This is a genomic window from Pseudomonas sp. 14P_5.3_Bac1, assembly GCF_025466135.1.
Lineage (GTDB): Bacteria > Pseudomonadota > Gammaproteobacteria > Pseudomonadales > Pseudomonadaceae > Aquipseudomonas.
Genome location: NZ_JANLOF010000009.1, coordinates 1 through 56,639 on the forward strand (window position 1 = coordinate 1; position 56,639 = coordinate 56,639).

The window sequence follows — 56,639 nt, forward strand, 5'->3', positions numbered from 1 at the left end:
CTCCATCAGCCTTGGGGTTCGGTGAGCACTTTGCGGAAGGTTTCCACCAGCGGGCGCAGATTGATCCGATGCCACGCCGCCCACAACGGTGTGGTGTAGGTCAGCCACGGCAGCTCACGCAGCACCACGCCGGGCGGGGCATTGCGGCTCAAGCCTTTTTGCACCATCGCCACGCCCAAGCCCGAGGCCACCAGGCCCAACGCGGTGAACGGTTCGCTGGCTTCCATCGGGATTTGCGGGGTAAAACCGGCCCGGATGCAGGCCGCGACAAAGTCATCAGCCGGGTGGGCGCCGGCTTTGCGTTGCACGCCAATCCATTCCTGATCGGCCAGGTGTTCGGGCAGCAGTTCGTTGTGTTTGGCCAGCGGATGATGCTCAGGCAGGGCCAGCAGCATGGGGTCGTCCAGCACTTGCAGCGCGGTCAGGTCCGGGTCATCGGCGGCCGGTGGTTCGCTGACCAGGGCGATATCCAGGCTGCGCTGGCGCAGGCCTTCGAGCTGTTCGAGCGACGGCAAGTTGTACAGCTTGATGTGCACGGTGGGGCGGTCGTCTCTCAACACGCGCAAGGCGTTGGGCAGCACGCCGGCATGCATCGCGTTTTCGATATAGCCGATGCACAGGCCGCCTTCTTCACCGCGACCCAGGCGTTTGCCCAGGGACTCCAGGCGATTGGCGTGGGTCAGCAGCGCCTTGGTTTCGGCCAGAAACGTCTGGCCGTCGCGCGTCAGGCGGATGCGCTGCTGGCTGCGTTCGAACAGGGTCAGGCCCAAACGCTCTTCGAGCTGGGCGATTTGCCGGCTCAAAGGCGACTGGGAGATGTGCAAACGCTCGGCGGCGCGGCCGACGTGTTCTTCTTCGGCAACCACTTCGAAATAGCGCAGTTGGCGCAGATCAATCATGTAAGACCTCGCAGGACTCAAGTTGGTCGCAGTATGTCTTGGACGGTCCGATCTACGCAATCTAGGATCGGCTCAACGGTCACAGCGACCCTGAACCCGATTGAGGAACCACCATGAGCTTGAAAGACACACTGCCTGGCCAACTGGGCTTTGGCACTGCACCGCTGGGCAACATGTTCCGCGCCATTCCCGAAGACGAAGCCCAGGCCACCGTCGAGGCCGCCTGGAACAGCGGCGTGCGTTACTTCGACACCGCGCCGTTCTACGGCTCGGGGTTGTCGGAAATCCGCCTGGGCCAAGCCTTGTCGCAGTACAACCGCGATGACTTCGTGCTCAGCACCAAAGTTGGCCGCGTGATTCTCGACGAAGTCGAAGAAAGCGCCCGCGACCTCGGCGAAAAAAGCGGTGTGTTCGAACATGGCCGCCCGAACAAGATGCTCAACGACTACAGCGCCGACGCCACGCTGCGCTCTATCGAAGACAGCCTGAAGCGCCTGCAGACCGACCGTCTGGACATCGTGTGGATTCACGACATCGCCCAGGATTTCTACGGCGACCAGTGGCTGGACTACTTCAACCAGGCCCGCACCGGTGCCTTCAAAGTGCTGACCCGTCTGCGTGAAGAAGGCGTGATCAAGGCCTGGGGCCTGGGCGTGAACCGCGTCGAGCCGTGCGAACTGACGCTGGACCTGACCGAAGCGCAGCCCGACGGTTTCCTGCTCGCCGGCCGCTACACCCTGCTGGACCACGAGCGTGCCCTGCAACGCCTGATGGATGCCGCGCTGGCGCAGAACGTCGAAATCGTCGTCGGTGGGCCTTACAGCTCGGGCATCCTGGCGGGCGGTGCGCACTTCGAATACCAGAAGGCCAGCCCGGCGATTATCAGCAAGGTCGAGCAGATCAAGGCGATTGCCCAGGCGTTTGGCGTGAGCGTGAAAGCCGCAGCGCTGCAGTTCTCCCTGGCCCACCCGGCGGTGGCCGCCGTGATTCCGGGTGCCAGTCGTCCGGGGCGGATTGCCGAAGACGTCGCGGCGCTGTCAGAGAAGATTCCGGCAGCCTTCTGGCAGGCCTTGCGCGACGCACAGTTGATGTCGGCCAGCGCACCGCTGCCGCGCTAACTTCAGGAGTTCTCAGATGAAAATCGATGTAAGCGGCAAAGTAGCCATCGTCAGCGGCAGCACTGCCGGGATCGGCCTGGGCATCAGCCAGGCCCTGGCGCAATCCGGCGCCACTGTGGTGGTGATCGGGCGGGAAGCGGGCAAGGTTGACGACGCCCTGGCGAGCATTCGTCAGGCTGTGCCGGGCGCGGATCTGCGCGGGCTGGTGGCGGACCTCGGCACAGCGCAAGGCGCAGAGAAACTCTTTGCGGCCGAACCGCGCGCCGACATCCTGGTCAACAACCTGGGCATCTTCAACGATGTGGATTTCTTCGACGCACCGGACAGCGAATGGACGCGCTTCTACGAGGTCAATGTGATCTCTGGCGTGCGCCTGGCGCGGCATTATGTGCCGGGCATGGTTGAGCAGGGCTGGGGGCGGGTGATCTTCCTGTCCTCGGAGTCCGGGGTGGCAACGCCGGCGGACATGATCAACTACGGCGTGACCAAAAGTGCCAACCTGGCGGTCTCCCATGGTTTGGCGAAGCGTCTGGCCGGCACCGGTGTGACGGTCAATGCGGTGCTGCCGGGGCCGACCTTTACCGACGGCCTGGAGCAGATGCTCAAAGACGCCACCGCCAAGTCCGGGCGCAGTGCGCGGGAAGAGGCGGACGTGTTTGTGCGCAATGCGCGGCCCACGTCGATCATCCAGCGCGCGGCAAATGTGGATGAAGTGGCCAACCTGGTGGCGTACATTGCTTCACCCTTGTCTGCTGCCACCACGGGCGCCGCATTGCGCGTCGACGGTGGTGTTGTCGACAGCATGGCGATCTGAATTCTTGTAATTTTTTTGGAGTATTTATTGTGGCGACAGCTTCTTCGGTGATTGAGGTTCCGGTTTCGGCCGATCAGGTCTGGCAATTGATTGGCGGCTTTAACGCGCTGCCCGATTGGCTGGCGTTTATCGTCAAAAGCGAGGCGAGCGACGGCGGGCGTGTGCGTCACTTGCAAACCGCGGACGGCGGTGTGGTGGTCGAGCGCTTGCAGAGCTTTGATAACGTGGCACGCACTTACAGCTACACCATCGAGCAGTCGCCGTTTCCGGTGAGTGCTTACCTGGCGACGTTGCAGGTTGAGGCGTTGACCGATGCGTCGGCGAAAGTGACGTGGTCCGGCGTGTTCACCCCGGCGGCGGGGACCACGGATGCGGCGGTGGAGGAGTTGTTCGCCGGCGTGTACAGCGGCGGGCTTGAGGCGCTGCGCGCCAACTTCCCGGCCTGACCTTCCAGGCACCGAAAGTCCAATGTGGGAGCTGGCTTGCCTGCGATGGCGGAGTGTCAGGCAATGAACAAATTGCTTGATACATCGCCATCGCCGGCAAGCCAGCTCCCACACTGTTTTGGGGTGTTTTGACTATTCGGGCATCAATTGCTGCCGACACTCCAGCAGCAGGCATGCGCCCCCGCATCGGCTGTTGCCGACTTCCAACTTGAACCCATGCAGGTTGATGATCGCCGCGACAATCGACAAGCCCAACCCGAACCCGCCTTGCTGGTCGCTTTCATCCACGCGATAGAAGCGCTGGAACACCGCGTCGCGCTCCGCAGCCGGGATGCCCGGGCCTGAGTCGTGCACTTCGATCCGCGTGCTGCCGGCATCATTGACGCCACGCAGGATCACTTCACCATTGGGTGGCGAGAACTTGATCGAGTTGCTCAACAGGTTGGCCAAGGCTTCGAACAACAGTGCGCGGTCGCCGGTAATCCACGGCAGCGAGTCGGGCACTTCGAGGCGCAGCTGCAATTCGCCTTCTTCCGCCAGCGGCAGGTAAAAGTCATGCAGTTCGCGCAACAGCGGCAGCGGGTCCATGACCAGGAAACCCGAACGGCGCTGGTGGTCTTCCAGCTCCGAGATGCGCAACAGCCCGCGAAAGCGCGCCATCAGCGTATCGGTTTCGGCAATCGCATCGTCCAGTTTCACCGCGTAGACGGAGTTTTCCTCTGCCTCTTGTTTGATGCGGTAGAGCTGCGCGCGCAAGCGCGTCAGCGGCGTGCGCAGGTCGTGGGCGATGTTGTCGCACACGCCCTTGACCTCGTTCATCAACTTCTCGATGCGGTCGAGCATGGCGTTGACGATGGCGGCGAGCATGTCCAATTCGTCGCGTCGGTCAGACAACGGCAGGCGGTGCGTCAGGTCACCGGCGACGATGGCCTCGGCACTGGCCTGAATCCCGCGAATGCGCCGCAGCGGGCGACGGCGTAACAAATGCCAACCGGCAGCACCGGGGATAATCGTCAGGGAGAGTGCCCACAGCAGCGCATGCCAGATGATCCGGGTTACGCCAAACAGCGAACCGTTGGCGCGCACGAGTACCAGCCAGCGGCCGTCTTCGGTGTGAGTGGCCACCGCATCGCAGCTGTCCTTGGGCAGTTTCGGGTCGTCAGAGTCGACACAGTTGGCCAGGGCGTGGATCTTGCCGTCCAGCGGCAGGTCCGGTGGCACTGCGCGGATCGGCCCGCTCAAGGGGCGAAATTGCTCATCGAACAGGCCGTAGGCGTCCACGCCTTTCATGTCAAAGGTCATGCTGGTGGTCAGGGCTTCCACCAGTTCTTCACCGTCGAAGCGTTGAAACAGGTGCTGACGCTGCATCAGCGAGTGACGCGACAGATCACCCAGGTAACCCGACACCTCGTAATACAGTACCCCCATGAGGATGCAGCTCCAGGCCACGAACAGCGAACTGTAAAGCGCCAGCAAGCGGCTGCTGGAGGAGCGCCAGCCTTTAGAGGGGTTCAGCAATGACATAACCGGAACCTCGTACCGTGCGGATCAGCGGCGTGAGGCCCGGCGGGTCGATTTTTTTGCGCAGGCGACCGATGTGCACGTCGATCAGGTTGGTGCCCGGGTCGAAGTGATAACCCCAGACTTCTTCGAAGATCATCATGCGCGACAGGATCTGCCCGGTGTTGCGCATCAGGAATTCGAGCAGTTTGTATTCGGTGGGCAGCAGGCTCAGCGGCTGTTCGGCGCGGCTGGCTTCGCGGCTGATCAGGTTCAGTTCGAGGTCGGCCACGCGCAGGGCGGTTTCGAACTCCTTGACCGTGCTTTTGCGCCGCAGCAGCACTTCGACGCGGGCGGCCATTTCGTCGGACGCAAACGGCTTGGTCAGGTAGTCATCGCCGCCGGCCCGCAGGCCGCGTACTCGCTCGTCAACATCGGAAAGGGCGCTGATCATCAGGATCGGCGTCGACACGCCAATGGTGCGCAGGGTCGTGACGATGGCCAGGCCATCGAGTTCCGGCAGCATACGGTCGAGGGTGATCAGATCGTAGTCACCACTCACAGCGCGGACCAGGCCTTCACGGCCGTTGTCCACCCAATCTACATCCAGTCCATGGCTACTCAGCTCGGCGACGATCTCGCGGGCTGTAACGGCGTCATCCTCGATGGTCAAAATACGGGTCATAGGATTACCTGGTGAGCGATTCACACTAGAAGTGGGGGCATTTTGCCAAGAAATGCCTGAACGCTTCCTAAATTAAACTTCATCTTGGCAAAACTGACACAACTTTCATGCCGGCCAGCGTCCACACGGGCCGTGGGCGTTGGGGGATTGCATAAAGCACGCTGTTTTCGATCATTTCTTGCAACTTGCATGGTTTAAGTTAGTTCAATTTTTGTATCTTGTTGAAATATAAGGGATTTATTTTTTCGCTCGGCTGGCATGGTGCCTGCACTGTCCCTTTTGAGAGTTGTAACACTATTTTTCCTGCCGGGAGCAAAACAACAATGATCACATCGTCATCCACGCTGCAAGAATCGAGCTCGCACTCTGGGGTTTCCTGGGGGGCGATTTTCGCCGGGGCCGCTGCGGCGGCCGCACTGTCGCTGATCCTCGTGCTGCTGGGCTTCGGCCTGGGCTTTTCGGCGGTGTCGCCGTGGGCCGACAGCGGTATCAGCGCCAAGGGGCTTGGCATTTCCACGATTGTCTGGCTGGCGTTCACCCAGATCGTCGCATCGGGCCTGGGCGGCTACATTGCCGGCCGCTTGCGTGTGAAGTGGGCCAACATGCACGGTGACGAAGTGTACTTTCGCGACACCGCCCACGGTTTCCTCGCTTGGGCAGTCGCTACGCTGGTGACCGCAGTGCTGGTCGTCGGCTCGGTAAGCAGTGTGGTCAGCGGCGGCGTTAAAGCCGGCGCCGGTGTCGCCTCGAGCGCCGCCAGTGGTCTGACTCAGGCAGCCGGCAGTGCAGCCAAAGGCGCCAACAGCGGCGACTTTGACTACTACGTCGACAGCCTGTTTCGCGATGATCGCCCAGCCGCCGTCAGCGATGACGCCGTACATGGCGTTGTAGCGCGCATCTTCACCCGCACCCTGAGCAACGACGGCCAACTGGCCCCTGAAGACCGTACTTACCTGGCTCAGTTGATCAGCCAGCGCACCAACCTCAGCCAGGCTGACGCCGAAGCGCGGATCGACAAGGTGTACGGCGATGCCCGCAAAGCCATCGAAGACGCCAAGGTCAAAGCCAAGCAAGCTGCTGACACTGCCGCCAAAGTGGCTGCCTACACCTCGCTGTGGACCTTCATTGCGCTGTTGATCGGTGCCTTCTTTGCCAGTTTCGCTGCCACCTTCGGCGGTCGTCGTCGTGACGCCGTGGTGTACGTCGAAACTGAAAACTACGTTCGTTAATCAAGGAGAACAACATGCGCTCATTACTGCTTTGGTTCCTCGGTGTGCCTATCCCGCTCATCATTCTGATCGCGATCTTCATGCACTGATCCTGATCGCGCTTCACCCAAGCCGCGCCTGACCCACAGGCGCGGCTTTTTGTTGCAAGGCCCGCCAACCTGCGACCAGCAATGTGCTGGCCACTGACGTCATGATCACCAAGGGTTGCGAGGTGCCGTCCGACAGCATCCCGGTGGCCCAACTGCTCACGGCCGTCAGGAACATCTGGATAAAGAAGAACAATCCCGACGCGGTCCCGGCAATCGCGCCGTAAGGCTGCAACACCGACAGCTGGCAGGCCGGAATCACCATCCCCACCGACACCATGATCACCACCATCGGCAGCACAATCGCCAGCCAGGCCTGGGGCAGGGCGACCGTGGCCCCGGCGAGCATCACGCAGCCCAGCACATTCAAGGCGATGGCGGCACTGATCAACTGATCGGCTTCAACGCGCAGCACCAGTCGACGGAACAGGTTGGCGCCGAGCATGTAGCCACTGATCGTCGCGGCAAACACCAGCGCGTAGGCCGCGGCCGACAAGTGAAAGCCGCGTTGCAGCAGAGCCGACGACTCGCTGATAAAAGGGAAATACGTGCTGTACACGCAGCCGATTGCCAGGGAGTACCGCAGGAAATAACGGTCGCGCAACAGCTGGCCGTAGAGGCGCAACAGGTTGCTCGGCGGCGCGGCGGCGACTTCCGGTGGACGGGTTTCCGGCAGCCGGCGAAGCACCACCAGGCACAGCGTCACGCCGATCACGGCCAATACGATAAACAGGCCGCGCCAATGGATGAACGGCAGCATCAGGCTGCCCAGCACCGGTGCGGCCATCGGCGAAATCGCCATGGCCATGGAGATCAGGCCAAGCAGGCGCGCCTGTTCATGACGGTCAAAGTAATCGCGCACGATCACCCGACCGATGACCGTGGTGCAGCAACCGCCCAAGGCCTGGAACAGGCGGGCGACGATCAGCACACCAATGCTGTCGGCCAGCGCGCAGGCCACGGTGGCGACCGCGTACACCAACAGCCCGCTCAGCAGCACCGGGCGGCGCCCGAAGCGGTCGGTCAGCGGGCCGCTGACCAGCAAGGAAATGGCAGAGCCCAGGGCGTACAGCGTGAGGGTCAGCTGCAACTGGCTGTCGCTGGCGTGGAAGTCGTCGGCCATCGCGGGCAGGGCTGGCAGGTGCATGTCCAGGGTGATACGTGGCAGGCCGATGAGTACGGTCAGCAGCACCAGCCAGAACCCGGAGGAGAGGGCGCGTTGCGTCATGGGAAGCTTCTTCGCAGGGAGTAGAGTTCGAACTCTAGCGGGTATGTGGTTTAATCCTCAGGGCCACTTGTGCCTCTTATGAATGGACCACTATGAGCCGAGGAAAAGCCGCCTCCCACCTGGACCTGCCGCGCCCCGATAGCCTGGACGCCGGCAAGCAGCAGGGCGCCTACGACGCATTGCGCGCCGCCATCCTGAATCGGCAATTGCCCGCCGGCAGCCGCTTGCCGTCTACCCGCAGCCTGGCCGAACGCTGGCTGGTGTCGCGTGGCACGCTTGAAGCGGCGTTTGAGCGCTTGCACAGTGAAGGTTACGTGCAGCGCGTGGCGGGTTCGGGCACGCGCGTCAGCGCGGTGATCCCCGAGCAATTCATTGCGGCGCCGGCGCCCAGCGCAAGTCCACGCCGCGCGGCCATACCGGATCAGCCCGACGCGGGCGTGCAAAGCCACGTCCCTTTTGTCGCGCGGCGCCCGGACGCGAGCCTGTTCGACCTGAAAACCTGGGCGCGGTGCATCTCCCGAGGCTTGCTGTCTGCGGGGCCAGGCGTATTGGAGGCCGCCCACCCGGCCGGCTTGCCCGCGTTGCGTGAACAGATCGCCGACTACGTGCGCAGTTATCGCGGCATGCACTGCGAGGCGGACGAAATCGTTGTCACCACCGGCATTCGCCATGGCCTGGACCTGATCGCGCGCACGCTGCTCAAACCCGGTGACACCGCGTGCGTGGAAGACCCCGGTTACACACCGGCACGCCGCCTGTTCAGCCTGGCCGGTGCGCAGGTGGTGCCGGTCCCGGTGACAGCCGAAGGTCTTGATACCGCGCAACTCCCCGACACGGCGCGCCTGGCCTATGTGACACCGGCGCACCAGGCGCCGCTGGGCATGACCCTGTCGGTTTCACGCCGCCTGGCGCTGCTGGATTGGGCCGCCCGCGCCGACGCCTGGGTGGTCGAAGACGACTACGACAGCGAATACAACTACAACAGCGCGCCACTGGCGGCGCTCAAATCCCTGGATTCCGGCGACCGGGTGGTCTACTGCGGCAGCTTCAACAAGAACCTGTTCCCGGGCCTGCGCGTGGGGTTCATGGTGGTGCCCAAGGCGGTGCGCCCCGCGTTGCTGCGCACCCTGCAACTCACCGGGCATTCGGTGGGCGCGACGGATCAGTCGGGGCTGGTGGAGTTTCTCGCCAGCGGCGCGTTTGTGCGGCACCTGCGGGCTTCGCGCCAGGCTTATCAGGCGCGTCGCGATGCGCTGCTCGCCTGTCTGCCGGATGAATGCCCGGTGAGCGGCCAGCAAGCCGGGTTGCACTTTGTGCTGTGGCTGCCAAGCGGTGTCGAGGAAAGCGAATTCTGCACCCGCGCCGCCGCCGCCGGGCTGACCTTGCAGCCACTGGGCAAGTTCTGCGTCGCGGCGAGCTTGCCGCCGGCGGTGATCATCGGCTACACCGCGCTGACCCTGGCGCAGATTCGCTATCACGGCCGAGTGCTCACGCAATTATTAACGGCGGCTTAACCCGCGCCCCATGAGTCGTCTTCCTGCGTTTAATCCTGGTCATGCTGTGCTCTACCTGAAAAACGCCTGGGCTGAGCGCAAGGACGGTGACCTGCTGGCGGCCATCACCGAAGGCATGAGCCGCATCGCCGCGCCAATGATTGTCGTGGCCAGCGGGCTTGCTGTGGCAAGCAAGCTTGTTGTGGTGAGCCGGTCTGTCGTGGCGAGCGGGCTTGCCCCGCGTTGGGCTGCGAAGCAGCCCCAATAAGGCCGCCGCGCGCTCATTGATAGACCGTGGCGTCAGGTTTCAGGGCCGCTTCGCGCCCCAACGCGGGGCAAGCCCGCTCGCCACAACAAGCCCGCTCGCCACAATAAACCGGCTCACCAGAACAAGCCCGCGCCCACAGCGGATCTTCAGTACCAGAAGATCAGTCGTCGAACCCCACCTGTTCATGAATCTCATCCACCTTCAGTTCCAACCGATACGCCACCGCAATAAACAATGCCTGGCACAGGCACAAGGTGGCGCTCAGCGAGCGAAACGCAAACGACGACCCTTCATTCACCAACAGCACCGCGTTCGCCCGTTTGGCCAGGGGCGACAGGTTGCTGTCGGTGATGATCAAGGTCTTGGCCTGATGATGCTGGGCAATGCGCAGGCAATGCTGAGTCTCTTTGCCATACGGCGTAAAGCTGATGGCGATCACCAGGTCATTGGCACGCACGCTGCGCATCTGCTCGCGGTAACTGCCGCCCAAACCGGAAATCAAGTGAATGCGCTTGTTGGTGTGCTGCAGGTTATAGACCAGGTAATCGGCCACCGCGAAGGAGCGGCGCACGCCGACCACGTAGATATTGTCGGCATTGACCACCAGGTCCACGGCTTTCTCGAAGGCCACATCATCGAGTTCCAGCCCCAGGCGCTCGATGCCGGAGAGGGTGGCGTTCACGCATTCGCGCGCCAGGTCGCCGCCGCTGGCCTTTTGCGACTTGTTGGCGATCATGCTGCGGATGCGTTGCTGGTAGTTCTGCACCGGCGTGGTCTTGTGGGTGTAGGCCTCGCGAAACAGCGCCTGCATCTCACTGAAACCACTGAAACCGAACCGCTGGGAGAACCGCACGATGGCCGAAGGGTGCACTTCGCACTCGCGGGCGATGTCGCTGATGCGGTCGACCATGATCCGGTCGCTTTGCTGGCTCATGTAGCTGGCGATGCGTTTGAGCTGGCGTGGCAGGCTTTCGTATTCGTCGGTGACCAGCTGCAACAGGCGCTCGGCATTGATCGGAGGGCTGGCAATAGTCTCTTCCAGGGTGGTCTCGGGATCGGTGCGGGACATGGGCAATCCTTCTGGCGTGTTCTTCTGATGCGCTGATGGGTGGGCGCAAGTCTACAGGGTAGGCGCAAAAAAATACCCCGGCATCACGGTGGCCGTGGCCTGCTGAAACGATGCAGGAGGGCTGGCAGGCCATTATGCTGGCTTATTGGAAAAAATATTCCACTAAAAATAATTATGGAATAAATATTGATTGCGGCCGTCGGACGTTCTAGTCTGCTTTCACCAAGAGCGTGTGCCGCCACCACGGCGGCACCACGCAGGCTGATAAAAATAACAGGAGCCAGCATGGGCCAGACTCGTTTTGCCAGTGGGCGTCAATTGGATCTGATTTGCCTCGGACGCCTGGGCGTCGACCTCTACGCACAGCAAGTGGGTGCGCGACTTGAGGACGTGTCCAGCTTCGCCAAGTACCTCGGCGGGTCCTCCGCCAATATCGCCTTCGGCACCGCACGGTTGGGGCTTAAATCGGCGATGTTGAGCCGGGTGGGCGACGACCACATGGGCCGCTTCCTGGTGGAGTCCCTGGCCCGCGAAGGCTGCGATGTCAGTGGCATCAAGGTCGACCCGGAACGCCTCACCGCGCTGGTGCTGCTGGGCCTCAAGGACCGCGAAACCTTCCCGCTGGTGTTTTACCGCGAAAACTGCGCCGACATGGCCCTGCGCGCCGAAGACATCAGCGAGGCCTTTATTGCCTCCAGCAAAGCCCTGCTGATCACCGGCACGCATTTCTCCACCGATGGCGTCTACAAGGCCAGCATCCAGGCCCTGGACTACGCAGCCAAACACAACGTCAAGCGCGTGCTCGATATCGACTACCGCCCGGTGCTGTGGGGCCTGGCGGGCAAGGCCGACGGCGAGACCCGGTTTGTCGCCGACCAGAACGTCAGCCAGCATGTGCAGAAAATCCTGCCGCGTTTTGACCTGATCGTCGGCACCGAAGAAGAGTTTCTGATCGCCGGCGGCAGTGAAGATTTGCTCACCGCGCTGCGCACTGTGCGTGACCTGACCCCGGCCACCCTGGTGGTCAAGCTCGGCCCGCAGGGCTGCACGGTGATCCACGGCGCGATCCCCGCGCGGCTGGAAGACGGCGCCATCTACCCCGGCGTGCGCGTCGAGGTGCTCAATGTGCTGGGCGCTGGCGATGCGTTCATGTCGGGCTTCCTCAGCGGCTGGATCAACGATGCCAGCGACGAGCGTTGCAGCCAGTTGGCCAACGCCTGTGGCGGTCTGGTGGTTTCCCGCCACGCCTGCGCGCCGGCCATGCCCACGCCTGCCGAGCTGGATTACCTGTTCAACAGCCCGGTGCCCATCACCCGGCCCGATCAAGACGTCACCCTGCAGCGCCTGCACCGTGTCACTGTGCCGCGCAAAGCCTGGAAGCAGCTGTTCGTGTTTGCCTTCGACCATCGCTGGCAACTGGTGGACCTGGCGCAAAAAGGCGGCCAGGACCCGACGCGTATCAGCGCCATCAAGCAGCTGTTTATCCAAGCCATCGAACGCGTCGAAGCCAAGCTGCGCGAGCAGGGCGTCGAAGCCGACGTGGGCCTGTTGGCCGACCAGCGTTTCGGCCAGGACGCGCTCAACGCCGCCAGCGGTCGCGGCTGGTGGATCGCGCGCCCGGTGGAGGTGCAGAACTCGCGGCCGCTGGCGTTTGAACACGGGCGCTCGGTGGGCAGCAACCTGATTGCCTGGCCCCAGGAGCAAATCATCAAGTGCCTGGTGCAATACCACCCTGATGACGAGCCGATGCTGCGCCTGGAACAGGAAGCGCAACTGAAGGCGGTGTACGAGGCCTCGCTGGTCAGCGGCCATGAGCTGCTGCTGGAAGTCATCCCGCCCAAGGATCACCCGTCCACCTATCCCGACGTGCTCTATCGCAGCCTCAAGCGCCTGTACAACCTGGGCATCTACCCGGCGTGGTGGAAGATCGAGGCGCAGTCGGCGCAGGACTGGAAAAAACTCGACGAACTGATCCAGGAGCGCGACCCGTACTGCCGTGGCGTGGTGCTGCTGGGCCTGAACGCTTCGGCCGAATGCCTCGCCGATGGCTTCCGGCAAGCCAGCCAAAGCAGCACCTGCCGAGGGTTTGCGGTGGGCCGTACGATCTTCCAGGAACCGAGCCGCGCATGGATGGCGGGGGAGATTGATGATCACACGCTGATCGAGCAGGTGCAGGGCACCTTCGAACAGCTCATCAACGCCTGGCGCAGTGCTAGAAGTTAAACACGCTCAAATGTGGGAGCTGGCTTGCCTGCGATGCAGACAACTCGGTCCATCAGATACGCCGGGCTGATGCCATCGCAGGCAAGCCAGCTCCCACACAAAGCAAACCTCACCAGGCTTAAGTCAGATAAAAACAAAAGGTGCAGCCATGCCCGCAATCCGAATTGGCATCAACCCGATCTCCTGGAGCAACGACGACCTGCCGGCCCTGGGCGGTGAAACGCCCTTGAGCACCGCCCTGGGCGAAGGCAAGGAGATCGGCTACGAAGGTTTTGAACTCAACGGCAAATTCCCCAAGGACGCCCAAGGCGTCGGCGACGTGCTGCGCCCTTATGGCCTGGCGCTGGTCTCCGGCTGGTATTCCAGCCGCCTGGCACGGCGTTCGGTGGCGCAAGAAATCGAGGCCATCGCCGGTCACGTGGAGCTGCTCAAACTCAACGGCGCCAAGGTGCTGGTCTACGGCGAAGTCGCCGATTCGATTCAGGGCGCCAGGGTGCGCCTGATCGAACGTCCGCGTTTTCACAGCGAACACGCCTGGCAGGCGTACGCCGACAAACTCACCGAGCTGGCGCGTTTCACTCTGTCCCAGGGCGTGCGCCTGGCCTATCACCACCACATGGGCGCCTACGTCGAATCCCCCGACGACATTGACCAGTTGATGCGCCGCACCGGCCCGGAAGTCGGCCTGCTGTTCGATTCGGGCCACTGCTACATGGGCGGCGGCGAGCCTGTCGAGGTGCTGCGCAAACACATCGAGCGCGTCTGCCACGTGCATTTCAAGGACGTGCGCAAACCGGTGGTGCAACTGGCGCGCAACCAGATGTGGAGCTTTCCCGACTGCATCGTCAACGGCACCTTCACCGTGCCCGGTGACGGCGATATCGACTTTGCCGAGTTGCTCGACGTGCTGTTGGCGGCCAAGTACGAGGGCTGGCTGGTGGTGGAAGCCGAGCAGGACCCGGCCGTGGCGCCCAGCTATATCTACGCGAAAAAGGGCTACGACACGTTGCGCACGCTTCTCAGCGAGAGGACTTAAGTGATGAGCTTGTTGGTCAAGAGCAGCAAACGCGGGCAAACCATGGTTGCCTTGGAAGAAGGGCGCCTGGAGTACGTAGGCTTTGCCGCCTACCGCCTGAGCCTGGGTGAGACGTTGCCGGTCACCGCCGGTGATCAGGAGCTGTGCCTGGTGCTGCTCAGCGGCCGGGTGAATATCCAAGGCGAGGGCTTCAACTGGCAGAACCTGGGGGATCGTCAGTCGGTGTTCGAAGATAAATCGCCCTTCGCCGCCTACCTGCCGCCCGGCACCGATGCGCAGGTGACCGCGTTGAGCGATGTGCAAATCGCCGTGTGCGCCGCACCCGGTGCCCCAGGTTTTGAGCCGCGCCTGATTCGCCCTGAACAGTGCAAGCGCAGCGTGCGCGGTAAGGGCGCCAACACCCGGTATGTGTGCGACATCCTGCCCGACAGCGAGCCGGCCCATTCGCTGCTGGTGGTGGAAGTGCGCACGCCGTCCGGGCACTCGTCCAGCTATCCGCCGCACAAGCACGACACTGACGACCTGCCGCACCAGAGCTTTCTCGAAGAGACCTACTACCACCAGATCAACCCGCCCCAGGGCTTCGTGTTTCAGCGCGTGTACACCGACGATCGCAGCATCGACCAGGCCATGGCCGTGGAAAACAGCGACTTGGTAGTGGTGCCCAAGGGGTATCACCCGGTTAGCGTGCCGTATGGCTACGAGTCGTATTACTTGAACGTGATGGCCGGCCCCAAGCGCGCCTGGCATTTCCATAACGACCCGCAGCACAGCTGGCTGCTGGACCTCTGACCGGTTTGAACGGAGAACAACAACAATGAAGTCGCCGCTACGTTTTGCCCTTAACCGCATGGTCGCGCCCGACCTGTCCCTGCCGGATTTCATCCAGTTGGCGGCGGCCCTCAAGTGCGATGCCATCGAGATTCGCAACGACCTCAAAGGCCACGAAATCGAATTCGGCACACCCGCCAGCCGCGTGCGCGAATTGTGCGCGGTGCAGGGCATCACGGTGCTGTCGATCAACGCGCTGTACCCGTTTGATGTGTGGAATGACGAGCGCCGTGCCCAGGCGATCAAACTCGCCGCCTATGCGCGTGAGTGCGGTGCGCAAGGCCTGGTGATGTGCCCGCTGAACGAGCGCGGCGATACCCGCAACGAAGCCCAACGCGCGGCCGGTTTGCGCACGGCGTTGAGCGAGTTGGCGCCGATCCTGCGCGAGTACAAGATTCTCGGTTTCATCGAGCCGCTGGGTTTTGAAGAATGCGCGCTGCGCCGCAAGCGTGTGGCCGTGGATGCGATCCAGGCGATTGGCGGCCTGGATGTGTTCCGCCTGGTGCACGACACCTTTCACCATCACCTGGCTGGCGAACAGGAATTCTTCCCGCAGCTGACCGGCCTGGTGCATATCTCCGGCGTCGAGGATCGCGACGCACCGCTCAATGCCATTCGCGACGGCCACCGCGTGCTGGTGGGCGAGGGCGATATCCTCGGCAATGCGGCGCAGATCGACACCTTGCTCAGCACCGGCTACGGCGGTTATCTGTCGTTCGAGCCGTTTGCCGAAAGCGTGCATGCGCTGGCGGATATCCAGCAGGCATTGGGGGCGAGCATCGCCCATCTACAAAACCCCCGGACCTGACGCCAATCAACCTGTGGGAGCTGGCTTGCCTGCTCCCACATTAGATCTGTGTTGAACAATGGATCTGCATTCACTCAAGGTGCAAGTGATGACCACAACAAGATTGACCATGGCCCAGGCCCTGGTGAAGTTTCTGGATAACCAGTACATCGAAGTCGATGGCGTGCAGAGCAAGTTTGTCGCCGGGATTTTTACCATTTTTGGCCACGGCAACGTGTTGGGGCTGGGTCAGGCGCTGGAGCAGGACAGCGGCGATCTGGTGGTGCATCAGGGCCGCAATGAGCAAGGCATGGCCCACGCCGCCATCGGGTTTGCCAAGCAGCACCTGCGCCGCAAGATCTACGCGTGCACCTCGTCGGTGGGGCCGGGCGCGGCAAATATGATTACCGCCGCCGCCACCGCCACGGCCAACCGTATTCCGTTGCTGCTGTTGCCCGGCGATGTCTATGCCAGCCGCCAGCCCGACCCGGTGCTGCAGCAGATCGAGCAGTTTCACGATTTGAGCATCAGCACCAACGATGCCTTCCGCTCCGTGAGCAAGTACTGGGACCGCATCAACCGCCCCGAGCAACTGATGACCGCTGCGATCCATGCGATGCGCGTGCTCACTGACCCCGCGGAAACCGGCGCCGTCACGTTGGCCCTGCCGCAGGATGTACAGGCTGAAGCCTGGGACTATCCCGACTACTTCCTGCAAAAACGTGTGCACCGTATCGAACGCCGGCCGCCGACTGAAGCGATGATCGGCGATGCGTTGGCCGCCTTTCGAGGCAAGCGAAAACCGCTGATCATCTGCGGCGGCGGGGTCAAATACGCCGGCGCGAATGCCGCGCTGCAAGCGTTTGCCGAACGCTTTGATATCCCCTTCGCTGAAACCCAGGCAGGCAAGAGCGCGGTGGTGTCAAGCCATCCGCTGAACCTGGGCGGTCTCGGCGAAACCGGGTGCCTGGCGGCAAACCTGCTGGCCCCGGAAGCGGACCTGATCATCGGTATCGGCACGCGCTACACCGACTTCACCACCGCGTCGAAGTCGCTGTTCAAGCACCCTGAGGTCAAGTTTCTCAACCTCAATATCAGTCCGTGCGATGCCCTGAAACTGGACGGCGTGCAACTGCTGGCGGATGCCAGGGTGGGCCTGGAGGCGTTGGCGGATGCCTTGGGTGACTACCGTTCCGACTGGGCGGATCAGCCGCGCGACGCCAAGGCGCAGCTGGATGCCGAGGTGGACCGCATCTACCAGGCTGACTACCAGACGGACAATTTCGTCCCGGAAATCAACGACCACATGGACCCGGCCGTGCTGCGCGAGTTTATCGAGCTGACCGGTTCCTGCCTGACCCAAAGCCGCGTGCTCGGCGTGCTCAACGACACCCTGGCCGACGACGCCATCATCGTTGCCGCCGCCGGCAGCTTGCCGGGCGACTTGCAGCGCAGCTGGCGCAGCAAGGGCGTCAACACCTACCACGTCGAGTATGGCTATTCGTGCATGGGCTACGAGGTCAACGCGGCCCTGGGCGTGAAGCTCGCCGAGCCGGCGCGCGAGGTCTATGCGCTGGTGGGTGACGGCTCCTACATGATGCTGCACTCGGAGCTGGCCACCTCGATCCAGGAGCGGCGCAAGATCAACGTGGTGCTGCTCGACAACATGACTTTCGGCTGCATCAACAACCTGCAGATGGAACACGGCATGGACAGCTTCGGCACCGAGTTTCGCTTTCGCAACCCGGAGACCGGCAAGCTCGACGGCGCTTTTGTGCCGGTGGATTTCGCCATGAGTGCGGCGGCCTATGGCTGCAAGACCTACAAGGTCAGCACGGTGGAACAGTTGCAGGCGGCGTTGGCCGATGCACGTACGCAAACGGTGTCGACGCTGATCGATATCAAGGTTCTGCCCAAGACCATGATCCACAAATACCTGTCGTGGTGGCGGGTCGGGGTGGCGCAGGTCTCGACCAGCGCGCGCACTGACGCGGTGGCCAAACAACTCAATGAACGCCTGGCCAAGGCCCGGCAGTACTAATAACAAGAGGAGTGTTTGTATGTCTTTGAAGTTGGGCGTTATCGGTACGGGCGCCATTGGCCGGGACCATATCCGTCGGTGCAGCCAGACTCTACTCAATAGCCAGGTGGTGGCGGTGACCGACATCAACCTTGAGCAAGCCGCCAGGGTCGTCGCTGATTTGCAGCTGACCGCCGAGGTGTACGCGGACGGCCATGCGTTGATCAACTCGCCGCAGGTCGAGGCAATTCTCGTGACTTCCTGGGGCCCGAGCCACGAAGAATTCGTGCTCGCTGCCATCGCCGCCGGCAAGCCGGTGTTCTGCGAAAAGCCCTTGGCCGTCACTGCAGAAGGCTGCCGCAAGATCGTCGATGCCGAAATCGCCTTCGGCAAGCGCCTGGTGCAAGTGGGCTTCATGCGCCCGTACGACGAAGGTTATCGCGCCCTCAAGGCGGTCATTGACAGCGGCCAGATCGGCGAGCCTTTGATGCTGCACTGCGCGCACCGCAACCCGACGGTGGGCGAAAACTACAAGACCGACATGGCGATCACCGACACCTTGATCCATGAACTGGATGTGTTGCGCTGGTTGCTCAACGACGACTACGTGTCGGTGCAGGTGGTGTTCCCGCGCAAATCAAGCAAGGCGTTGGCCCACTTGCGTGACCCGCAGATCGTGCTGCTGGAAACCGCCAAGGGCACGCGCATCGACGTGGAAGTGTTCGTGAACTGCCAGTACGGCTACGACATTCAGTGCGAAGTGGTGGGGGAGACCGGTATTGCCAAACTGCCGGAGCCTTCGCAGGTGCAACTGCGCAGCGAGGCCAAGCTGTCGAATGCGATTCTGATGGACTGGAAGGACCGCTTTATCGGCGCCTACGACGTCGAACTGCAGGCGTTCATCGACGGCGTACGCGCCGGGCACGTGGGCGGGCCGTCGGCGTGGGATGGGTTTGCGGCAGCGGTGGCGGCGGATGCGTGCATTGAAGCGCAACGCAGTGAGCAGATTGTGAAAGTCGGCCTGCCAGAGCGCCCACATTTTTACGGCTGACACCTATTGCACTGGAGGAACCGGATCAGTGTGGGAGCTGGCTTGCCTGCGAAGACGGCGGCACATTCAATATAAATGCCGCCTGATGCACCGCTATCGCAGGCAAGCCAGCTCCCACATTCGAGCGGATTCCAATTTCAGATACGGGAGTTTCACCTATGCGTATCGCCTTAGACCCCTACATGTATCGCCATCTGCCCCTTGGCCAGATGGTCGACAAGGCCGCCGAACTCGGCTACCAGCACATCGAACTCTCACCCCGCGAAGACTTCCTGCCGTTCTACAAAGCCGCTCGCGTTGACCGTGCGCGCATCAAGGAATTTCGCAAGGCCTTGAGCGACGCCGGTGTGCAACTGTCTTCCCTGCTGCCGATGTACCACTGGGCCGCGGCCGACGAAGGCCTGCGCGTCGCCGCCGTACGCAACTGGAAGCGTGCGATCCAGATCGCCGTGGAAATGGACTGCGAGCTGGTCAACACCGAATTCACCGGCCAGTCCGACAACCCGCTGGTGTGCGAAAACCAGTTCATGCGCTCCATGGACGAGCTGATCCCGGAGTTCGAGCGTGAAGGCATCAAGCTGGATATCCAGGCGCATCCGTATGACTTCTGTGAGCGCAACAACGAGTCGGTGGACATCATTCGCGGCCTCGACCACGACTGGATCAACTACCTCTACGCCGCGCCGCACACCTTCTTTTATGACGACGGCAAAGGTGATATCGCCTCGATGCTCAAGTACGCCGGTTCCAAGCTCAGCCACTTGATCATTGCCGACACCTATAACCACCGCGCGTCGTCGAACCTGCGCTACATCGTCAACCCGCCGGGCGTTACCGCCACGGTGCATCAGCACCTGGACATCGGCCAGGGCGAGGTCAACTGGGAGGCGTTTTTCGGCACCTTGCGCGAGATCAAGTTCGACGGCATCGCCACGGTTTCGGTGTTTGCCTGGGAAGACCGGCCGGATGAATCCAACCGGATGATGCTGGAGCGGGTGACCCGCGAGCTGTGCCAATAAGCAACCGATCGTTCCAACGCTCTGCGCAGGAACGATCAAGGATCATTTTCGGGCAGGTGGAATGCAGTCAGTGTGGGAGCTGGCTTGCCTGCGATAGCGGTCTTTCAGTGGCGGGTTCATTGACTGACACGCTGCTTTGGCAGGCAAGCCAGCTCCCACATTTGAACTGGGTTTCCACTTCATGAAGGAGCGCATCTATGCGAATCGGACTGGTTGGCTACGGCCACGGCGGCCGTTTTTTTCACGCACCGTTGATTGCAACGTTGCCCGGCGCAACGTTTGTCGGCGTGGTGACACGCTCACCCGAGCGGCGCCAGCAACTGGCGACTGACCACCCCGGCCTCAAGGCCTACGACACCATCGGCCAGATCGTCGAGGCCGGTGTCGACGTCCTGGTGATTTCCACCACGCTCAAGGGCCGTCCGGCGCTGGTACTGGAAGCCATCGAACACGGGGTTGCGGTGGTCAGCGACAAACCGTTCGCCAGCAATGCCGAACAGGCCCAGGCACTGATCACCGCGGCCGAACGCCAGGGGGTGTTGCTCAGCGTCTACCAGAACCGGCGTTGGGACTCGGACTTCCTCACGTTGCGCAAATTGATCGACGCCGGTGCGCTGGGCCAGATCACTCGTTTTGAGTCCCGTGTCGAGCGCTTCAATCCGCAAGCGGTGGGCAATGCCAGCGGCGGCGGATGGTTGCGCGACCTCGGCAGTCACCTGGTGGACCAGACGATGCAGCTGTTCGGCCCGGTGGACCGGGTGTTCGCGCAACTGCAGTTCAGCCCGGAACACCCCACCCTCGATCACGGCTTTTTTGTTTCGCTGACCCACGCCAACGGCGTGATTTCCCACCTGTGGGGCAGTGCGCTGCAAAACAGTCAGGCCCCGCGTTTTCGCGTCAGCGGCACCCTGGGTTGTTACACCGTGGACGGGCTTGATGGCCAGGAAGAAGCGCTGATGGCCGGCAAGACGCCGAAAACCGAAGGCGAGCACTGGGGCGCTGAAGAGCACCGACGCTGGGGCTGGTTTGAGCAAGGCGCGGAACGCGAGCGTGTGCCCTCGGAGAAAGGCTGCTGGACGCAGTTCTATCGCCAGTTGCACAGTGCCGTGCAAGGGCAGGGAGCGCTGCCGGTGAACGCCTATGACGCACTGGAAACCACCCGTATATTGGACGCCGCGCGCCTTAGCAACGAGCGCCAGCAGGTGGTTTCAACAAAAATAGAATAAAATTCTAAAACAGGTTGATATGGAAATTATTTTCCAATAAAGTCTTTTCCAGGTTGCAAAAAGTACGCTTCGGGCTTGATCCGGGCGACTCAACAAAAACAAGATCAAAAACAACCAGGTACCGTCAGATGAAAATCTTCAACGCTGTACTGCGAGTTTTACGCCCTGCCCAGCAAGCGCCACGCGGTCTGCCCCGCGCCCGGCCGTTTTATTTCTCCTTCCTCAATGTGCTGTGCGTCGAAAACAAAGGCGCCCTGGTGTGCTGCATTCCGGGGGCACCGATCGTGCGGCTGCCGGCCTCCTCGCTCTGAAAAACGCAACGTCCACAAAACCAACAAGAAATTGGAGACAGACCGTTCATGAAGACCCCGATCCGTTTCACCGCGCTGGCCTTGTCCATGCTGCTTGCCAGCGGTTTTGCCTCGGCTGCCGATATCAAAGTAGGCGTGAGCATGTCCGCCTTCGATGACACCTTTCTGACTTACCTGCGCGAGGACATGGACAAGCAAGCCAAGTCCTACCCCAAGGGCGATGGCGTGCAGCTGCAGTTTGAAGACGCCCGCGCCGACGTGGTCAAGCAACTGAGCCAGGTCGAGAACTTCATCAGCCAGAAAGTCGACGCGATTATCGTCAACCCAGTGGATACCGCGTCGACCAAGAACATCATCAGTGCGGCGACCAAGGCGGGCATTCCGCTGGTGTTCGTCAACCGCCGGCCTGATCAGAAAGATTTGCCTAAAGATGTGGTGGCCGTGACCTCCGATGACGTCGAGGCCGGTCGCCTGCAAATGCAGTACATCGCCGACAAACTCGGTGGCAAAGGCAAGATCGTGATCCTGTTGGGCGACCTGGCCAACAACTCCACCACCAACCGCACCAAAGGCGTGAAAGAGGTTCTGGCCAAGTACCCCGGCATCACCATCGAACAGGAACAGACCGGCACCTGGCTGCGTGACCGCGGCATGACGCTGGTCAACGACTGGCTGACCCAGGGGCGTGAGTTCAATGCGGTGCTGGCCAACAACGATGAAATGGCCATCGGCGCCTCCATGGCGCTGAAGTCGGCGGGCACCAAACCGGGCAGCGTGTTGATCGCCGGGGTCGACGGTACGCCGGATGGCTTGAACGCGATTACCAAGGGCGACATGGCCGCGTCGGCGTTCCAGGACGCGAAAGGGCAGGCCGTCGGTTCGGTGGAAGCGGCGCGCAAGATGGCCAAGCACGAGCCGGTCGAGCAGAACGTGATCATTCCGTTCAAGCTGATCACGCCGGACAACGTCAAAGACTTCAAGTAGCCCTTCATAACAACAATAAGCGAGCAGGGCGGCCACGGTCGTCCTGCTGATGGAGTACCCGATATGCTTGCTCAAGCGGTTGCCTCGCAGCCTCCCGGCATCCAGCCCCTGGCGCCGGAAGAACCCTACCTGCTGGAAATCCTCAACATCAGCAAAGGCTTTCCCGGCGTCGTGGCCCTGGCCGATGTGCAACTGCGCGTTCGCCCTGGCTCGGTGCTGGCGCTGATGGGCGAGAACGGTGCAGGCAAGTCGACGCTGATGAAGATTATCGCCGGCATCTACCAGCCCGACGCCGGTGAAATACGTCTGCGCGGCAAGCCGATCGTGTTTGAAACGCCGCTGGCGGCGCAGAAGGCCGGGATCGCGATGATCCACCAGGAACTCAACCTGATGCCGCACATGAGTATCGCCGAAAACATCTGGATCGGCCGCGAGCAGCTCAACAGCCTGCACATGGTCAACCACCGCGAAATGCACCGCTGCACCGCCGAGTTGCTGGCGCGTTTGCGCATCAATCTGGACCCCGAAGAACATGTCGGCAACCTGAGCATCGCCGAACGGCAGATGGTCGAGATTGCCAAGGCGGTGTCCTACGACTCCGACATTCTGATCATGGATGAACCGACGTCGGCCATTACCGAAAAGGAAGTGGCCCACCTGTTTTCGATCATTGCCGACCTCAGGTCCCAGGGCAAAGGCATCGTCTATATCACGCATAAAATGAACGAAGTGTTCGCCATCGCCGATGAAGTCGCGGTGTTTCGCGACGGCCACTACATCGGCCTGCAGCGCGCCGACAGCATGAACAGCGACAGCCTGATCTCGATGATGGTCGGCCGTGAACTGAGCCAGTTGTTCCCGGTGCGTGAGACGCCCATCGGCGAATTGCTGCTGTCGGTGCGCGACTTGCGCCTGGACGGTGTGTTCAAGGGGGTGTCGTTCGACCTGCACGCCGGGGAGATCCTCGGCATCGCCGGGTTGATGGGCTCGGGCCGCACCAATGTGGCAGAGACCCTCTTCGGCATCACGCCAAGCTCTGGCGGCCAGATCAGCCTCGACGGCAAGCCGGTGCGCATCAGCGACCCGCACATGGCCATCGAGAAAGGCTTTGCGCTGTTGACCGAGGACCGCAAGCTCAGCGGCCTGTTCCCGTGCCTGTCGGTGCTGGAAAACATGGAAATGGCGGTGCTGCCGCACTACTCGGGCAACGGTTTTATCCAGCAAAAGGCCCTGCGCGCGTTGTGTGAAGACATGTGCAAGAAGCTGCGAGTGAAAACCCCGTCTCTGGAGCAGTGCATCGACACCTTGTCCGGCGGTAACCAGCAAAAGGCCTTGCTGGCACGCTGGCTGATGACCAACCCGCGCCTGCTGATTCTCGATGAGCCCACCCGTGGCATCGACGTCGGCGCCAAGGCCGAGATTTATCGCTTGATCGCTTTTCTCGCCAGCGAAGGCATGGCGGTGATCATGATTTCGTCCGAGCTGCCTGAAGTGCTGGGCATGAGCGACCGGGTGATGGTGATGCACGAGGGCGACCTGATGGGCACCCTGGACCGTGCGGAGGCGACCCAGGAAAAAGTCATGCAGCTGGCTTCCGGTATGACCGTAGTCCACTGACGAACAGCAGCGCAGGCCTGCGGTTGGCCTGTGCCACAGAACAAGAAGGTGATTGGCTATGAACGCAATAACAGACAACAAGCCTGCCACGGCACCGGTCAAGCACCGCAGGCGCTTGCCCACCGAGCTGAGCATCTTCCTGGTGCTGATCGGCATCGGGTTGGTGTTTGAACTGTTCGGTTGGATCGTGCGCGACCAGAGCTTTCTGATGAATTCCCAACGTCTGGTGCTGATGATCCTGCAAGTGTCGATCATCGGCCTGCTGGCGATTGGCGTGACGCAGGTGATCATCACCACGGGCATCGACTTGTCCTCAGGCTCGGTGCTGGCGCTGTCGGCGATGATTGCCGCCAGCCTGGCGCAAACTTCGGATTTTTCCCGCGCGGTGTTTCCCAGCCTGACGGATTTGCCGGTGTGGATACCGGTGGCGATGGGCCTGGGGGTGGGACTGCTCGCAGGGGCGATCAACGGCAGCATCATTGCCGTCACGGGGATTCCGCCATTTATCGCGACACTCGGCATGATGGTCTCGGCCCGCGGCCTGGCGCGTTACTACACCGAAGGCCAGCCGGTGAGCATGCTGTCGGATTCGTACACGGCGATCGGCCATGGCGCGATGCCGGTGATCATCTTTCTGGTGGTGGCGGTGATCTTCCATATCGCGCTGCGCTACACCAAGTACGGCAAGTACACCTACGCCATCGGCGGCAATATGCAGGCGGCGCGCACGTCGGGGATCAACGTCAAGCGCCATCTGATCATCGTCTACAGCATCGCCGGGTTGCTCGCGGGCCTGGCGGGCGTCGTCGCCTCGGCACGTGCCGCGACCGGCCAGGCCGGCATGGGCATGTCCTATGAGCTGGATGCGATTGCCGCAGCGGTGATCGGCGGCACCAGCCTGGCGGGCGGGGTAGGGCGCATCACTGGCACCGTGATCGGCGCGTTGATCCTGGGCGTGATGGCCAGCGGGTTTACCTTTGTCGGCGTGGATGCGTACATCCAGGACATCATCAAGGGGCTGATCATCGTGATCGCGGTGGTGATCGACCAGTATCGCAATAAGCGCAAGCTCAAGCGCTGAGTCGATGGGGGAGTTGGCTCGCGAAGAACCCGAGAGCGCTGCGCGGTGCCAGACTCCCCATGTCAGCGTTGACGATCCTGGCGAGCAAGCTCGCTCCAGGGTTTACGGGGCCAAAGGCAGGAACCGGCGCTCTGCCAGTTCACGGCCGATTGTGCCATGGTGCACATCCACCACGCTTTGTGGGCCCCGGGCGTTGGCCAGGAGCGAGTAGTAACTGTCCTTACGTTGATTCTTTTTTTTCAGGTGGGCCACGGTGTAGTCGTGCTTCGGTGTGTCGGCTTTGGCGTAATGAAAATGTGCATACCACAGCGGATAGCCGCGTTTGTCGTTGACCGCGTACTCCTGGATGAAATCCTGCCGGACGCCTCGCATCTCAATGCGTGAGCCGAGCCTGGCCAGTTGCACGAGGTCCTGGTCCAGCAAGTACACCAGGTTAGCGTCGTTCGGCGGCAGTTCCAGTGAGTACTGGACGCGCAGTTCCTGGCCCTTGGTGGTCAAGGTCGTGACCGCCGCTCGCATCTCGTCCAGCAGGGTCTGGTCGGCAAGTACTCTTGAATCCTCCGGCTTGGCCTGGATGGATCGATAGAGTTCGTCGGCCAACTCGGTGAATCGGCGAGCCTCCTTCTGCAGGCTCTCCTGGATCTCGACAGGAAACTTGGAAACCTTTGCATAGCCGGCCTCACGCTTGAGGATCGGCGTGAGCTCCTGCAGGTATTTGCGCGCTTCACCTTTGACCACACTCAGTGCCCGCGTGCCTGGCGGCAGCGGCGGGGCGCTGGGGCGTATCTCTATGATTTCGTCCCATTGGTGCTCGCGCTGTGAGTAAGTGCCCAACAGTTGGTCACCCTCTATGGAGCGCACTTCGACCCTATCGATTGGAAACGCTGCGTCGGCAGGCTTCAGGTCGCCGATCAACACGCCTTGCCTGCGGGTTTTGATCACCTTTTTCTGCGGGCCGCCGTCAGCAGGCCGAGGATGCTTGGGAGGGTGCTTGACCGCGTGGGGTTCAGGCTTGATCTCGGCGGCCAACTGCTGCATGGCATCCTGGTACAGCTCTGTCAGCAGTTTTTGTATGTGTTGGAAAGGCGTCATGTGCAAGTTGTCGGCATGAACCATGGCCATGCTTTGCAGCGCGTCCAGCGCCTGGCCGTAGTGCCGGAAGAGACTGTCCAGTACGTTCAGGCGCTCATCCGGCGTCAGGCTAAGGGTGCTGAGTTCAGCATGGGTGCGCACTTGGGGGTGCAGCGGCTCAAGCACGGAATACAACTCGGTGTTGGCGCTATGGTCCCAGATTTTGACGCTCAGGTATTTAAGGGTATTGAGTTGCTGGTATTTGATCGCCAATGCGCCAAGTTCGGCAGGGCGGTTCATGGTCAGGCGGTTATAGCTTTCCAGGCCGGGCTGGCCCAGATTGAATAACTCCAACAGGTAGTGATCCTTGAGTTCCAGGGCCTTTATCTGCCGCTCATTGATTTCACTCATCTCATTGAGAAATTGTAAGTGATGGGCAACGTTGGCGAGCATGACGGGTGTCCGTTCGATCCCCCCACCCATGAACTCCTGGTGCATGGCATAGAGCGCTTTGCGGTCCATGTCGGCGATCACGACTGACTTGCGTGCGTTATTGATGATGTTTTCCAGCAGTGTGGCACTGACCTGGGCCGGGAAGGGGATGTGCAACGCTTCACGCTCTTTGCGACTGTCGAGTATTTTGCGATAGCCCTCACTCTGTTCGTATAGAGCCCTGTCGAAGGCCCTGCGGGTGCTGGCCTTTGCTGCGTCGGAGTACTTGGGGTTGGCGGCCGCCAGGGTCATGAGCATTTCTGCGTCGTCAGCTTTTTTTTGCTGAGCTTGTTGGTCGTTGGAAAATTGCTCGTATTGCGCGTTGAGCTGTATTTTGCGCTCGGCCTGGCGCTTTCGTTCGGCGGCAATGCGTTTGGCTGGCATCCCGCCGCGCAGGCGCAGACGCAAGTCCAGCGACCAGTTGCCCAAGCCGTCGGTTTGCAGGAAAGGCCCCAGCCGGGTGGGGTCGATGGGGTCGACAATCACCACGCCCGCGTCGCGTTCAGGGCTCAGTTTGTACCACTGGGTATCCAGCAAGGCGTACCAGTCTCCGAGGTACGAATACAGTCCTCTGCGTGGCCCGTCCAATTGGGGCTTGGGCAATGGCTCGGGCTTGGGTGCCCTGAACCCGGCCAGCCGTTCGCGTTGGCTGGGCGTGAGTCGGTGGTGGGCGTTGGAAAAGCTGAAATCGAACACCGTAGCGTCCCTCGCTAGCCCTTCATTTTCCAGTACGGTAGGACCTTGGTGCACCGCAGGGGCGGGGGGTGGTGGCCAGTGCTCGTTGCCCAGCCTGGTAAGCGGTGAACGAAGGGCTTGTTGCCTGACATCGTTAGTCAGCGGTGTCGAGGGCGATGTCGTCGGCGGTAGCCATTGGTGCATCAGCATGCCGATGTTCAGCAACAGGTCGACCAGCGCCAATTCCCGGGTCACCGGATCATCGCTGCCAAGGGCTGGAATATCATGGCTGGCACTGCTCATCAGGCTGAGCAGCCAACCCGTGAGCATAAGGGGGCCTCGGGCCAGGGGCAGCAGCAGGGTGTTGAACAGCAGGCCGGCGCCTTCAAGCAGCACGCGCCAGCGGCTCTCGTGGTTGGAAACCGAGGCGCGATCAGCCTGATCGACCAGCGCCCGTGCGTTACTGCCATACAAGAACTGCATCAGTTGGCCGCTGGACAGAAACTGCCTCAGCTCGTCGTTGCTGCCATCAGTCGCCAGGGTGGCGGGTTGCGGTACGTCAGGGACGCTGAACTCATCGCCCATACCAAATCGCGGGTAATGGGGTTCCTGGAATCCACCGTTGGCGTAGACCGGCCTCGCGCCGTCGGACAACCAGGTCAGCACACTGGTCTGCAATTCACCAGGGTGGGCAATGGCCTGCAGCAAGTCCTCGCGGCTGGCGAACTCCCGAAGGGGATCGGCATACAAGGGCCGGTACAGCAGATGTGGGCCGGCGAGGGCGCTCTCGGATTCGATGATGTACATATTGGTGACAACATCCGGTGTCGCTTGGGATTTGCGCACCAGGGCGAGGCGGCGAATGACGATGGCCTGGCCTTCGACCTGGCGTTGCTCAATGCGCTCGCCCATCAGTGCAGCCACGTAGCGAGCCCCGCGCAGGGTCATGCCGTGCTGGTTGTTCAGCGCCCATTCCAGGGCCAGCATTGGCAGCTGTGCGACGGTGTGTTGTGCGAAGCGCTCTGTGCGTTGCCGCGCCTGGTCACTGTCGCCGAGCAATTGGGTGTCGAGCAATTCGGGGTAGGCCTTGCCAATATCGACCTGCTCTATCAGGCCGCCGCGGCCTTTGATGTAGTCGGGCGTCAGCCAGGTTGGCAGGGGCAGCGAGCGGCGATGTCGTACGGTGAGTTGCCCACGGGGCTGACCCTGCAGGTTGTTGATGGCCAGCTCAGTGAGGCTCATGTGCACGGGCTCGACGAAGCCGGAGCCTCCTGGGTATCCAACGGCCACGCTGAATGTCAATTGCAGGTCATCAGGGTGAAACTGTGTGGCCTTCGACTGTTCGGGCGTCACCTTGTCGAAGGTGATCTCATCGTGTTTCAGCTGTTGCAACAGGGCATTGGTTGCGAAGGTGTAGATGTCTGGAATATCGCTGAGAAAGGTGTGGCCGTTGCTGCGTTTTTTGGCGCTGGCCAAGGCCAGGCTATAGCGTCCATAGCGTAGCTGGTCAGCCGCGCTGGCATGTTGCAGCCAGGCCGGGGTTTGTTGGCGCAGTGTCGTCTGGAGCTTCGCGGCAGAGGTCGGCGCCTCAAGAAAAGAGTGGGCGGGGTTGCCGATTTCCAGGCACAGCGCGCGAAGTGTATCGAGTTCCAGGCGGGTGGGCAGGGTGAGGGCGCCCAGGTCTTCCAGTTGCTGATTGAGCATCAGTGCCGCCTGGATGTCGAAAACGTTGCCGTCGGGCTCCCATTGTTGGGTGGTGATGTGCTCGACCACGTAGGGCTGCGCAACCTGTCGGGCCCAGGCCTGGAGGCTGGCGTCCATGGACGAAAAACGTTCGCAGGCACCGGTGGTTTGGCAGAGCAGGACCCGGGTTGCCTGGGTCAACAACAGGTGCGGGCTGAGCAGGGGGAGTGTCTGTTGACCTTCCTTGAGCGTCGCTCGCGGGTAATAGGCGCGCACGGCGTTGGCCCCGAATCGACGGATACGTTCGTCGCGGTCGGGGTAGCTGATCAGTTGTTCAAGCATTTCACGCTCAGTGGCGTCCAACTCCGCCTGGCTGATGGCGGCGACCCTGAGGTTGTCGGCCAGCCAATCGCTGAGCCAGCGCCAGCGTGACAGGCCGTTGTCGGCCTCTTCGCGCCAATAAGTGGCCAGGGCGTTTTGCAGGGCTGTCGGCAGGGTCAAGGGTAATTCCTTGATTATGTTTTCGATGATGTTCATGTCGAGGGCGGAGGTCGCCGGGGCTGCAAGCTTGAGACGGCTAGGCGGAGCGTCGGTCAGGTAGCAGGACTCGCCGTGCCGGTCACTTAAGTCCAACTCGGTGCTGGTGGCGAGAAACGCGAGCACGCGGGCCATGAGCGGATGCAGATTCCAGCCTCCGGTGGGACTGGGTATGGCCAATTGTGTGCGGGACAGATCAATGACCAAGGTTGGATAGCGTTGCCGGATCAGCTCTGTCAGCAGTTGCCGGGTAACAGTGTCCAGCGTCGGGCGTGAAGCAAATTGTGCGCTGACGGCTTGTGCGGGGAGCGCGCGATGGGCGGAGGGGATTGCGGGCATGAGAGGTCCTGTTCGGTAGGGAAACTTCGGAGCCTCTATCTATACCTGGGCGAATTTTCGACGGGAGGTATGTAACTGCCGCCACCGCGTGCTGGAATCTGTTGAATCGCCCTTGCGCATAGGCCTGGTGGCCTTATTCAACCGTTTGTCTTCTATATAGCTCCACAACACTGAATTTCTTGCTATAAACGCACTCCGATGACCATTCGCCAAGCCCGTCCTGGTGCCTTTGGGGGTTAATTGGGAAAAAATGCCTGTCTTTTCAGTTGCTGAGCCCTCAAGTCGGCCTTAGACTGCCGCCCCTCGTAAATTGAGTGCCGGGTGGCGCTTGAAATGGACGGCGCCTTTCCGAGGCCTGCAGAGGTCTGCCGGAACGCTCCCTTATTCGCCTTAATGCACGTATTTTTTATAGAGAAATCAATGACAAAGGAAAAGTTGCTGGCCATGCCGGCGGATGACTACATGAATGCCGAACAGCACGCTTTTTTCGAGCAGCTGCTGCAAGACATGAAAGTGGAACACCACGAGCGCATTGAACAGAACCGTATCGCCATCGAAAGCCTGGACACCCCGGCTGACCCGGCTGACGCGGCGTCCGTTGAAGAAGAACGCACCTGGCTGGTCAATGCCATCGATCGCGACCAGCGCATGCTGCCGCAGCTTGAGCGTGCACTGGAACGCATCAAGGAAGATTCCTTTGGCTGGTGCGACGACAGCGGCGAGCCTATCGGCCTAAAGCGCCTGCTGATCAGCCCGACCACCAAGTACTGCATCGAAGCGCAAGAGCGCCACGAGCAGATCGACAAGCACCAGCGTCAAGCCTGATGTGCTGAAGTTGGGCGCTGCTGATGCGGCGCTCAAGAGAAATACCGGTTACGCCCCTGTCTATTGATCTGCTGCAAGCCTCCCACTAACGGCCCATGGATAATGGCCCGATAGTGGCGTTTAATGCAGAAACAATAACGACAAGCAGTGGGGTAACGACGATGGCTGCAGACGGATCTCTGATGGGCGCAGCAGTGCCCGTGCACGCGCGGGTGCGCGCGCTGCCCGGCTGGCTCACGCCGCTCTTGCAGAGCACCGCCCTGGTGCTGGTTCTGCTGGGCCTGGCGTTTGCTGGCTTGCCGCTGTACCTGTGCCTGCCGCTGGCCTTGCTGGTGATATGGCTGCCCACCCTTAAAAGTCGAACGCACCGCGTGGCGCCTGTCCCCGTCGCCGATACGATGGGCGAGCTGACTCGCGATCTTTCCTACACCACCAGCCATAACGCGCTGTCCGCTGCCGGCGTGGCCTATTCGGTCAAGCAATTGGCGGCCCGGTTGCAATCGCAATTAAGCGCAGCCAGGCAAATCGTCAGCAGCGCCGAAGTCATGATCGGCACTGAGCAGGTCACTTCCCAACTCAGCCGTCAAGCCTTGGGCGCGGCCAGCCAGGCGTATCAGCACAGTACGCAGGGCCGTGAAGTGCTGGCCGAGTCAATCACGCGCATGCGCCAGCTCAGCCAGCGTGCCGACGCCAGTCGCGAGTTGATTGAAGCCTTGAGCCTGCGCAGTGAAGAAATCCAGCGCGTCACGCTGGTGATCCAATCGATCGCCAGCCAGACCAACCTGCTTGCTTTGAACGCGGCCATTGAAGCGGCGCGGGCCGGTGAGCACGGGCGCGGGTTTGCCGTGGTTGCCGATGAAGTGCGCGGCCTGGCCGGGCGTACTGCCACGGCGACCGATGAGGTTGGGGTGATGGTCGCTGATATCCAGCAACGCACGGCGCAGGTGGTGGAGCAGATTCGCCAGCTGTCGGCGGACCTGCACACGGGCGTTGAACAGGTGGAGCACGCCGGCGAACAACTGGAGAGCATCGCCAGCCTGGCGGCGGATGTGGAAGGGCAGGTGAATGAAATTGCGCAGGGCACCGATACCAACCGCGCGCAACTCGACAGCCTGTTCCATGCGGTGGAGCAGATGCGTAGCGATTTGACCGTGAGCGACCAACAAACCCGCCAACTGGCCGACGCCGCCGTGCAAATGGAAGGGCAAGCCGAAACCATCAGCGAGCGCTTGGCCGAAGTCGGCCTGGATGACTATCACCAGCGCATCTATGATTTGGCCCGCGAGGGCGCACACCGCATCGCCGAGCAGTTCGAAGCCGATGTATTGCAAAACCGCATCAGCCTGCAGGACTTGTTCGACCGCAGTTACACGCCGATCCCGAATACCAGCCCGAGCAAGTACCACACGCATTTTGACCGTTACACCGATGAGGTTTTGCCGGCGATCCAGGAAGCGCTGCTGCCGCGCCATGAGGGATTGGTATTCGCCATTGCCTGCACGCCTCAGGGTTATGTGCCGACACACAACAAGGCTTTTTCCCAGGCGCTCACCGGCGACGCGCACGTCGATGCGGTGCAGAACCGCACCAAGCGCAAGTTCGAAGACCGTACCGGCATCCGCTGTGGCAGCCATCAACAGGCAGTGCTGTTGCAGACCTATACGCGCGATACCGGCGAGTTGATGCACGACTTGTCGGTGCCGATCATGGTTAACGGGCGGCATTGGGGCGGCTTGCGTCTGGGCTATAAACCGCAGGCGGCGAAGCCGGCACGCTAGCGATTGTTGCTGTTTATGCAACGGAGCTATTCCGGGGATAGCTTTTTCCAACGGGAAGAAAACCGTAGCATGGCCGACATTGTTAGGTAGCTAACTAATGTGGCGGAGAAGCTCCATGCAAAACAAAGTCGATGTCGCCGTGATGATCGGCAGTGGTGTTCCCGAAACACTGCGCGCGCTGGGTCAGAAAGCCTGCTGGGTCGTGCTGCTCAATGGCGAGCAACGTGGCACAGCGTTCGCCAGTCGCGACGAAGCGCAGGAGTGCAAGGCTGCCTGGGAGGCGTTATTGCGCCTGGAGCAATCCGACAGCCTGCATTGAGGGTAGGTTAGTGAGGTTGATGCAGGCGCTGGTTCAGTTCGTCCACGGGGATAGCCCATTCGGCGTCCTCACGCAGTTCTTCTTTCAGGAACGCCGCTTGTTGCGGCGTCCAGAAAGGCGCATCGATCAGCTTCACGTCTTCAGCCAGCGGGTGCGCATCGATGAATGCGTCGATTGCCTCCGGGCTTGAATCCAGGCCCAATTGTTCAAACAGTGTTTCGAGAGTGGGGATTGGCGCGTCCATAGTGTTCTCCATGCAAGGTGATGGTCGTTGTGCATGTGAGGCGCAGGAGGCGGCAGAGTTCTATCGGATTGTCAGGAATTGAGTGCACCTGAATCCACGGCGGATTTAAGTGCCTTGGCAGCATCTTTTGCCGCCGTTGCAGCGGCGTCGACAGTTTTGAACCAACGATCTTTTTCTACCTGGTGTGTTGTGACCGTGGTCAGCGGTGGTTTGGCCCGCATGATGATCACCGCTTGAAACTCACCGTCAACTTCCCTCGCATCGCCATGGATGAAAAATTCGCCAATATCAAATTCCGTCACGTATAGCCTTCCCTTCAAGGTAACTGCACTGATAAAACCTGACCCGATAGGGGCAAACTTCAATGGACGGGCCAGTATGGCAGTTGTTGAGGGGCGGCGGCGCAGTAAACTCATCCAGATGACGAAACGATGCCTGGGTGAAAGGTCAGCGGGTTGGCTTCAAGCTTTTTAGCCAATTCGCAGGCCCGGATGTGGTTGCTGCGAAAGCCTCTGATCCTGCCGCTGGTCACTTCCAGGATATGAAAGAAATTGCGGCCCGCCGGTACAACTTGGTAAAGAACGGAATTGGAGTACCCGTCGGGGCTGTCCAGGCAGTAGTATTGACGCTCGTCTGGACATGATGAACGAGTGCGGGAAGACGTAGCATTGAGTTGACGTGTTTGCATGGCCGGCTCCTGTCGGTCGATCTTGTTGACTTGCCCGCAGCGTTTTCAGGTGGTTTTGACCCGCGTTGCTGTTTTAGTATTGTCGTCCACAGCGTTGGCCTGGTTCCATGGCCAGGTATTTTGTGATGTGTATGCTGTCGGAAACTGCGTTTTTAATTGGGTTATTCTCTGAAGCTGACCGGCCTGTATTCTCAGGTCCTTGAACCTGTGATTTCCTGTGGCGCCTGATGACTTGCACAAGGTCCATCGCGCATCTGTGTACTAGTCTTACAGCGCAGCAGCGGGTTCTCTTCAGTTTTTTAATGAATGTGTGATCGAGCCGTTACGGCCGTTTTTTTGTGCTGTCCGCTGCGGCGGTCGGTGCTTTTTCGATGTGGGGGCGTTTCCTTGGCAGTCAGTAATCTGGATATGCACGCGTTATTCGTGCTGGGTGATTTGCGCGCAAAGTTGGTCAAGCAGTTTCAATCCCGTTTTGTTTACATCACCGAACAGACGCCGGAAGGCATCTACATTGCCGAAATCGACACCGAAGCGGCGATGGTGGTGGATGACAAGCCGCGCCTGGAGCTCAAGGTCGGCGACCATTTTCGCGCGGCGGTGCTGCCGAGCCGTGAAGGCGGCAAATTCGAATTGAAGTTCCGCGATATCAAGTTGACGGTGTATGGCTTGGGCGATTACGCCTTTGTTTCTTCGCCCGAAGGCCAGGGCATCGTATTCAAGGAAGGCCACAGCGTAATGCTGGTGTTTGCCGCTCACGAACAGCTGCAGGAAAACCTCACCAAAACGCTCAAAGCCGTAACCGGCAAGGCCGCCAAGTGGCGCAAGGGTGAACTGGTGACCTTCAAGGCCAGTGAATAGTCGTTAAACCTCGCGTGTATTTCTGCTCTCCCGGAACCTCTACTACAGTTGAGTTGACTTAACTAATCAGAGGCTTCGCGCATTGGCAGCAAAGCCGTCCGCTATGGCTGCGAAACGCGAGGTGCACAAGGCATGAAAGGATTGAGAACCCTGTTGGCAGCGTCCCTGACGGCTTTGAGCCTGTCGGTGGCTTCATTGCCGGTATCGGCCGCTCAGGCTCCGGTGCATTTTGCCGACCTGAACTGGGAAAGTGGCAGCCTGATCACCGAGGTGCTGCGCTTTATTGTTGAGAAGGGCTACGACCTGCCCACCGATACCTTGCCCGGCACAACCATCACCCTGGAAACCGCGCTGGCGAAAAACGACATCCAGGTGATTGGTGAAGAGTGGGCCGGCCGCAGCCCGGTGTGGATCAAGGCTGAGGCCGAAGGCAAAGTGGTAGGCCTGGGCGATACGGTCAAGGGCGCCACTGAAGGCTGGTGGGTGCCGGAGTATGTGGTCAAGGGCGACCCTGCCAAGGGCCTCAAGCCTCTGGCGCCGGACCTCAAAAGCGTCACAGACCTGGCGCGTTACAAGGATGTGTTCAAAGACCCGGAATCGCCAGGCAAGGGGCGCTTTCTCAACAGCCCCATCGGCTGGACCTCGGAAGTGGTCAACAAACAAAAGCTCAAGGCCTACGGCCTCAACGACAGCTATGTAAACTTCCGCAGTGGCTCGGGCGCGGCCCTGGATGCGGAAATCGCCTCATCAATCCGTCGAGGCAAGCCGGTGTTGTTCTATTACTGGTCGCCGACGCCGTTGATGGGGCGTTACAAGCTGATCCAGCTGGAAGAGCCACCGTTTGACGCCGATGCGTGGAAGACACTGACCGATGCGGATAACCCCAACCCGAGGCCGACCCGGTCGTTGGCGTCCAAGTTGAGCATTGGTGTATCGACGCCGTTCCAGCAGGCGAACCCGCAAATTGCCGAATTTTTTACAAAGGTTCAGTTTCCCATCGAGCCGCTGAACAAGGCCTTGGCGACCATGAGCGAGAATCATACGGCGCCACGCGAAGTAGCCCAGGCGTTTCTCAAGGAGCATCCTGAGGTGTGGAAGGCGTGGTTGACGGAGGATGTGGCGCAGAAAGTTGAGGCGAGTTTGAAGTAAGCCGACAATCTTTCTATTCGATGCAGATTCAAATGTGGGCTTGTGTGGGAGCCGGGCTTGCCCGCGATGCAGGCACCTCGGTTTATCAGGTAGACCGAGGTGATGCTATCGCAGGCAAGCCAGCTCGCACATTTTTGATTGTATTTCAGGCTTAGAACTTGGTTTGAACGGCCACCTCGAAGGTCCTTGGCGACCCTAGGTAGTACGCCGGCGACACATGTGCAAACTCCGCATACACCTCATTCGTCAGGTTGCGCACCCGGCCGGTTAACGAGGTGTGTGAGTCCACCTTGTAGCGCAGGAAAGTCCCGAACAGCGTGTAGGCCGGCACCGTCAGGGTATTGGCATTGTCCGCATACACCTGCGCGACATACCGCGCATCCACGCCCCCCTGCCAATCCTGTGTGAAGTCATAAGTCAGCCATAGATTGCCTACGCGCTTGGGTACGTTGGTGGGCGTGTTGCCCTTGCGTGAGACCACCGCGCCGCTGGCGATTTTTTCGTTGAAATCATCGTATTCGGCATCCACCCAGGCGAAATTGCCCTCGGCCAGCAGCTTTGGCGTGATGCGCAATGAGCTGGCCAACTCAATGCCCTTGGAGGACTGCGCGCCCACCGGGATGCTGTTGTTCGGGTCCAGCGGGTCGGTAACGGCGAAATCCTTGCGTTCGATCTTGTAGGCCGCGACGGTGGCCGAGCCGCGACCGTTCAGGTAATCGAACTTGCTGCCCACTTCCCACTGTTTGCCGGTCGACACGTCGAACACTTGGGTGGTGGTCGACGGCTGCTCGGCCGCCGTGCTGTATTGCACATACACATTGGCCGACGGGATGAACTGGTAAGTCAGGCCCACGCGGCCGGTCACCGGCTCCCAGCTGCGCTTGAAGTGACGAGGGTTGGTGGCTGTCACCGTTCTGTGGTTGGTAACGTCCAGGTCGATCGCGTCGTAGCGCAAGCCGGTCAGCAGCGAGAGTTTGTCGGTGAGGCCCAGACGGTTTTCGGCGAACAGTGCCTGGGTGGTGACCGCATTGGTTTTGTCCTTGACGAAGCCCGGCCGGGTGCCCGGTATATCGTAGAAGTGCCCTGGGTTGTAGTGGTTCGGGTCCACGCTACTGTTACCCGGCACGTTCAGTGGGTTGTTGGTGGTGCTGTTGACCTTGTACTCGAAGCCGCCGGACCAGGTGGTCGACAAGCCGAAGAACGTATCGTCGTGGCGCAGTTCGAACTGGTTGCCGTTCTGTTCGCCCTGATGACGCACCTGGTAGGCCGTTGAACGGTTCACCGCGCTGTTGTCGGCGTTGTATTGGTAGGTCTCCAGGTTGCGGTAGTCGCGCTGGCTGTCCAAGTGATAGAGCGTGTTCTTAAGCGTTGTGCTGTCGTTGATCCGATAATCAATGATCGAACGCGCCCAGATCGTGCGCTGCTCGTAACGACCATCGGCAACGTTGTAGTTGTTGAACCGGTTGTGCCGGTCGATTTTCAACTCACCCGCCTTGGGGTTGAGCACCGGCGTGCCCCAGTACGGGCTGTCCTCATGTTCATCCTGATATTCCAGCGCCAAGGTATGGGACAGGTTGGGCGTCAGGTCGCTGAGCAGGGAAAACGCCACACTCCAGGCATCCCGCTGGTCGCGGTCGATATAGCTGTGGTTGGTGTTGCGGCTCACGTCCAGACGCGCGTAATGCTGCACCTCGGCACCCGGTTCCGTCAGCGCATGGTTGACGCCAAAGGCCATGCCGGCGGTGTCGTAGCTGCCGTAGGTGAGCTGGCCTTCTGCCGCTTGCTCCTCGCGGGTCGCCAGCTTGGTCACATAGTTCAGCGAACCGCCCACGGAGCCGGCACCATTGATCAAGGAGGAGGGGCCGCCAACCAGTTCGACGCGGTCATAGATCCACGCATCCACCTGCCGGGCCAAGCCGGTGGCGACGTTGATGCCGTTGAACATCTGAGTGATCTGGCTGCTGGTGAATCCACGGTAGGACACAAACCCGCCAAACCCCGGCGGCGCACTCGCGTTGACGCCGGGTAGGGTGTTGGCCGCATCGCGGAAGGTCTTGGCGCCATGGCGCTCAATGTCGTTGCGGGTGGCAATGGCCACCGATGCCGGCGTCTCGCGCACGCTTAAGCCCAGCCGCGACGCCATGCCGCTGGATTGGTCGAGCGCCAGGCCGGGCTCCGCGGCTTGCTCACCATCAATGGTGGTAGGCGCCAACTCAAGCGCCCAGCCACAGACAGGCAGGCAGCCGAACAGGCCCGCCAACAGGGGTAAATGTTTCATGGTTGAATCCTGAAAAACTTGGCTTGAAAACAACGCACAGCCGCGCGTATTCCCCGATGGGGACGGTGGCCAGTGCAAATCAGAAAGCGAAGGGATCAGGCGAAAGCGGGCGGCGCGCGCGGGTTGGCCGCAGGCCAGGTGAAGCGGGCAGGGATATCAGCGGCAAGCACCACCGCCGGTGGTGGCGCATGAGGTTGTGGCAACACCGCCACATTCAGGCTGGAACTCAGTGCCGGGCCCATACCGCCGGTCGAACACAGCGGGCAACTAAACGCCTTCGACAGCGTCGGCAGGCTCTCATCCGTGGAGTTGGTCGACTTGGGCGCCTGGGTAAGCGGGTCCACCGTACAGAACTGACCACCGATGCCGTTGAGCTGCATCCCCAGCATCTGCCCATGCCCAATACTGCACGCGAACACATTGAACAGCACGCAGCAGTAAAGCATCCAAACAATGAGCGAGCGGTCGGCACGGGCGATTTTCATGGGGCGGCACTTTACCATCAGCCGCCGACGAAATGCCTACAAAAAATCTCAGGGCGACTATCCTCATTCCCACATTTCAGGGAGCGCTTGCCATGAGCTTTGTCATCGCGCGTTGGATCGTTGGGGTTTTTACCTGCATCAGCATGGTGCACTTGTACTGGGCCGCCGGCGGAAAACTCGGCAGCCTTGCCGCCATCCCCCAACTGCCCGGCGAATTCGCCCACGGGCCACGACCAGCGTTCAAACCCTCGGCGCTGGGCACATTCCTGGTCGCGCTGGGGTTGGTGGCGATTGCATTGCTCGTCTGCCTGCGGGCCGGTTTGTATTTCTCACCGGTGTCCCATGGCGCGCTGCAGTGGGGGATCAGCGCGATTGCCGTGGTGATGTTTGCCAGGGCGATAGGCGATTCGGAGTTGGTGGGGTTTTTCAAGAAGGTCGGTGGGTCGAGGTTTGCGCGGCTGGATACGTATTTTTATTCGCCGTTGTGTTTGGTGTTGGGGGTGGGGTTGTTGGTGGTGGCGTGGGGGTGAGGGGGGGGTTAAATGTTTGTTGGGTAGAGGTGAATTTTAGCTGCTCTTAACTCAACGAACCCGGATTGTAGGGGGATCGCTCCGTCAAGTTCGATGAGGATTATTGAGTCCCTGAGATTTAATGCTGCGCATTCTTCATCTGCACTTTGGGATAGTTCAGCCGTAATATAAGTGACGTTGGCTATCGCACTGATTTTCGGTGTTTTTTCAGAGGAGTGCGTCATATTTTTCCCCCACGAAAAAACCTCATCCAAATCGAACTCCATATCAACGATCTCACCGGCTTTTGGCACAGAGTCGCTCCATAGGGCAGTGCCACTTCCGACGGGTGATTGGAAGCTCACGTGCAATACGCCTAGCTCAGAAAATGTATCGATAATTCGAATTTTCATTTTGCTTCTACTTAGTTCGACTCTAGCCGGTTGTGCTATTGACAATCATAGCGTTTTTGTTCGCGATGGATGTAGGTGTATACATCGCCTTGTTGAATTTCTGTTATTTTCATCGTGGCAATAATTTCGTTTAATAGTTCTGCGTGCTTAGAGAGGCAGATAAGTTGCGCGGCTCCACGCGTTTCCGGGTCATAAAATCTGAAGGAGAGAGACATTTTGTCGAAAAGTATTACTTTGAAATCTCCGTGGTGGAAATATCTCTAAGATAACTTAGCCTGCGCCATACTTTTTCAAAGTTATTTTTGGGTGTTTGCATGAGTGTGACGGACGTGCGGTCAACAGTCATGCGCGCAGGATCTATGTGTGGTGGTGGAGCACCAAAGGCTCAGAATATTTGTGGCTCCGAATCAGCGCTCAATTAGCTTTGTTACTTTTTTTACCTGTGCCAAATACTCAGTTATAAAATTTTCTAAGGGCTTGGTTTTCATCGTATTGTCTATCCAGTCTATCGGCTCTGGTTGACGTAATCTGAGTGTCTAAGCCGAACAAAAAATCACACTCGTTGCCTAGGATAGATACTCTTCCACGGCGCTAGGCTTATAAGCATATAGCTGCCCACTTTGTGTAGAAACATCAGTATGAACTCGATTTCTTTAAGGGTATCAAGTGCTTCCTTTTCATTAAGTGCTATTTTTTATTTTACACTAGCAGTGTTTTCCTGTGATTGTATTGTCCTGGATGAAACTGGCGATGGGTTTAAGATTGAACGGTTAAAAAAAGAAAAATAACCCTGTGCTTTTATTGATTGCTAATTCGTTTAATTGGATTAATTTGGTTAATGTTTTTGAGTTTTCAGGTTTTAAGTGGGTTTTCAATATTTGCAAAGTTGTTTCTAGTTCTTCAGGAGTGGTTATGATTTCGTCCTCATACTCATCGATTATCTTCCCTGTCGCATAATTTATGCTTTCTAATGCGCCAGAATTTAAAAATTGTTGGTGTTCTTTTTCAGTAAGCGAGACAGTCTCAAGTAGAGCGTCCGGGCATTCGTTTATGTCCAGCAATTTCATTGCTTCTGTCGTAAGTGGCACGCAAATTATTTTCATTTTCTGGGTGTCTTATTAAAGTGGGTGACTTCATTGTATTCGCTTTGGTTCCTACCCCATTTGCTTTCCAGTCGGGAAGGTCTTGTTATTAGGAATCACGCCATCTAGGCTTAAATAACGTCTTGTACCCAGTAATGAAAGGTCGTAGATTTTGACGTCGCCTCCGTTGAGGTCTTCTGCGACCTTAATATTCTCGAGATGTTTCCTGACTTTTGTCTTCGTCTGTCGTAGCCACGATTGGATCACTATCAGCAAATTAATCTACGCTTTTACTCAAATAAGGGCTCCTCCAGTTTTAGAGTATTTATCCACTGTCTGTGCTCCCCGGCTGATACAGCTTCTCATCCATCCGTTACCGGGTCGCTGGCTACCAAGTCGGCCATATATCCGAAACAGGTGTTCAGTCAATCTCATATCCTCTCAATGCTGTAGCTACCCGCTATCACTGAAAAGATAACTTCGCCGCTGCTGCTGTCCTTGAAGCAATAATTTTTACCTGATTTGTCTGGAGCGATGCGTGCTACCTCTTGCGAAAGGTTAGAATCCTTTTCCTCGTGTATCTCACATTGAGAGGTGATCGCATTTATACTTTTAAAGGCGGCCGGGTTATGGAAAGTGATCAGCAGTGATTGATCTTGTTGGTCCGTAAAAAAAACTAGTAATTCATTTCTTTTGCAAGTGACTTGTTCAATGATTCCCTTTGAGATAGTAATCTTTTCTGTACTAGGGCTTGTTCGATTCATCGGTTGACTGGGCTCCCAGAATTTTAAATCGGAGAAATATCTTTCCATGTCATCCATCTCGTCATCACCGAGAGAGTCGTCAAAGGGCATAGATACGATCCTGCGGACCTTTGCCAAGCGCTGTGTAACGGCGCAATCGTCGATGAAGTCAGTGGTTGCTTTTCGATACTCTTCTAGAGCACCAGGCTTTTCAGCATAATAACTGCCCATTTTGTGTAAGGATATCAATATAAACTCGATTTCTTTAAGAGCGTCAAGTGCTTCTTTTCCGGGAAGTACTATTTTTTCATTGTTTTCTAACATTACTTTCTCCTTGTGAATTTTGGGTTTTTTAACGTCAAGTTTCCTTTTACGGTTAGCTCAGTAGAGTTATATCTGGGGTTTTTTATCAACTCCAATCGTGATTCCTCTACATCCGTTTCAATGTAATCGCGACCTTTATTTTTTTTGATGTGATATTTGTCCTGCGCTTCTGTCGGGTTTAGTACTTTGTTTTTTGCGGGTTCAAGATAAACTCTATTGCTGTCTTGAGCCAATATTGCTCCCTCTTTTTCAATGCCTTTTGAGCCAGCCCTGCTCGTATAGTGTCGTACCCTTACGGTTTTTTCTTGGTTTGATGTGTTAACTGGTAACGTTGGCTCGCCATCGGAAGCTTTTGCGTTCCGTGTTGGGCTCTCGGCTTTATGTTCGGGTTTACATACATTGGCGCCGGGACAGGTGTTTAAGCCTAGCGGATCTACCCACCCGATAGGATTGGGCACGTACTGGTATGTGTTGATCCCACCCGCCAGCTTTACCGGGTCGGGCGTCAGGTAACGACCAATATCTGGATTGTAGTAGCGATGGCGGTTGTAGTGCAGGCCGCTTTCCGGGTCGAAGTATTGGCCTTGGAAGCGCAGTGGGTTGTCGATTTTTTCGATGTCTAGGCGTCTGATCTGGCCGTAGGCGCGGTAATGCGCGGACCAGACGATTTCGCCGTCGGGGGCGGTGAGTTCCTGCGGGGTGCCTAAGTGGTCGAGTTGGTAGTGGAAGGGTTGGGTGTCTTTCGGTCCAAAACCTTCCAGTAACGCCAACGGACGGAAACTGTCCGGCTCGTAGAGGTAACTGCGATGACGATCCGCGTGATGCTCCGCAACCAGCTTGTCGCCTTGCCAGAAAAACTCCGTCGTTATGTCGTCGACGGTTTTGCTGATGCGCCGACCAAATGGGTCATAGCGATAGCTGGCCGTCCGGCCATTCGGGTTTGTGATCGATATCAACCGGTGCTGGCAGTCGTAACGGTACTCGGTAACGAGCTGGAGACCCTTACCGCGCCTTTGGCGAATCAGGTTCCCAAAAGCGTCATAGTCGTAATGATGATCGCCCTGCATCACCAATCGATTTCCCGCCACGATGTCCGGGCCAGGTCGATCCTGCATCAGCAGGTTGCCCGCCGGGTCGTGGCCAAAGCGCTCTTGCACGTCTTGCGAGTGATCCGCTCGAGTCAGGCGGGCGAGGGGGTCGTAGTGGTAGTGGTGTTCGCCTTTGCGGGTGTCGAGCAGGCGGGTGAGGTTGCCGGTTTTGTCGTAGTCGTAGTGGCGGCGGTAGAGCTTGTGCTCCTGTTGAGTGACTGCGTGGGCGTGTAGACGGTTTTGGTCGTCGTAGTCGAAATGGCTGAGCAATTGGCCTTGTTGGCGCTGGCGTTCTTTTCCGTTGTTGAACAGGTGTGAGGTGAGGGGGTTGCCGTTCAGTTCGACGGTGGCGACGTGGCCGCTTTTGTCGTGGTTGAAGGTGACGCGGTTGTTGTCCGGCAGGCGCAGGTTTTTCAGCTGGCCGCAGGCGTCGTAGCCGTAGCGTAAAGTGCCCCAGCCTTGGTGGTCGGCGATGAGGCGGTTTTGGCTGTCGTATTCGTAGGCTAACGCCCAGTGGCCGTCGTCGACGCTGAGGAGGTTGCCTTGGCGGTCGTAGGCGTAATCGATCACTCCACCGTCTGGGAGGGTTTTTCGTACGAGGCGGCCGGAAAAGTCTCGCTCGTAACGGGTGACCAACTGACTACCGTCGTCGCCGTGTTCGGTCTTTTCCAGCAGATTGCCATTGAGGTCATACACGTAAGCCGTGCGCTGGCCGTCGAAGCCGATCTCCTGCTGGATCAGCCCGTTGGGGTGGTAATCAAGCTGGTAGGTCTCGCCGACTTCGTTTTCGATCTCGGTGAGCAGTAACCGAGCGTTGTCGTAGCGATAGTTGACCTGGGTGCCGTCAGAATTAATGCGGCGGCTGATCAGGTGCAAACCGTCGGCATATTCGTAGTGGGTGACATGCCCCAATTCGTCACGTTCGGAGGTGATTTTTCCGTAGGGGTTGTAGCTGTATTCTTGCGCTGCACCGCCTGGAAGTACGACACGAACCAACCGGCCCACACCGTCCCATTGATACTGCGTCAGCGCGCCATGTTCATCCTCGCGCGCAACCTGCCGCCCTAGATCGTCATAGCGATAACGCTTAACCCCACCATTGGGCAGCTGTTCCTCAACGAGCTGCCCACGCTCATTCCAAACCAGCCGATGACACCCGTTATCCGGATACCAAACCCCAATCAGCTGCCCGTATTTGTCGTAGGTGTAGTCCGTAATGTGGCCGTCAGGATCTGTCTGACGCGTAACATCGCCTTGGTCATTCCGCTCATACTTCCAAACCGCCCCGCCCCGCCGTACAACCCGTACGAACCCGTTGTCATGCTCGTAGGAAGTCGGCTCGTCGTCCCCGGGAAACAACGCCACCAAACGTCCGGCGTTGTCATACTGATACGCCGTCACCGCCCCCAGCGGATCCTGCTCAACCGTCAGCCGACCCTTGTCGTCGTAGGATTTGAAATGCTCCGCACCGTCCGGATCAATCCGCTGCACCAGCCGCGCGCGCTGGTCGTGGACATACACTTCCTGACTGCCATCAGCGTTGTGAACCGTGACCCTGCCGTTGTCATCCCAGACATAGCGCGTGTCCATCTGCGAAAAGCTGGCCCAATGCCGGATGCACCGGGCCGCCTTGCCAGCCCGTTCCCACGCCCAAAAGAAACTCGCCCCACCGGCCAGTTGCCGCTCAAGAATGACGTGCTGATCGTCGTACCGATAAACCTCACTTTCACCTATAGCATTGGTCGCGGAAACCAGTCGCCCAGCGTCGTCATAGGCGTAGGAAACGACGTTCTGCTCCGTCACCCACACATATGGCTCATGCCCTTTGGCGCGATGAACCTGATAGTCCACGGCCACAATGCGACCGAGCTCGTAGCGCAAAAACAGCGACCGACCCGCGCCGTTATCCAGCCGCTCAATTCGGCCCAAACGATCACGAGAAATCCGCAGCCGGTTGTCATACGCATCGCTGATCGCCGTCAGCACACCGTCGCGGAAATGGTAGAAACGTGACGCCTGAGCCAGCACCAACTCATCGGGCAGAGCACCCAAATAGATCGCCGCTTCCGCCAAGCTATTGGTAATCGCCGGACGAGCCACAGTAGGCAAGGGTAGGGCAGTCGACCGATTCTCATGATCCGTCCAAACCACCGAATCACCCGTCACCACCAGCCTTTGCGCCAGCGCATGACTCCAGCCAAACCCCAACCCGCAATCCACTTCCACCGCACTGGTGCGATACAACCGCGTCCACTCAAACGGCAAAATCCCGTCCAGCGCGCCATCGGTAAGGGTCAGCAATTCTTCGCCGGTGACCATGGACACCGGGCAGCCATTGGTGGTGGTTTTGTCGGCAGGCGCCGCCGCGTCTCCACGAGGGTTCTTCGCAGAGGCCGGCACATCATCCACATGCTCTTTCTGCTTCAGCACCGCGTTCTGCCGCGCGCGCCAGCGCATCTGCATCGTGCCTTGCTTCAGCCCACCGACAACCCCGCGAACCGCCACTGCTTTGTAGCGATCCACCGCCTGCATGAACTTGCTCAGAATCCCGAGCAGGCCACGCACAAAGCCCACAGCCGCATTCAGTATCCGCGCGCCATACTTGACCAACCGCAAGCTCAGATACGCCACACCCGCCGCTGGCAGCGCGATCATCAAAACTGCGCCAATCACCAGGTCGATCAGCAGCGACACCACAAACCCCGCCGCCGCCTCGGCCATCTCGCCCGGTGGCAACGCGTCCAGCCACAGCATCGCCGTGCGCACCATCAGGTACAGCGCCGCCTCATCACTGGCCAGCAACATGGCCTTTTCCATGACCTGCGGCGCATCGCTGGCCAACTGCGCCAACTTGGCGGCCTCGGCACCCAGCTGCTCGCCGAACTTCATGGGGTCTGCAAGAATCGCCTGCACCAGCTTGATGCTGTCCCACACGTCCCGGATCGCCGCCCAACTGCCCGCCAGAACGCCGCTGCCAATCGCGCTGGCTGTCGATTGTTGCCAAGACGGTTTGAAGCCGTTCCATTGCTCGCGCAGCCATTGCTCCAGATCCGCCGTCAGCCCGGCGTAGGAGGCAAACAACGCGTCTACCTGCTGCGTGGAGACACCGCCTTGTACCCGCACCTGATAGCGCCCGCCGGCCACGCAGGTGTGGGAGCCTTTGCCATGCTCATCCAGCATGACCCGCGTGGAACTGCCGTCCTCCAGGCGGATAACCTCAACCGGGATTTTGCCGATCGGCACGTCGTACACCGATTCGAACTTGCTCTCGATCTTCAGCTCGCCACCCGCCGAGCAGCGCGCAACGGTGGAAAAATCCGCATCGGAAATGCTGAAGGAACGTTGCGAATCCCCCACCCGCAATACCCTGTCCATCCCCAGCAACGACGGCATGTCCGCTGCATGGCTGACCGAATCCAGCGCCCGCGCATACCAGGCGCCCATCTGCTGGCGATACTCATCCAGGCTCTGATGGAAGCCATTGAGCTCATGTTCGATAAAGGCAATGTGGGCGGCGTGGGTCATCCGTGACGTCTCGGCAAAAGGGCAAGGCGTCGGAGCATGCCGCAGGAAAAAGCGCCTGGATGAACGGCTGAGAAAATCAGAAAGGGACGACTTTAAGCGGGTAAAAACCGCCAGGAACTAGCCTGAAGGCCTACACAAAAAAGCGATCAAGCTCATTGCGTAAAACCTCAGCAAATAAAAACCACTCTCATCCTTGCCCGATTTCCGGACATGGCCGTCATGGTTAATAGAACCTCTATTACGCAGGATTTCCCATGTCGCGCCTTGCTCGTCCCTTGCATCCACTGGCCCTGTCAGTGGCGTTTGCCTTTGCCGCCGTGCCGTTGCTGACCGTCCAGTCCTCGTTCGCCGAAGAAAGCAGCAGCGCGTCGCGCCGTTTCTCGATTCCCGCCGGCGACCTGAGCCAAGCGCTCAATAGCCTGGCCGAGCAGGCGGGCCTGGTACTGGCATTCGATGCAAGCTTGACGCGCGGCAAGCACAGCAACGGCTTGAGTGGGCAATACGACACCGACGTGGCACTCACCCAACTGCTCGCCGGCAGCGGCTTGCAGGCGCTGAAGATCTCCGCCGAACGCTACCGCCTGGAAGCCATCCCGGAGAACGGCGGCGCCATGGAGCTACAGGCCACCACCATCAGCGGTGCCTACCAGAGTGAAAGCCCCACCGGGCCGGTGATCGGTTATGTGGCCACTCGCAGCTTGTCGGGCACCAAGACCGACACCGCGCTGATCGAAACCCCGCAGTCGATCTCCGTGGTCACCAAAGACCAGATGCGCGCGCAGAACGCCGAAAGCCTTAACCAGATCTTGCGCTACAGCGCCGCCGTGGTTCCGGAAACCCGTGGCGCCACGGCCTCGCGCCTCGACCAGTTGACCATCCGCGGTTTCGCCCCGGCCACCTACCTCGATGGCTTGCGCATGCCGTCGAGCCGTGACGCCTTGCCGCAAAAAGATGCCTTTGACCTGGAACGCGTTGAAGTGCTGCGCGGCCCGGCCTCGGTGCTGTACGGGCAGGGCACGCCGAGCGGGGTGATCAACATGGTCACCAAGCGCCCGCTGGATACGCCGTTTCATGAAGTCGGCGTCGAGTACGGCACCTTCAACAAGAAGCGCACCACCTTTGACCTCAGCGGCCCGATGGACGAGCAGGGCGTGTATTCCTACCGGGTGGCGGGGTTGTTCGATGATGCTGATGGCCAAGTCGAACACACCGAAACCCGTCGCCAGTCGCTGTCCAGCGCCTTCACCTGGCGCCCGGACGATGCGACTTCGCTGACCCTGCTCGGGCATTTCCAGAAGGACCCCAAAGGTGCGTCCTACGGTTCTATTCCCGCTTGGGGCTCGGTGTTGCGCAGCCCCACCGGGCGCAAGATCGACGTGGATTTCTACGACGGCGAAAAGAACTTCGAGAAGAGCGACCGCGAGTACTACTCCGTCGGCTACGCCTTCGAGCATCACTTCAACGATGTCTGGACCGTGCGCCAGAACGCGCGTTACCTGCGCGCCGAAGGCATCTACCGCAGTATTTACAACAGCAACCTGCAGGCCGATTACCGCACCTCCAACCGCTCGACCATCGCCACCGACGTCGACATGGACGCCTACACCCTCGACAACCAGGTGCAGGCCAAATTCGACACCGGGCCGCTGCAGCACAGGCTGTTGATGGGCCTCGACTACCAGAACACCAGCACCGACACCAAGGCCGGTTACGGCAAGGGGCCGGACCTGGACATCTTCGACCCGGTCTACGGCGCGCCCGTGGTCACGCCGGCATTCGCCACCGATGCCACCTCACGCAGCGAGCAGACCGGGGCGTACCTGCAGGAGCAAATGAAGTGGGACAAATGGGTGTTGTTGCTCGGCGGTCGTTATGACTGGGCCAGCACCGACAGCACCACCAAAACCCTCCAGACCGGCGCCAAGAGCAAGTCGTCGCTGGACAGCAAGGCGTTTACAGGCCGCGTCGGCGTGGTCTATCTGTTCGATAATGGCCTGGCGCCGTACGCCAGCTATGCGGAGTCGTTCAACCCGCAATCGGGCACCGGTTACGGCGGTTCGGTGTTCAAGCCGACCGAAGGCAAGCAGTATGAAATCGGCATCAAGTACCAGCCGCCGGGCAGCAACAGCTTTATTACCGCGGCGATTTTCGACCTGCGCCAGAGCAACGTGCCGACCCTGGACCCGGACCCGAGCCATCTGTGTGGCAACGGCCGCTGCAGCATCCAGGATGGCGAACAACAGTCGCGTGGTTTCGAGCTGGAAGGTAAGGCCAGCCTTAACGATAACCTGGACATCACCGCCGCCTACGCCTACCTGGATAACCGCGCCAGCAAGTCCAACAGCACCGTGCAGTACGCGCCACTCACGGATAAAGGTATAGGCCCGGCGATTCCGGTTGAGGGCACCACCACCTACGGTGTACCGCGCCACACCGCCTCGGCGTGGGCCGACTACACCTTCCACGACGGTCAACTCAAGGGCTTTGGCGTTGGCGCGGGCGCGCGCTATGTCGGTTCGTCCTGGGGCGATACCGCCAATACCCTGAAAGTGCCGGGCTATACCTTGGTCGATGCGGCGGTGCACTACGACATCCCGAACATCGCCAACCCCAAGGACAACCTGCGCCTGGCGCTGAACGCAACTAACCTGGCGAACAAGGAATACGTGGCGTCCTGCTATTCCTATTCGTGGTGCTGGTATGGCTCGCAGCGCACGGTGCAGGCGAGTGCGACCTATCAATGGTGAAAGGCAGATAAGGCAATTTAATGGCCCCTTTGTAACAAAATTCTCGCCAGAATCACTTTTATTTTCAGGTGGTTAGGTGAGGAAGCACATGCGCACTGTTGGAATCATGCTGATCGCCTGCTCATTGGCGGGCGGCGCGGCTGCCGTGCAGGCACGGGAGCTGCGCGAGGGTGACAAGTACATGTGCAGCTGGGGCGCCGGCACGGCGGCCAGGGCTCAGGAACTCAAGCTGTCGGGTGTCTCGCTGTACGCCGCGCGACAAAAGATCCAGACGATCAAGTTCAACAAATCGTGGATGCGCATGATGGCCATGGGCATCACCGAGCAGACTTACGACAGCCGTTCCCGGCTCAAGCCCGAGGCGATTCGCCAGAGCTTTTACCAGGATTGCCTGCGCTATAAGGTCGCGCGCAAATAACCGGTTAACCTGCACCGGCCAGTGCAAAATCTGCGTCAGCCTGTCCAACTTTGCCCTGGCACGCCTCGTCATACTGGCGCCAGGCAAACCAAGAGGCGCAGGCCATGACTGATTATGTAATTACCCCTGAACCCACCCCATCCCTGGCCATTCACGGCAGCGCGGCGCGTTTCCCGCTGCGCCGCGTGTTCTGTGTGGGCCGCAACTACAGCGAACATGCCCGCGAGATGGGGCATGATCCGGATCGCGAGCCGCCGTTCTTCTTCATGAAACCGGCTGACGCGGTGGTGCCGGCCGAGGGCGTGATTGCCTATCCGCCGCTGACCGCTGATCTTCACCATGAAGTGGAGCTGGTGGTGGCCATCGCAAAGGGCGGAGTAAACATCAGCCCTGAAGACGCGCTTTCCCACGTCTGGGGTTACGGCGTCGGCATCGACCTGACCCGCCGCGACCTGCAGGCCCAGGCGAAAAAGCTCGCGCGTCCGTGGGAATGGGCCAAAGCCTTTGATGAGTCGGCGCCCAGCACCGCGTTGCAACCCGTGAGTGCGGTGGGGCACCCGTCTACCGGCAAAATCTGGCTGAAGGTCAATGGCGAACAGCGCCAGGTCGGCGACCTGGCCGACTTGATTTGGTCGGTCAGTGAAGTGATCAGCTATGCCTCTCAATCCGTCGCACTCAAGGCCGGCGACCTGATCTTTACCGGCACCCCTGCCGGCGTGGGCGCGCTGCAGCCGGGCGATGTGGTTACTGCCGGCATCGACGGCGTTGGCGAGCTGAGCTTCACCCTCGGCCAGGGTTGAGGCTACAGTGGTGCCCAGGCCACCCGAGATTTCGTTATGCCAGGCACCCGCGTCACCACCTATGGCATGGAACAGCGCAGTGACCGCCCCGACTTTTATATCCGCGACAAGCGCGGGCGGGCGGCGCTGACCAGCCCGCATCGGCATGAATATTTTCAGATCCAGATCAACCTGGGCGGTGACACCGTGCAGCATATCGGCGGCGCAGTGCGGCCGTTTCCGCACAAGGCGCTGGCGTTTATCCTGCCCCATCGCCTGCATGTAATTCCCCACCCCGAAGACGGCGAGTTCATGCTGATTAACTTCAGCCAGGCGTTTTTCCTGCCGCAGCTGACCTGCGACCCGCTGGACCTGGAAGACATTCCCATCGGCCAAGCGCCGGAGTTGTCGCCGTTTCGCTTTCAGGAGCAGCTGGATTTCATCCTCGACGATGCGGCCTTCGACGAAGTCAAAACCTGGCTCGCGCACATGCGCACCCTGGACGCCCAACGCACCTTCGGCGCCCGTGAGCGGTTAAAAGGCTATCTCTTCCAACTGATCGGCCTGGTCTGTGAGCAGTACGCCGAACCGCTGCAGGCATTTGCCGCCACTAACGCGACCCGGCGCGGGCGCAAGGACGCTCTGGCGCGGGTGCAGGGCTACATTCGCGAGCATCTGCACGAGCCAACCCTCAACCTGACGGAGGCTGCCGCCGCTGCCTTCCTCTCGCCCAACTACCTCACCCATTTGTTGCGCAAGGAAACCGGCAAACCCTTTTCGCAACTGGTGCTGGATCGCCGCATGCAATTGGCGCGCACTTTGTTGCTCAACAGCGCGCAAATGATCGGCGTGATCGCCCAGCGCTGCGGGTTTACCGATGAGGCGTACTTTTCACGCTGCTTCCGCAAGGCGCATGGCATCGCGCCGGGGCAGTATCGTCGTCAGCAGCAGGCGAATGCCGTGTAGTTAAAGCGGGTGTATGCCTGTAGGGCTCGACACCGCCCCTATACACCTGCCGGCTGGGCTTTTTACAAATCCACGACAATGCTTATGTTTCTATGTGCATACAATTGCGCCCTTCAACAGGAGGCCCGTATGCAAATGCTGATACGCGTGGCGACGCCGGACGATATCGACACGCTCTTCGCTATCCGCACCTCGGTGGTGCAAAACCATTTGAGCCGCGAACAGATGACCGCGCTGGGGATTACCCCGCAGGTGCTGGCGGACAGCATTCGTGCAGCGCCCTGTGTGTGGATCGCCGAGATGGAGGGCCGGCCCGCCGCCTTTTCCATGGTCGACCGGGCCGCAGGTGAGGTGTTTGCGATGTTCGTACAGCCCGGCTATGAAGGCCAAGGCTTGGGTCGCCGCTTGATGGCGGTGGCTGAAGCGGCACTGTTTGAACAGCATGAGCGGTTGTTTTTGATCACCGATGGCCGCGATGAAATCCGTGCCAACGGGTTTTACCAGCGGTTGGGCTGGTCGATGGTTGATCGGCTAGAGGGCGACGACGTCCGATACGAGAAGAGCAGGGTGCCTTAGTGTCATGAACCCGACAGAACCCCCAGCGTCCTACGGCTTTCGCTACTTTGCGATCGGGGTGCTGTGCGTCGCGGTGTTACTGGGTGGCTATTTCATGCGGCTCAATGCCCAGGTCGACCGGGAGCGGGTCGAGGCGGCCGAGCGTTTGGCGCTTTGCAGGCAAGTGGAGCGTGTCGCCAGTGCGGCGTCGTCCAACAGTCTGGAACTTCGCGATACATGCCAGCAGTTAAACGGGCAATCGTCCAACAGTGTCGCCCCCCTGTGATCCATACCCTTTTTTAATATAAGGATATATAAGCGTAACTTGCACCAAAAAGTGGCATTTATAACCTCGTCCTCCTTAAAAAATGTGTGGTTATTGAATGACTTACGGCGTTTTCAATCCGACGAATGGATTAAAATTCTCTTGTTACAGGTTTTTACAATCGCTACTATAGCCGGGCGTTCACCTCCCACGGTTTATGCAATTTTAAATCCCAAGTTTCCATCAGCTACTTGGGATTTTTTTTGCCCGCAATTTGACGTCGGCGTCAAACTTCACCGTCGGCAAACTCTGCCCGCATACGCCCGTTATGTTTGGCCTTGTACAGCAACTTATCGACTGACTCGACAAACCCGAGCAGGTTGCTGTTGGGCGTCACCAGGTGCGTACCAACGCCCAGGCTCAGGGTCAGCAGCTTGGAAACCGCTGAAAAGCCATGTTCGATCTGTTGTTGGCAGATCAGGTGCAGGCAGCGCCGCGCCACTTGCCTGGCCGACGCCGCGTCAGTCTCCGGCAGCAGCCACACAAACTCCTCGCCGCCGATCCGTGCAATGAAATCCCGTGGCCGATTAGCCGCCAGCGACAAGGTGCGCGCTACCTGGCGCAAGGCTTCGTCGCCTTTGATGTGGCCGTAGTGGTCGTTGTACTGCTTGAAAAAATCGATATCGAGGATGATCAACGACAGCGGCAACTGGCTGCGCTGTGCACTGGCCCATTCGCGTTCCAGCACGGTGTCGAACATGCGGCGGTTGGCAATGCCGGTGAGGCCGTCCTGGAAGGAATATTCCTCCAGTTGTTTTTGCAGGCGAATCAAGTGTTCTTCGGTCTTCTTGCGCTCGCTGATATCGAACATGAAGCCGATCAACGCTTCAACCTCATCGCCGTTGCGCACCACATGCACCACATCGCGAATCCACACGTAGTCACCGCTTGCCGTCAGCGCGCGGTAATCGGCCTCGTGGTCAACGCCGGCGCGCGATTGCGATACGCAGAAGTTCACCACGTATTCACGGTCGTCCGGGTGCATGCGCTCGACCCAGTCGTCCACGCTGACCCAGCTTTGCGGGGTCCAGCCCAGCAGTGCTTCGATCTGCGGGCCGATGTAACTGAACGTCATGGTCTGCCAATCGATGCGCCAGGGAATGGCCTTGGTCGATTCCAGCAGCGTTTTGTACACATCACTGTCGGGCAATTTTGGGGGATCGATGCTCATGGCGGGCAGCTCTGGATGATGGCAAAGAGCCAAGAGCGTCTTGTGAACGCCGTACAGAGTCAAGCGCTTGCCAACGCAGCGGACGAGAGGTCGCATGCTGGGTTTTTGGCGCCAGGGCGCCAGCGTCCACAGGGCAAAATGCGGCGCAGGTATCACTTTTGAATTAATTGTTCAGTGCTCGGCAAAAGCATATCTATGCTGGATGCAATGCACCTACAGGGTAGAACCCAAGGACGGGGGCTTGTCATGATGTCGATCACCGAACTCAACCGCATCATGGCCTCGGGCTTCCTGCCGCTTGTGTGTGAATGCAGCCTCAACAGCGACGGCTCGCTGCGCATCAGCGTATTTGAACCGGCGTCCGGGCGTGTCGACCTGTTGCTGACCCGGGTGTCGCCCCAGGTCTGGACAGCGTCCGTTCCATCGCAAACCTGATTGGCGAACTGCGCACCGAGCTCAAAGCCGGGCGTCGTGGCTTTGCGGCAGTCGGTTAGCTATTGACGGTGCTGCTTGGCGTGGACACAGCGCCGTAGTAGCGCCAGCAGCAATGCCGGTGTTCCGGCAGGATCACACAGCCGCTGAGGCTGGCGATCAGCAGGGCGGCGACAAGCATGGTCAGGCGACGAGACATGGTTATTTCCTCATGGTGTGCATTGCGTTACACCTTGAACGCCGCCACCTGCACAAATCCGTCGTCATGCTTTCAAACATTTCATCAAGCGCCACCAACCCCTGAGTAATACTCGCCTTAACCACCGTCGAGAAAAATATCGTATTTCTCGCGACGGATTTTTCCTACCCCGCCGTTCAACCCATCAGCAGCAAACATTTTCGTTCGCCGTATGAAGGAGTTGCCATGAATCCACTGGCCAAATTGCGCTATGCCTTGCTGGTCCCGCTGGCGTTTGCCGCGCTTGTCAGCACCCCCACCTTTGCCCAAACCGAAGTGATCATCCGCCAGGCGCCACCGGCGGAGCGCGTTGAGGTGATTCCCGCCGAACGCCCAGGCTTTGTCTGGGACCGTGGCCACTGGCAATGGACGCACGGCGCATATGCCTGGGTGCCGGGCCACTGGCAGCACGTGGTGCGCAACGCCCGTTGGGAACCCGGGCACTGGGAATCCCGTGGCCCGAACTGGTACTGGCGCGAAGGCCATTGGATCCGCTGAACCCTGAACCTTAGCCAGTGCATTGAGAACCACCCGATTGAAAGACACTGATCCGGACGTTGAGCTACTGGCGCGTATCAGCAACAACGAGCCCGCCGCCGTCAACGAAATGGTGACGCGCAAGCTTCCGCGTTTGCTCGCGCTCGCCAGTCGGATCCTCGGGGATGCCGACGAGGCCAAGGACGTGGCCCAGGAAAGTTTCCTGCGCATCTGGCGTCAGGCGGCCAACTGGCGGCCTGGCGAAGCGCGTTTCGACACTTGGCTGCACCGCGTGGCACTCAACCTGTGCCACGACCGTTTGCGTCGGCGCAAGGAGCGCCCGTTGAACGAAGACGAGGTGCTCGAGCTGGCTGACAGCGCGCCGTCCCCGGATGAGCAGTTGGAAACGGCCGATCGCAGCGCAAGGATGGCCGCCGCCTTGGCGACCTTGCCCGAGCGTCAGCGCGAAGCCATTGTGTTGCAGTACTACCAGGAGCTGTCGAATATCGACGCCGCGGCCCTGATGAACATCAGCGTCGAGGCACTGGAGAGCCTGCTGTCGCGGGCCCGACGCCAGTTGCGCAGTCAACTTGCCGACACACCCGGGCTTGCCCGCCCAGGAAGGGGAAAATCATGACACCTGAACGATTTGCGCACCTGGCTGACGCCTACGGGGCCAGCCTGCACCGCTGGCCTCTGGTTGAACAGGCGCCCGCCCAGGCGCTGCTCGACAGCGGCAATGTCCACGCCCGCGAGGCATTGCGTGAGGCCAGCTGGCTGGATGGGCAGTTGGACAGCCATCAGTTGGCATTCGCCGACCCGGCGCTGGCACGCCAGATCCGTGAGTCTGCGCCGCGACGGGCGTCGTTCTGGTCGCGTTACGCCAACTGGCTGTCGCCCGCCGGCCTGGTGGGCGTGGGCATTGCCGGCATCGCCGCCGGGGTGCTGGTGGCGTCGCTGAGCGTGCCGCTGCCGATGCTGTCATCCGAAGTGCTGCCCAGCGTCTTCGATCAGGGCGATGCCGACGTCGTCTTCACCGTCAACGCCGAGGAAACTGAGCAATGACCCCAAAATCCCTTAAACCGTGGTTGCTTGTCTCGGTGCTGCTCAACGTGTTTTTGATCGGCGGCGTGGGTGGCGGCCTCTACCACTGGATGGCCACACCCCAGCCCGCTGAGGCGGTGGTCAACCAGCACGGTTTGCGCCAGGCGATGATCAAATTGCCGGCAGAGCGGCGCAAGGAATTGCGCCAGTTACTGCGCCAGAACCGTGCCGACAGCCAACCGCTGATCATGGCCGGTCGCGAAGCGCGGCTGGGCGTGATCAAACAGCTGGAAGCACCGACCCTCGATCGCGAAGTACTGGTGACGGAGCTGGCCAAGGCGCGTGAGGCCGACGCAGCGCTGCGGGCCTTGGTGGACACCACCCTGGCGCAGTTCGCGAGCAATCTGCCCCAGGATGAACGGCAGAAACTGGTCGAAGCGTTATACCAGCGCGGGCAAGCCAAAAGCCGCGAGAAACTTCCCCAAGTAGCGGGGAATAAACCGCGCTCTTGAGCTGTTATGCACTCACGACCACCCTCGAGAGTTGCATATGCCGGCTGCTGAAAAGAAACAAGCCTTTGGGTTTTCCTGCTGTGCGCGAGTGGTTACCACAAAAGCGCTTCTTCGCCGTGCGGCGGCGTGTTGCGATCTACCTGATTGTAGGTAAACCCAATGTGGGAGCGGGCTTGCCCGCGAAGGCGGTGGATCAGGTACGAATCCATTGACTGACACACCGCCTTCGCGAGCAAGCCCGCTCCCACATTTTTGACCGCGCAAGGCTCCCAGGCTAACAGGCCCATCTTTCCAATCTGCGCGGTTTGGCGGTTCTCGCGCGGTTCTGGTGGCGCATGCAGCCGCTGCCGCGTTCGTCAAATCCTTTGTCGAACGGCAGAAAGCGAATGGCGTGGTGAAGTGAGGTGTGCCGGACAGCGGGCAGAGCGCGGAATTACAAGCGGCGTAGGAAGGATTTGACGATGTGGCGGGTGGCGTCGGTGGTGTCCAGTTCGTCCAGGGCGCCATAGGCGTGCCAGCGACAATCGACAATCTCGTTGCAGGGCCGCGCGTCGGCAATATTCACCACCGAGGCTTCGAACACGTGGTGCACGGTGTCGCGGGCCTTCAATTCCTGCAGATACAGCAAGCCGTCCACGTTCAGCCCGGTTTCTTCCTCCAACTCGCGTTCGGCCGCGCCGACCGGGCGCTCATCACGCTCGACCTTGCCGCCGGGCAATGCCCATTTCGATCTGGCCTTGCGCACGAAGAGGATATGCCCCTCGTGTTCGCAAATGACCGTGGCCCTTATTTTCATCGTGTGTGCCCCGCAGCGGGATGAATGTCACAAAAGTGTAATGCAATTGTCAT

The 56,639-nt window shown here is 59.9% G+C and carries 53 protein-coding genes and 1 pseudogene; 35 read left to right on the plus strand and 19 right to left on the minus strand.

Going from position 1 to position 56,639, the window contains the following annotated elements:
- Nucleotides 1-5: 5 nt before the first annotated feature.
- Nucleotides 6-899 carry a LysR substrate-binding domain-containing protein gene (locus tag NTD89_RS02150; protein ID WP_145164635.1) on the minus strand — a complete coding sequence of 298 codons (894 nt, stop codon included), beginning with the start codon at nt 897-899 and terminating at the stop codon, nt 6-8.
- A gap of 113 nt (nt 900-1,012) precedes the next feature.
- On the opposite strand from NTD89_RS02150, the gene NTD89_RS02155 reads away from it, so the two are divergent.
- From NTD89_RS02155 to NTD89_RS02165, 3 genes are read left to right on the plus strand one after another with little or no spacing between them, the layout of a single operon-like run.
- The gene (locus tag NTD89_RS02155) at nt 1,013-2,017 is read left to right on the plus strand and encodes an aldo/keto reductase (protein ID WP_262206303.1); all 1,005 of its coding nucleotides are present in this window, start codon (nt 1,013-1,015) and stop codon (nt 2,015-2,017) included.
- Between the two features lie 16 nt (nt 2,018-2,033).
- A complete protein-coding gene (locus tag NTD89_RS02160; protein ID WP_242197557.1) occupies nt 2,034-2,831 on the plus strand; it encodes an SDR family NAD(P)-dependent oxidoreductase in 798 nt (265 codons plus the stop codon).
- 29 nt (nt 2,832-2,860) lie between these two features.
- The gene (locus NTD89_RS02165) at nt 2,861-3,277 is read left to right on the plus strand and encodes an SRPBCC family protein (protein ID WP_262206304.1); all 417 of its coding nucleotides are present in this window, start codon (nt 2,861-2,863) and stop codon (nt 3,275-3,277) included.
- Between the two features lie 132 nt (nt 3,278-3,409).
- Here NTD89_RS02165 and NTD89_RS02170 read toward each other — a convergent pair whose 3' ends face one another.
- Entirely contained in the window at nt 3,410-4,801 is a 1,392-nt protein-coding gene (locus NTD89_RS02170) for a sensor histidine kinase (RefSeq protein WP_145164627.1), read from the minus strand.
- Nucleotides 4,779-5,462 (minus strand): response regulator transcription factor, encoded by a 684-nt coding sequence (locus NTD89_RS02175; protein WP_003219726.1) that lies wholly within the window; start codon nt 5,460-5,462, stop codon nt 4,779-4,781. Before NTD89_RS02175 ends, NTD89_RS02170 begins: the two co-directional genes overlap by 23 nt.
- 323 nt (nt 5,463-5,785) lie before the next feature.
- On the opposite strand from NTD89_RS02175, the gene NTD89_RS02180 reads away from it, so the two are divergent.
- The gene (locus NTD89_RS02180) at nt 5,786-6,691 is read left to right on the plus strand and encodes a hypothetical protein (protein WP_106580301.1); all 906 of its coding nucleotides are present in this window, start codon (nt 5,786-5,788) and stop codon (nt 6,689-6,691) included.
- A gap of 102 nt (nt 6,692-6,793) precedes the next feature.
- On the opposite strand, the gene NTD89_RS02185 is transcribed toward NTD89_RS02180, so the two are convergent.
- Nucleotides 6,794-8,005 (minus strand): multidrug effflux MFS transporter, encoded by a 1,212-nt coding sequence (locus NTD89_RS02185; RefSeq protein WP_262206307.1) that lies wholly within the window; start codon nt 8,003-8,005, stop codon nt 6,794-6,796.
- A gap of 92 nt (nt 8,006-8,097) precedes the next feature.
- On the opposite strand from NTD89_RS02185, the gene NTD89_RS02190 reads away from it, so the two are divergent.
- Entirely contained in the window at nt 8,098-9,519 is a 1,422-nt protein-coding gene (locus tag NTD89_RS02190; RefSeq protein ID WP_262206309.1) for a PLP-dependent aminotransferase family protein, read from the plus strand.
- A gap of 46 nt (nt 9,520-9,565) precedes the next feature.
- Nucleotides 9,566-9,766 carry a hypothetical protein gene (locus NTD89_RS02195; protein ID WP_242197538.1) on the plus strand — a complete coding sequence of 67 codons (201 nt, stop codon included), beginning with the start codon at nt 9,566-9,568 and terminating at the stop codon, nt 9,764-9,766.
- Between the two features lie 160 nt (nt 9,767-9,926).
- On the opposite strand, the gene NTD89_RS02200 is transcribed toward NTD89_RS02195, so the two are convergent.
- Both NTD89_RS02200 and NTD89_RS02205 read right to left on the minus strand, forming a co-directional pair.
- The gene (locus tag NTD89_RS02200) at nt 9,927-10,835 is read right to left on the minus strand and encodes a MurR/RpiR family transcriptional regulator (RefSeq protein ID WP_262206310.1); all 909 of its coding nucleotides are present in this window, start codon (nt 10,833-10,835) and stop codon (nt 9,927-9,929) included.
- 83 nt (nt 10,836-10,918) lie between these two features.
- Entirely contained in the window at nt 10,919-11,122 is a 204-nt protein-coding gene (locus NTD89_RS02205) for a hypothetical protein (RefSeq protein ID WP_262206311.1), read from the minus strand.
- On the opposite strand from NTD89_RS02205, the gene iolC reads away from it, so the two are divergent.
- The 12 genes from iolC to NTD89_RS02265 all read left to right on the plus strand — a co-directional run bounded on the left by iolC (nt 11,121) and on the right by NTD89_RS02265 (nt 25,021).
- Nucleotides 11,121-13,058: a bifunctional 5-dehydro-2-deoxygluconokinase/5-dehydro-2-deoxyphosphogluconate aldolase gene (gene iolC, locus NTD89_RS02210; protein WP_262206312.1), complete on the plus strand. Its 1,938-nt coding sequence runs from the start codon at nt 11,121-11,123 to the stop codon at nt 13,056-13,058. The genes NTD89_RS02205 and iolC overlap by 2 nt on opposite strands.
- A gap of 148 nt (nt 13,059-13,206) precedes the next feature.
- Nucleotides 13,207-14,094 (plus strand): myo-inosose-2 dehydratase, encoded by an 888-nt coding sequence (gene iolE / locus NTD89_RS02215; RefSeq protein ID WP_262206313.1) that lies wholly within the window; start codon nt 13,207-13,209, stop codon nt 14,092-14,094.
- Nucleotides 14,095-14,097: 3 nt separating this feature from the next.
- On the plus strand, nt 14,098-14,886 hold the full coding sequence (gene iolB / locus NTD89_RS02220) for a 5-deoxy-glucuronate isomerase (protein ID WP_145164612.1): 789 nt from the start codon (nt 14,098-14,100) through the stop codon (nt 14,884-14,886).
- A 25-nt stretch (nt 14,887-14,911) separates the two neighbouring features.
- A complete protein-coding gene (locus tag NTD89_RS02225; protein ID WP_262206314.1) occupies nt 14,912-15,733 on the plus strand; it encodes a TIM barrel protein in 822 nt (273 codons plus the stop codon).
- Nucleotides 15,734-15,821: 88 nt separating this feature from the next.
- Nucleotides 15,822-17,753, plus strand: a complete 1,932-nt coding sequence (gene iolD, locus NTD89_RS02230; RefSeq protein WP_262206315.1) for a 3D-(3,5/4)-trihydroxycyclohexane-1,2-dione acylhydrolase (decyclizing) — start codon at nt 15,822-15,824, stop codon at nt 17,751-17,753.
- A 19-nt stretch (nt 17,754-17,772) separates the two neighbouring features.
- Entirely contained in the window at nt 17,773-18,783 is a 1,011-nt protein-coding gene (locus tag NTD89_RS02235) for a Gfo/Idh/MocA family protein (protein WP_242197517.1), read from the plus strand.
- A gap of 158 nt (nt 18,784-18,941) precedes the next feature.
- The gene (locus NTD89_RS02240) at nt 18,942-19,802 is read left to right on the plus strand and encodes a sugar phosphate isomerase/epimerase family protein (RefSeq protein WP_262206316.1); all 861 of its coding nucleotides are present in this window, start codon (nt 18,942-18,944) and stop codon (nt 19,800-19,802) included.
- Between the two features lie 197 nt (nt 19,803-19,999).
- On the plus strand, nt 20,000-21,028 hold the full coding sequence (locus tag NTD89_RS02245; protein WP_262206317.1) for a Gfo/Idh/MocA family oxidoreductase: 1,029 nt from the start codon (nt 20,000-20,002) through the stop codon (nt 21,026-21,028).
- Between the two features lie 128 nt (nt 21,029-21,156).
- Entirely contained in the window at nt 21,157-21,339 is a 183-nt protein-coding gene (locus NTD89_RS02250) for a hypothetical protein (RefSeq protein ID WP_145164602.1), read from the plus strand.
- Nucleotides 21,340-21,387: 48 nt separating this feature from the next.
- Nucleotides 21,388-22,323, plus strand: a complete 936-nt coding sequence (locus NTD89_RS02255; RefSeq protein WP_145164600.1) for a sugar ABC transporter substrate-binding protein — start codon at nt 21,388-21,390, stop codon at nt 22,321-22,323.
- A 63-nt stretch (nt 22,324-22,386) separates the two neighbouring features.
- Nucleotides 22,387-23,940, plus strand: a complete 1,554-nt coding sequence (locus NTD89_RS02260; protein WP_262206318.1) for a sugar ABC transporter ATP-binding protein — start codon at nt 22,387-22,389, stop codon at nt 23,938-23,940.
- Between the two features lie 58 nt (nt 23,941-23,998).
- On the plus strand, nt 23,999-25,021 hold the full coding sequence (locus NTD89_RS02265; protein WP_026013640.1) for an ABC transporter permease: 1,023 nt from the start codon (nt 23,999-24,001) through the stop codon (nt 25,019-25,021).
- Nucleotides 25,022-25,123: 102 nt separating this feature from the next.
- Here the strand turns inward: NTD89_RS02265 and NTD89_RS02270 are convergent, their stop codons facing one another.
- Nucleotides 25,124-29,818, minus strand: coding sequence for a dermonecrotic toxin domain-containing protein (locus tag NTD89_RS02270; protein WP_262206320.1), 4,695 nt, complete (start codon nt 29,816-29,818; stop codon nt 25,124-25,126).
- A 420-nt stretch (nt 29,819-30,238) separates the two neighbouring features.
- On the opposite strand from NTD89_RS02270, the gene NTD89_RS02275 reads away from it, so the two are divergent.
- The 3 genes from NTD89_RS02275 (at nt 30,239) to NTD89_RS02285 (ending at nt 32,740) form a co-directional block, all read left to right on the plus strand.
- Complete coding sequence (locus tag NTD89_RS02275; protein WP_010564800.1) at nt 30,239-30,643, plus strand: TraR/DksA family transcriptional regulator; 405 nt, start codon at nt 30,239-30,241, stop codon at nt 30,641-30,643.
- 545 nt (nt 30,644-31,188) lie between these two features.
- Nucleotides 31,189-32,421: a methyl-accepting chemotaxis protein gene (locus tag NTD89_RS02280; protein ID WP_410017199.1), complete on the plus strand. Its 1,233-nt coding sequence runs from the start codon at nt 31,189-31,191 to the stop codon at nt 32,419-32,421.
- A gap of 115 nt (nt 32,422-32,536) precedes the next feature.
- On the plus strand, nt 32,537-32,740 hold the full coding sequence (locus NTD89_RS02285) for a hypothetical protein (RefSeq protein ID WP_262206323.1): 204 nt from the start codon (nt 32,537-32,539) through the stop codon (nt 32,738-32,740).
- 7 nt (nt 32,741-32,747) lie between these two features.
- Here NTD89_RS02285 and NTD89_RS02290 read toward each other — a convergent pair whose 3' ends face one another.
- The 3 genes from NTD89_RS02290 to NTD89_RS02300 form a co-directional block, all read right to left on the minus strand.
- Nucleotides 32,748-32,984 (minus strand): DUF2789 domain-containing protein, encoded by a 237-nt coding sequence (locus NTD89_RS02290; protein ID WP_262206324.1) that lies wholly within the window; start codon nt 32,982-32,984, stop codon nt 32,748-32,750.
- Between the two features lie 71 nt (nt 32,985-33,055).
- Nucleotides 33,056-33,286, minus strand: a complete 231-nt coding sequence (locus tag NTD89_RS02295) for a hypothetical protein (RefSeq protein ID WP_119741687.1) — start codon at nt 33,284-33,286, stop codon at nt 33,056-33,058.
- Nucleotides 33,287-33,396: 110 nt separating this feature from the next.
- The gene (locus NTD89_RS02300; protein ID WP_145164590.1) at nt 33,397-33,672 is read right to left on the minus strand and encodes a hypothetical protein; all 276 of its coding nucleotides are present in this window, start codon (nt 33,670-33,672) and stop codon (nt 33,397-33,399) included.
- Between the two features lie 387 nt (nt 33,673-34,059).
- Here NTD89_RS02300 and NTD89_RS02305 point away from each other — a divergent pair, with 387 nt between their 5' ends.
- Nucleotides 34,060-34,530, plus strand: a complete 471-nt coding sequence (locus tag NTD89_RS02305) for a hypothetical protein (RefSeq protein WP_145164588.1) — start codon at nt 34,060-34,062, stop codon at nt 34,528-34,530.
- A 132-nt stretch (nt 34,531-34,662) separates the two neighbouring features.
- Nucleotides 34,663-35,679, plus strand: a complete 1,017-nt coding sequence (locus tag NTD89_RS02310; protein WP_262206325.1) for an ABC transporter substrate-binding protein — start codon at nt 34,663-34,665, stop codon at nt 35,677-35,679.
- Between the two features lie 151 nt (nt 35,680-35,830).
- Here the strand turns inward: NTD89_RS02310 and NTD89_RS02315 are convergent, their stop codons facing one another.
- Together NTD89_RS02315 and NTD89_RS02320 are read right to left on the minus strand one after the other, a co-directional pair.
- The gene (locus tag NTD89_RS02315; RefSeq protein WP_262206326.1) at nt 35,831-37,957 is read right to left on the minus strand and encodes a TonB-dependent receptor; all 2,127 of its coding nucleotides are present in this window, start codon (nt 37,955-37,957) and stop codon (nt 35,831-35,833) included.
- A gap of 95 nt (nt 37,958-38,052) precedes the next feature.
- Complete coding sequence (locus NTD89_RS02320; protein WP_262206327.1) at nt 38,053-38,442, minus strand: DUF2946 domain-containing protein; 390 nt, start codon at nt 38,440-38,442, stop codon at nt 38,053-38,055.
- Nucleotides 38,443-38,534: 92 nt separating this feature from the next.
- Here NTD89_RS02320 and NTD89_RS02325 point away from each other — a divergent pair, with 92 nt between their 5' ends.
- Nucleotides 38,535-38,972 (plus strand): DUF3995 domain-containing protein, encoded by a 438-nt coding sequence (locus tag NTD89_RS02325; RefSeq protein ID WP_242197482.1) that lies wholly within the window; start codon nt 38,535-38,537, stop codon nt 38,970-38,972.
- Between the two features lie 8 nt (nt 38,973-38,980).
- Here NTD89_RS02325 and NTD89_RS02330 read toward each other — a convergent pair whose 3' ends face one another.
- The 4 genes from NTD89_RS02330 to NTD89_RS02345 form a co-directional block, all read right to left on the minus strand.
- Complete coding sequence (locus NTD89_RS02330; protein ID WP_262206329.1) at nt 38,981-39,364, minus strand: hypothetical protein; 384 nt, start codon at nt 39,362-39,364, stop codon at nt 38,981-38,983.
- A 770-nt stretch (nt 39,365-40,134) separates the two neighbouring features.
- On the minus strand, nt 40,135-40,431 hold the full coding sequence (locus tag NTD89_RS02335) for a hypothetical protein (protein WP_262206330.1): 297 nt from the start codon (nt 40,429-40,431) through the stop codon (nt 40,135-40,137).
- 446 nt (nt 40,432-40,877) lie between these two features.
- Complete coding sequence (locus NTD89_RS02340) at nt 40,878-41,513, minus strand: hypothetical protein (protein WP_262206331.1); 636 nt, start codon at nt 41,511-41,513, stop codon at nt 40,878-40,880.
- Nucleotides 41,513-46,126, minus strand: coding sequence for an RHS repeat-associated core domain-containing protein (locus tag NTD89_RS02345; RefSeq protein WP_262206332.1), 4,614 nt, complete (start codon nt 46,124-46,126; stop codon nt 41,513-41,515). Before NTD89_RS02345 ends, NTD89_RS02340 begins: the two co-directional genes overlap by 1 nt.
- A gap of 254 nt (nt 46,127-46,380) precedes the next feature.
- Here NTD89_RS02345 and NTD89_RS02350 point away from each other — a divergent pair, with 254 nt between their 5' ends.
- From NTD89_RS02350 to NTD89_RS02375, 6 genes are all read left to right on the plus strand, one after another.
- Nucleotides 46,381-48,873 (plus strand): TonB-dependent siderophore receptor, encoded by a 2,493-nt coding sequence (locus tag NTD89_RS02350; RefSeq protein WP_262206333.1) that lies wholly within the window; start codon nt 46,381-46,383, stop codon nt 48,871-48,873.
- Between the two features lie 88 nt (nt 48,874-48,961).
- Nucleotides 48,962-49,291: a hypothetical protein gene (locus NTD89_RS02355; RefSeq protein WP_145164581.1), complete on the plus strand. Its 330-nt coding sequence runs from the start codon at nt 48,962-48,964 to the stop codon at nt 49,289-49,291.
- A gap of 104 nt (nt 49,292-49,395) precedes the next feature.
- Entirely contained in the window at nt 49,396-50,091 is a 696-nt protein-coding gene (locus tag NTD89_RS02360; protein WP_242197462.1) for a fumarylacetoacetate hydrolase family protein, read from the plus strand.
- A gap of 36 nt (nt 50,092-50,127) precedes the next feature.
- On the plus strand, nt 50,128-51,036 hold the full coding sequence (locus NTD89_RS02365) for a helix-turn-helix transcriptional regulator (protein ID WP_262206334.1): 909 nt from the start codon (nt 50,128-50,130) through the stop codon (nt 51,034-51,036).
- A gap of 129 nt (nt 51,037-51,165) precedes the next feature.
- Nucleotides 51,166-51,612, plus strand: coding sequence for a GNAT family N-acetyltransferase (locus tag NTD89_RS02370; protein ID WP_262206335.1), 447 nt, complete (start codon nt 51,166-51,168; stop codon nt 51,610-51,612).
- Between the two features lie 4 nt (nt 51,613-51,616).
- On the plus strand, nt 51,617-51,877 hold the full coding sequence (locus NTD89_RS02375) for a hypothetical protein (protein ID WP_242197453.1): 261 nt from the start codon (nt 51,617-51,619) through the stop codon (nt 51,875-51,877).
- A gap of 265 nt (nt 51,878-52,142) precedes the next feature.
- On the opposite strand, the gene NTD89_RS02380 is transcribed toward NTD89_RS02375, so the two are convergent.
- Nucleotides 52,143-53,087 (minus strand): GGDEF domain-containing protein, encoded by a 945-nt coding sequence (locus tag NTD89_RS02380; RefSeq protein ID WP_145164571.1) that lies wholly within the window; start codon nt 53,085-53,087, stop codon nt 52,143-52,145.
- 246 nt (nt 53,088-53,333) lie between these two features.
- Here NTD89_RS02380 and NTD89_RS02385 point away from each other — a divergent pair.
- A pseudogene (locus NTD89_RS02385) lies at nt 53,334-53,581 on the plus strand (DUF1652 domain-containing protein).
- On the opposite strand, the gene NTD89_RS02390 reads toward NTD89_RS02385, so the two are convergent.
- Nucleotides 53,578-53,718, minus strand: coding sequence for a hypothetical protein (locus NTD89_RS02390; RefSeq protein ID WP_178119734.1), 141 nt, complete (start codon nt 53,716-53,718; stop codon nt 53,578-53,580). The pseudogene NTD89_RS02385 and the gene NTD89_RS02390 overlap by 4 nt on opposite strands.
- Nucleotides 53,719-53,943: 225 nt before the next feature.
- On the opposite strand from NTD89_RS02390, the gene NTD89_RS02395 reads away from it, so the two are divergent.
- Genes NTD89_RS02395 through NTD89_RS02410 form a run of 4 tightly spaced genes read left to right on the plus strand, consistent with a single transcriptional unit; the run spans nt 53,944 to nt 55,790 of the window.
- A complete protein-coding gene (locus tag NTD89_RS02395; protein WP_242197447.1) occupies nt 53,944-54,255 on the plus strand; it encodes a YXWGXW repeat-containing protein in 312 nt (103 codons plus the stop codon).
- A 37-nt stretch (nt 54,256-54,292) separates the two neighbouring features.
- Nucleotides 54,293-54,871: an RNA polymerase sigma factor gene (locus NTD89_RS02400; RefSeq protein ID WP_262206336.1), complete on the plus strand. Its 579-nt coding sequence runs from the start codon at nt 54,293-54,295 to the stop codon at nt 54,869-54,871.
- The gene (locus NTD89_RS02405) at nt 54,868-55,299 is read left to right on the plus strand and encodes a hypothetical protein (RefSeq protein ID WP_262206338.1); all 432 of its coding nucleotides are present in this window, start codon (nt 54,868-54,870) and stop codon (nt 55,297-55,299) included. The genes NTD89_RS02400 and NTD89_RS02405 overlap by 4 nt, the downstream gene beginning before the upstream one ends.
- Nucleotides 55,296-55,790 (plus strand): periplasmic heavy metal sensor, encoded by a 495-nt coding sequence (locus NTD89_RS02410; protein WP_145164561.1) that lies wholly within the window; start codon nt 55,296-55,298, stop codon nt 55,788-55,790. Before NTD89_RS02405 ends, NTD89_RS02410 begins: the two co-directional genes overlap by 4 nt.
- Before the next feature lie 433 nt (nt 55,791-56,223).
- On the opposite strand, the gene NTD89_RS02415 is transcribed toward NTD89_RS02410, so the two are convergent.
- Entirely contained in the window at nt 56,224-56,586 is a 363-nt protein-coding gene (locus NTD89_RS02415) for an NUDIX hydrolase (protein WP_145164559.1), read from the minus strand.
- Nucleotides 56,587-56,639: the final 53 nt, after the last annotated feature.

Coding starts and splice junctions, on each gene's coding strand:
- NTD89_RS02150 (WP_145164635.1), bottom strand. CDS start 899: ATGATTGATCTGCGCCAACTGCGCTATTTCGAAGTGGTTGCCGAAGAA.
- NTD89_RS02155 (WP_262206303.1), top strand. CDS start 1,013: ATGAGCTTGAAAGACACACTGCCTGGCCAACTGGGCTTTGGCACTGCA.
- NTD89_RS02160 (WP_242197557.1), top strand. CDS start 2,034: ATGAAAATCGATGTAAGCGGCAAAGTAGCCATCGTCAGCGGCAGCACT.
- NTD89_RS02170 (WP_145164627.1), bottom strand. CDS start 4,801: ATGTCATTGCTGAACCCCTCTAAAGGCTGGCGCTCCTCCAGCAGCCGC.
- NTD89_RS02175 (WP_003219726.1), bottom strand. CDS start 5,462: ATGACCCGTATTTTGACCATCGAGGATGACGCCGTTACAGCCCGCGAG.
- NTD89_RS02180 (WP_106580301.1), top strand. CDS start 5,786: ATGATCACATCGTCATCCACGCTGCAAGAATCGAGCTCGCACTCTGGG.
- NTD89_RS02185 (WP_262206307.1), bottom strand. CDS start 8,005: ATGACGCAACGCGCCCTCTCCTCCGGGTTCTGGCTGGTGCTGCTGACC.
- NTD89_RS02190 (WP_262206309.1), top strand. CDS start 8,098: ATGAGCCGAGGAAAAGCCGCCTCCCACCTGGACCTGCCGCGCCCCGAT.
- NTD89_RS02200 (WP_262206310.1), bottom strand. CDS start 10,835: ATGTCCCGCACCGATCCCGAGACCACCCTGGAAGAGACTATTGCCAGC.
- iolC (WP_262206312.1), top strand. CDS start 11,121: ATGGGCCAGACTCGTTTTGCCAGTGGGCGTCAATTGGATCTGATTTGC.
- NTD89_RS02205 (WP_262206311.1), bottom strand. CDS start 11,122: ATGCTGGCTCCTGTTATTTTTATCAGCCTGCGTGGTGCCGCCGTGGTG.
- iolE (WP_262206313.1), top strand. CDS start 13,207: ATGCCCGCAATCCGAATTGGCATCAACCCGATCTCCTGGAGCAACGAC.
- iolB (WP_145164612.1), top strand. CDS start 14,098: ATGAGCTTGTTGGTCAAGAGCAGCAAACGCGGGCAAACCATGGTTGCC.
- NTD89_RS02225 (WP_262206314.1), top strand. CDS start 14,912: ATGAAGTCGCCGCTACGTTTTGCCCTTAACCGCATGGTCGCGCCCGAC.
- iolD (WP_262206315.1), top strand. CDS start 15,822: ATGACCACAACAAGATTGACCATGGCCCAGGCCCTGGTGAAGTTTCTG.
- NTD89_RS02235 (WP_242197517.1), top strand. CDS start 17,773: ATGTCTTTGAAGTTGGGCGTTATCGGTACGGGCGCCATTGGCCGGGAC.
- NTD89_RS02240 (WP_262206316.1), top strand. CDS start 18,942: ATGCGTATCGCCTTAGACCCCTACATGTATCGCCATCTGCCCCTTGGC.
- NTD89_RS02245 (WP_262206317.1), top strand. CDS start 20,000: ATGCGAATCGGACTGGTTGGCTACGGCCACGGCGGCCGTTTTTTTCAC.
- NTD89_RS02250 (WP_145164602.1), top strand. CDS start 21,157: ATGAAAATCTTCAACGCTGTACTGCGAGTTTTACGCCCTGCCCAGCAA.
- NTD89_RS02255 (WP_145164600.1), top strand. CDS start 21,388: ATGAAGACCCCGATCCGTTTCACCGCGCTGGCCTTGTCCATGCTGCTT.
- NTD89_RS02260 (WP_262206318.1), top strand. CDS start 22,387: ATGCTTGCTCAAGCGGTTGCCTCGCAGCCTCCCGGCATCCAGCCCCTG.
- NTD89_RS02265 (WP_026013640.1), top strand. CDS start 23,999: ATGAACGCAATAACAGACAACAAGCCTGCCACGGCACCGGTCAAGCAC.
- NTD89_RS02270 (WP_262206320.1), bottom strand. CDS start 29,818: ATGCCCGCAATCCCCTCCGCCCATCGCGCGCTCCCCGCACAAGCCGTC.
- NTD89_RS02275 (WP_010564800.1), top strand. CDS start 30,239: ATGACAAAGGAAAAGTTGCTGGCCATGCCGGCGGATGACTACATGAAT.
- NTD89_RS02280 (WP_410017199.1), top strand. CDS start 31,189: ATGATCGGCACTGAGCAGGTCACTTCCCAACTCAGCCGTCAAGCCTTG.
- NTD89_RS02285 (WP_262206323.1), top strand. CDS start 32,537: ATGCAAAACAAAGTCGATGTCGCCGTGATGATCGGCAGTGGTGTTCCC.
- NTD89_RS02290 (WP_262206324.1), bottom strand. CDS start 32,984: ATGGACGCGCCAATCCCCACTCTCGAAACACTGTTTGAACAATTGGGC.
- NTD89_RS02300 (WP_145164590.1), bottom strand. CDS start 33,672: ATGCAAACACGTCAACTCAATGCTACGTCTTCCCGCACTCGTTCATCA.
- NTD89_RS02310 (WP_262206325.1), top strand. CDS start 34,663: ATGAAAGGATTGAGAACCCTGTTGGCAGCGTCCCTGACGGCTTTGAGC.
- NTD89_RS02315 (WP_262206326.1), bottom strand. CDS start 37,957: ATGAAACATTTACCCCTGTTGGCGGGCCTGTTCGGCTGCCTGCCTGTC.
- NTD89_RS02320 (WP_262206327.1), bottom strand. CDS start 38,442: ATGAAAATCGCCCGTGCCGACCGCTCGCTCATTGTTTGGATGCTTTAC.
- NTD89_RS02325 (WP_242197482.1), top strand. CDS start 38,535: ATGAGCTTTGTCATCGCGCGTTGGATCGTTGGGGTTTTTACCTGCATC.
- NTD89_RS02330 (WP_262206329.1), bottom strand. CDS start 39,364: ATGAAAATTCGAATTATCGATACATTTTCTGAGCTAGGCGTATTGCAC.
- NTD89_RS02335 (WP_262206330.1), bottom strand. CDS start 40,431: ATGAAATTGCTGGACATAAACGAATGCCCGGACGCTCTACTTGAGACT.
- NTD89_RS02340 (WP_262206331.1), bottom strand. CDS start 41,513: ATGTTAGAAAACAATGAAAAAATAGTACTTCCCGGAAAAGAAGCACTT.
- NTD89_RS02345 (WP_262206332.1), bottom strand. CDS start 46,126: ATGACCCACGCCGCCCACATTGCCTTTATCGAACATGAGCTCAATGGC.
- NTD89_RS02350 (WP_262206333.1), top strand. CDS start 46,381: ATGTCGCGCCTTGCTCGTCCCTTGCATCCACTGGCCCTGTCAGTGGCG.
- NTD89_RS02355 (WP_145164581.1), top strand. CDS start 48,962: ATGCGCACTGTTGGAATCATGCTGATCGCCTGCTCATTGGCGGGCGGC.
- NTD89_RS02360 (WP_242197462.1), top strand. CDS start 49,396: ATGACTGATTATGTAATTACCCCTGAACCCACCCCATCCCTGGCCATT.
- NTD89_RS02365 (WP_262206334.1), top strand. CDS start 50,128: ATGCCAGGCACCCGCGTCACCACCTATGGCATGGAACAGCGCAGTGAC.
- NTD89_RS02370 (WP_262206335.1), top strand. CDS start 51,166: ATGCAAATGCTGATACGCGTGGCGACGCCGGACGATATCGACACGCTC.
- NTD89_RS02375 (WP_242197453.1), top strand. CDS start 51,617: ATGAACCCGACAGAACCCCCAGCGTCCTACGGCTTTCGCTACTTTGCG.
- NTD89_RS02380 (WP_145164571.1), bottom strand. CDS start 53,087: ATGAGCATCGATCCCCCAAAATTGCCCGACAGTGATGTGTACAAAACG.
- NTD89_RS02390 (WP_178119734.1), bottom strand. CDS start 53,718: ATGTCTCGTCGCCTGACCATGCTTGTCGCCGCCCTGCTGATCGCCAGC.
- NTD89_RS02395 (WP_242197447.1), top strand. CDS start 53,944: ATGAATCCACTGGCCAAATTGCGCTATGCCTTGCTGGTCCCGCTGGCG.
- NTD89_RS02405 (WP_262206338.1), top strand. CDS start 54,868: ATGACACCTGAACGATTTGCGCACCTGGCTGACGCCTACGGGGCCAGC.
- NTD89_RS02410 (WP_145164561.1), top strand. CDS start 55,296: ATGACCCCAAAATCCCTTAAACCGTGGTTGCTTGTCTCGGTGCTGCTC.
- NTD89_RS02415 (WP_145164559.1), bottom strand. CDS start 56,586: ATGAAAATAAGGGCCACGGTCATTTGCGAACACGAGGGGCATATCCTC.